Genomic DNA, 57,519 nt, shown 5'->3' with positions numbered 1-57,519 from the left:
TGCGATTCGGCCGCAAAGTTCACCACGGCGCGAGGCTTGTGTTCGGCCAGCAGGCGGTCGAGCAGCGCGCTGTCGCCGATGTCGCCCTGCACGAAGACGTGCTTCGGGTTGTCCTTGAGCGATGCGAGCGTCTCGAGATTGCCTGCGTAGGTCAGCTTGTCGAGGTTCACGACCGGCTCGTCGCTGTTGGCGATCCAGTCGAGTACGAAATTGGCGCCGATGAAGCCGGCGCCGCCGGTTACCAGGATCATGGGGTCCCCTGTTGTTGTGGAACGATCGCCCTGCGGCAAATCAACCAATGATTATCCCATTGGGCCGAAACGCAGAACCCGCGAGATTGGCAGTCGCGCAAGCCCCGCCTACAATCCCCCCACTGCAGGAGAGCGGGCCACCCAGGTGGCCCTACCGAAGGCGCAAACTCCCATAAACGCTCAGGTCGGCCCGAACAAGGGGTCTGTACTGCACCAACTGAAACGCCGTCTGGAGAGCCGCCACGCCATGTGGCGCACCGAAGGAGCAAACCCCCTGCGGGCGCAGCGGGTGAATCTCTCAGGTACCAAGGACAGGGGGAGCGGCAACTTGGACGGCGGTCGTCCGGTTGCTCGCTATTGATTCAATAGCACACCACGCCCGCCGTTCAAGCGCTGCAACCTCAAAGGTACTTGAAATGCGCGTGATCGTTCTTGGCGCCGGCCTGCTCGGCGTGACCTCGGCTTACTACCTCCAGCAACTCGGCCACGAAGTGACCGTGATCGACCGGCAGGCCACCCCGGCCGCCGAAACCAGCTTCGCCAACGGCGGGCAGATCTCGGTCAGCCATGCCGAACCCTGGGCCAATCCCAGCGCGCCGCTGAAGGTGCTGCAGTGGCTGGGCAAGGAAGACGCCCCGCTGCTCTTCCGCATCCGCGCCGACATGCGCCAGTGGCTCTGGGGCCTGCAGTTCCTGCGCGAATGCACGCCGGCGCGCACCCGCCACAACATCGAGCAGATCGTGCGTCTTGGTACATACAGCCGCTCGATGTTGCAACAGTTGCGCCGCGACACCGGCCTGAACTACGACCAGCGCACGCAGGGCATCCTGCACTTCTACACGACGCAGAAAGAGTTCGACGGCGCCCTCGCGCCCGCCGAGCAGATGCGCGCCCTGGGCTGCGAGCGCCAGGTCATCTCGGCCGACGAAGCCGTGAAGATCGAGCCCGCCCTCGCCCACATCCGGCCCAAGCTGGCCGGCGCCACCTACACGGCCGAGGACGAGTCAGGTGACGCCAACCGCTTCGCGCGCGAACTGGTGGGCCTGGCCACGGCAGCGGGCGTCAGGTTCCTGATGAGCCACACCGTGACCGCGCTGCGCGAGGCCGGCGGCAGCATCGACCACGTCGAGGCCACCGACAGCGAAGGCCGCTTCCAGCGCATCCGCGGCGACGCCTTCGTGCTGGCGATGGGTTCGCTGAGCCCGCTGTATGCCGCGCCGCTGGGCATCCGCCTGCCGATCTACCCGGCCAAGGGCTATTCGGTGACGCTGCCCGTGAAGGACGCCTCGAAGGCGCACCAGGTCTCGCTGACGGACGACGAATTCAAGCTCGTGTTCTCGCGCTACACATCCGAGTCGGGCGACCGCCTGCGCATCGCCGGCACTGCCGAGCTCAATGGCTACGACCGCGACCTGAACCGGGTTCGCTGCGAAGCCATCGTGCGCCGCGTGGAAGAGCTGTTCCCGGGCGCCGGGGATACCACACAGGCGCAGTTCTGGACCGGCCTGCGTCCCGCGACGCCGAGCAACGTGCCGCTGATCGGCAAGACGAAGCTCCCGAATCTGTTCCTCAACACCGGCCACGGCACGCTCGGCTGGACGCACGCCTGCGGCTCGGGCAAGTCGATCGCGCGCATCGTGAGCGGGCTGGCGCCGGAGGTCGATTTCGTGTTCACCGGCATGCCCGCGCCCGCGCCGCGCGCGCTGCAGCCGGCCTGATCGCCGTCAGTCGTTGCTGGCGAACACCGTCAGCACGCCGGTGTAGCCATACAGATGGTGGCGGGCGATCTCGCCCGCCGCGAAGAAACCCACCAGCGGCACGTCGCCCAGCGCGTGCCGCACGATCTGCAGTTCCGCCCCCGGCGCACCGAAGTGCGGACCGCCGCGCCCGGAACAGCTGACGTACACCGCGCCCGCGATGCGCCGCGCCGGATGCGGCGCCGCCTCGGCCTCGCCCGCCGCCACGGCGCGCGCGGTGGCCAGCGTCTGCTCTTCGGGCTCCAGTTCCTCGCGGATTTCGGCGCAGATGCGCATCAGGTCGGCACGCGCGGCCTGCGCATTGCGGCGGCAGAAGCTCAGCCGCATGCCGGCCTCGGCCACGTCGGCGATCGCGATGCCGCGGCGCGTCGGGTCCAGCCCGATGATGTGGCGCACCAGCACGTCGGCACCCAGGTCGCCGGTGCGGCGGATGCCGTCGCTGCCCGCATCGGCCAGGCCGACCAGCGTGTTACGCACGGCGTCGATGGCCTCCTGCGGCCGCTCGAGCGACACCTGAAGGTCGGCCAGCAGCACGTCGAGCGCCGGCTCGCCGTCGAGCTTCAGCAGCAGGTTGCCGTCGGCCTCGGTGATCTCGCGCTCGCGCGCCGCCCCCGATCGCAGCGGCTGGCAGCCCTGCGTGACGCGCGACACCAGCCGCACGCCCTCGCCGAAAACCACGCCTGACAGGCCGCCCGAGAACACCCCGCCCGCCGCCCCGTGCCCGCGGATGTTGCCGTTGCCGCCGACCGCGAACTGCAGCGCGCTGCCACGCCCCGAAGACAAGCCGCCGAACAGGTAGCCCGTGTTCGTGCGCCCCGCCATCTCGGCGATCAGCTCGGCAAGGTCGGGGGTGGCCGGATCGGCATGCACCAGCGCCGTGTGGGCCTCGAAGCCGCTCATCTCGGAGTTGCCCAGCGGCGCCACGCCCGAGAACACGCGGTATTGGTCGCTGGGCAGGGCACAGAGCATCAGGCTCAGCCCGGGCTCGTCGAAATACTCGGCATTGTTGGCCGACACGCCGACGCCGACCGTGCCCGACCAGTCGGTCACTTCGGGCAGCTCCGCGCTCAGGTGATCGAGGATGTCCTGCGCCTCGCTCGCATAGTGGTCGGTGATGTAGAGCAGCCCGAGCGTCGGCGAAGACGCGTAGTCGGGCAAGGCCATCTGTGCGCGCAGCTGGGCCAGCACGAGGCCGGCCGCCATACGCCATTGCGGATGGGTGGCGTGGCCGGAGGGAAACAACTTCATGGTGCGTGCCAACCCGTTCTCTTCAACGAATGAATGTGTATGACGTCAACGCCGGCCGGAGGTTCGCTTGCGGGCGGCGGTCGACGGCCTTTTCTTTGCGGCCGGTGCTGCAGTCTTCTTGGCTGCTACGGGCTTGCGGGCAGCCGCAGCGGGCTTGCCCATGACCGTGTCGACCGCGTCGGCCAACGGCTGGGCCATGGCCGGCACCTTCAGCTGCGCCGCGTCCTGCAGCGCCGAGCTTGCGATCTGCTGGAACTGCTCGGTGAGCGAGCCCCACCACTGCATGGGGTCGACCACGCCGGGGCCGTCGGGCGAGCCGGCATTCGCCTTGGCCGCAGCAGGCCTGCTGCGCGGCTTCTTCGGCGCCGGAGCTTGCTCCTCGGGCATCTCGTCCGCGTCTTCGACCTCCTCGGGTTCGGGGTCGGGTTCGGGCTCGGGGGATGCCGCTGGTGCCATCGCGGCTGCCTGCTTGGTGAACGCGTTGGCGATGTCTTCCATCCGCACATTCATGCCGCGCAGCGTCGACAAGGTCATCTTCTGCACTTCGAGCGCCTGGATGGTGGCCTTGAGGGCATGGCCGTTCTGTTCGAGCCAGTACTGCACGGTCTTGAGTTCCTGGATGCGCTTGTCGACCTCTTCCACGCTCAGCGTGGGCGCCACCCAGCTCGCAAGGCTCGGCATCCCCGGCACCGAGCCGGCGCCCGAGCCCGCCGCGGCGCCGCCGGCGAGGTTCTTCAAGAAGTCGAATCCGGGAACGAACTGGCTGAAGTCGAAGGGCTTGCTGGCGTTGCTCATGCGGAGGTCTCCTGGGATGGTTTTCTTGTGTTGCCAGCTTACTCCAAGCCCCCGGCCTTTTTCGGCCTTTCGGCACCGTCAGAGTTCGCTTCGGACCTTGCTGAAGACCTTCCAGAAGGCCGCGTCCTGCGAGGTCGCGAAGTTGATCCGCATCATGGTGCTCGGCGGGCGGCGCGCGTGGAACAGCGAGCCCGGCGCCAACAGGTAGCCCTGGTCGAGCATGCGCTGGGTGAGCGCGTCGGTGTCCACGCCCGTATCGACCCAGCCGAACAGCCCCGCTGGCTCCGAGGCGAAAGTGCAGCCATGCGACATGGCCAGCTTCACCGCCCGTCCCCGTGCACCGTCGAGGCGGATACGCACGCGCTCCGAATGCCGGCGCAGCTGCCCCTGGTCGATGCACCACGACAAGGCCCGCTCGAACAGCGTGGGCGAGGTCAGCGTGGCCAGCAGCTTGGTTTCGAGCAGCCGTTCCTTCAGCGCTGGCGGCGCGGCCAGGAAGCCGATGCGCCAGTTGGGTGCCAGGATCTTCGCGAAGCCGCTCACGTAGATGGTGCGCTGCAGCCCGTCGAGCGCGCTGAGCCGGGTGGCGTGCTCGGGCGCGAGGTGGCTGTAGGTGTCGTCCTCGACGATGTGGAAGTCGTGCTCGTTCGCCAGCTTGAGCACGCGGTGCGCGCTGCCCGGCGTGAGGCTGTAGCCGGTCGGGTTGTGCAGCACGCTCACGCTGACGAAGAGCTTGGGGCTGTGCAGCCTGCAGTACTGCGCCATCACCTCCAGGTCGGGCCCATCGGCGCGCCGCGGCACCGGCAGGATGCGCATGCCCAGCGCCTCCAGCCGCGCGAACTCCAGCGCCCAGCCCGGCTCCTCGACCATCACCGGATCGCCTGCGCGCAACAGCGTGCGGCTCACGATGTCCAGCGCATGCGTGGCGCCGATGGTGGTCACGATCTGCTCGGGCGACGCCGGCACGTTGATGCCCACCAGCTTCTGCGAGAGGCTGCGCCGCAGGCTCATGTCGCCGGCCGGCTCGCCGTACTGGAGCGACAGCTCCTGCAGGGCGGCTGTACTGGTCATGCGCCGCACGGCCGTGGGCATGAAGGTCGACGCCATCCAGTCCGGCGGGAACACGCCCATGCCCGGCTGCGGCTTGTCGCTCGGGCGGTGGAACATGCTGCGGATCAGCGAGCTCGCATCCGCCGGTATGCGCGAGGCCATCATCTGCATGACCATGGGCGCGGCCGCGGCCGGATTCGGCGGACGGCCCTCCTGCGCAGGGGCGGAATCCCGCACATAGAAGCCGCGCTGCCGGCGGGCCTCGACGAGGCCCTGCGCCAGCAGCTGGTCGTAGGCGGCGACGACGGTATAGGGACTCACGCCCTGCTGCCGCGCGCATTCGCGCACCGAGGGCAGGCGGGCGCCGGGCGGCAGCAGGCGGGTGCGGATGCGCTCGGCCAGGCGGTCGGCCAACTGCCCCGTCAGCGACTGGGTGGAGGTGCGTGTCAGCATGCGTTTTCCGGGCCGGGCCGGCTTCTGTGTCGAAGGAGTGACCAATACAGATTGCCTGATTGTTCGACCATCTGTACCGGAACTGTAATGGTCTCAAGTTTAGAGTGTGTGTCATGAACTGGCAAGAATTCACCGCGCTGCTGGTGCTGGCCACGGCGATGAGCTTCTCGCCCGGTCCCAACACCACGCTCTCCACCGCCCTCGCGGCCAACGGCGGCCTGCCGCGCGCCATGCGCTTCGTGGTCGCGGTGCCCGTGGGCTGGACCCTGCTGCTGGCGCTGTGCGCCGCCGGCATTGGCGCGCTGGTGGTGGCCATGCCCTCGCTGCGCCTGGCCATCAAGGGGCTGGGCATCGGCTACCTGCTGTGGCTCGCGTACAAGCTCAGCGGCAGCGCCACGCTCGGCAAGGCCGACGGGGCGAGCCTGTCGGTCGGCTTCGGACAGGGCGTGATGCTGCAGTTCGTGAACATCAAGGCGTGGCTGCTCGCGCTCACGCTGGTGGCGGGCTGGATCGCCGGCCAGCCCGACGCCCTGGGCCGCTTCGCCATCGTGGCGCCGGTAATGCTCATCTATGCCTTCACGAGCAATTTCGCCTATGCGATGGTCGGCGCGCTGCTGCGCGAATGGCTTGCCAAGGGTTCGCGGCTGCTGTGGTTCAACCGCGCGATGGGCCTCGTCCTCGTGCTCACCGCCTGGTGGATGGTGAGCGTATGAAGCTCGCCATGAAAGACGAGACGCTGGGCATGTGGCTCGGCGTCATCGGCGTCGCGATGTTCGCCGTCACCCTGCCCATGACGCGCCTGGCCACCGGCTCGCAGGACGCGCCGCAGCTGTCGCCGTGGTTCGTCACGGTCGGCCGTGCGGCGCTGGCAGGCGTGCTGTCGGCCATCTTCCTGCTGGCAACGCGCGCGCCAAGGCCCGCCGCGCACCAGTGGAAGCCGCTGGGCATGGCCGTGCTGGGCAACGCCATCGGCTTTCCGCTTCTGCTGGCCTTTGCGCTGCGCGTGGTCACGGCCAGCCACGCGGCGGTGGTGACGGCGCTGCTGCCGCTGGTCACGGCCGCCGTGGCGGCCTGGGTGCTGCACCAGCGCGCGCGGCTCGGCTTCTGGCTCTGCGCCATTGCGGGCAGCCTGCTGGTGGTGGCGTTCTCGGTACTGCGCGCGAGCCAGGGTGGCCATGGCTTCGGTTTCGAGTGGGCCGACCTGCTGCTGGTGGGCGCGGTCATCGCCGCCTCCTTCGGCTACATCTACGGCGCACAGGTCACGCCGTCTTTGGGCGCCGAGCGCGTGATCTGCTGGGTCTGCGTGATGGCGCTGCCCTTTACGCTGCCGGCTGCGCTGGCGCTGTGGCCGCAGCAGCCCGTCGCGGTGTCGGCCTGGGTGGGCTTCGTCTACGTCGGCATGTTCTCGATGTGGATCGGCTTCTTCGCCTGGTACCGCGGCCTCGCCCTGGGCGGCGCGCTGCGCGTGAGCCAGACGCAGCTGCTGCAGCCCTTCCTGTCGATCCTCGCGTCGATCCCGCTGCTGGGCGAACCGCTCGACGTGGTGACGCTGGGCTTCGCCATCGCGGTGGTGGCCACGGTGGTCATCGGCAAGCGCCTGTCGCAACCGCAGGCCGCGCCAGCTACGGCATCGCTGCCCGCAGGCGCCGTCGGCCCGGGGAGAAGCTGACGATGTTCAGCCACATCACCGTCGGCTGCACCGACCTGCCGCGCGCCACCACCTTCTACGACGCGCTGCTCGCCCCGCTCGGCCTGAAGCGCCGCCCGGTCACGCCCGACGGCGGGCCTGAGGCGGCCTGCTGGGTCGTGCCGGGGCAGGTGCTGCCGCGCTTCTACGTGTACATCCCGCTGGACGGCGAACCCGCCAGCGCCGGCAACGGCAGCATGGTCGCGTTCTCCGCGGCCTCGGCCGAAGCCGTGAATGCCGCCCACGAGGCGGCCCTGCGCCACGGCGGCCGCAACGAGGGCGCGCCGGGCCCCCGCCCACGCTATGGCCATGGCTATTACGGCGCCTACCTGCGCGACCCGGACAGCAACAAAATCCATGTCGTGTACCGTGGCGACATCCCACCGGACTGACCTCCGGCCCACCTGCCCCCTATCCGAATCTCACCTCACCGCCTGAAAGAAGAAAGCCATGAACTGGAAACTCGCCGCCCGCGCCGCCAAGATGAATCCTTCGGTGCTGCGTGAAATCCTCAAGGTCACCGAGCGCCCCGGCATCATCAGCCTGGCCGGCGGCCTGCCCTCGCCCAAGACCTTCCCGATCCAGGCCTTTGCCGATGCCTGCGCCGAAGTGCTGCACAACGACGGCCAGGCCGCGCTGCAGTACGCCGCCAGCGAAGGCTACGCGCCGCTGCGCCAGGCCGTGGCCGACATGCTGCCGTGGGACGTCGATGCCTCGCAGGTGCTCATCACCACCGGCTCGCAGCAGGGCCTCGACCTGGTGGCCAAGGTGCTGATCGATCCGGGCAGCAAGGTGCTGGTCGAGACGCCCACCTACCTCGGCGCGCTGCAGGCCTTCGGCCCGATGGAGCCGCACCCGGTGGGCGTGGCCAGCGACGATGACGGCGTGATCGTCGAAGACCTCGTGGCCAAGGCCAAGGACGCACGCTTCGTCTACCTGCTGCCCAACTTCCAGAACCCCACCGGCCGCACCATGACCGAGGAGCGCCGCGCCGCCGTGTCCGCCGCCGCCACGGCCGCCAACCTGCCCATCGTCGAGGACAACCCCTACGGCGAACTCTGGTTCGACGAAGCCCCGCCGCTGCCACTGGCCGCGCGCAACCCCGAGGGCGTGATCTACCTGGGCTCGTTCTCGAAGGTGCTGGCGCCAGGCCTGCGCCTGGGCTTCCTGGTGGCGCCGAAGTCCATCTACCCGAAGCTGCTGCAGGCCAAGCAGGCGGTCGACCTGCACACGCCGATCTTCACGCAGCGCATGGTCTCTGCCGTGATGAAGGACAAGTTCCTCGACCGCCACGTGCCCACCATCCGCGCCCTCTACAAGCGCCAGCGCGACGCGATGATCGCCGCGCTCACGCGCGAGATGAAGGGCCTGGACGTGAAGTTCAACGCGCCCAAGGGCGGCATGTTCCTGTGGGCGCGGCTGCCCGAGGGCGTCGACACCGTCACGCTGCTGCCCAAGGCGGTGGAGCGCAACGTGGCCTTCGTGCCCGGCGCGCCGTTCTATGCGGGCGAAGGCGATCCGCGCACGCTGCGCCTGTCGTTCGTGACGGCCAGCGTGGAAGAAATCGACATCGCCATCGCCGCGCTGGCACAGACGCTGCGCGAAGAGCTGGTGCTGCTCGGCGACAGGCAACTGGCCGCCGCGCAGGTCTGACCCAGGAGCCTCCCTTGATCGGCCTCGCAACGCTCTCGCTCTTCCTGCTCGCGGTACTGGCGCTGTTCCTGTCGCCCGGCCCGAACATGGCCTTCGTGCTCTCGCACGGCGTGGCCCACGGTCCGCGCGGCGGCTTTGCGGCGGCCCTCGGCATCTCGGCGGCCGACCTCGTGCACACGCTGTTCGCCGCCACAGGCGTCACCGCGCTGGTGGCGGCGTGGCCGCCCTCGTTCGACGTGCTGCGCTATGCGGGCGCGCTGTACCTGGTGTGGCTGGCAGTGCAGGCGCTGCGAAGCGGCGGCGGCCTTCGCATGGGCGCGCAGGCGCAGCCGGCCGGGTTCGGGCGCATCGTGCGCATGGCGCTGCTGAACAACCTCGTCAACCCGAAGGCGCTGCTGTTCTTCATGGTGTTCCTGCCGCAGTTCGTCGATCCGGCGCGCGGCAGCGTGCCGCTGCAGCTGGTGCAGCTCGGCGTGCTGCTGTCGATGGCCGCGCTGGCCTTCAACACGCTGCTGGGCGCATGCAGCGGCCAGATCGGCCGCTGGCTGCACAGCCGCCCCGGTGCGGCACGGTTCCAGAGCGGCCTGCTGGCTGCCGTGATGCTGGGTCTGGCCGTGCGCCTGCTCTTCCTCGACCGTCCTTCACCCCGCTGACCAAGAAACCGACCATGCTCAACATCTGGGGCCGCATCAGTTCGATCAACGTCCGCAAGGTGGTGTGGTGCGCACAGGAACTCGGGCTCGACTTCCAGCGCACCGAGGCCGGCGGCAGGTTCGGCGTGGTGCAGACGCCCGAATACCTCGCGCTCAACCCGAATGCGATGGTGCCCACCATCGACGACGGCGAAGGCGCCGAGCGCGTGACGCTGTGGGAGTCGAACGTGATCGTGCGCTACCTCTGCGCGAAGCATTCGCACGGCACCCTCTACCCGAGCGAGCTGCCCGCGCGCTTCGACGCCGAGCGCTGGATGGACTGGCAGCAGACCACGCTCAACCGCGCGAGCCGCGACGCCTTCGTGCAATGGGTGCGCACGCCGCCGTCGGAGCGACAGTTGACGCTCATCGACGACTCGGTGCGCGCCAGCGAGGCGCTGTTCGCAATGCTCGACGCGCACCTCGCCCGCCAGCCGTACATGGCCGGCGAGCGCTTCACCATGGCCGACATCCCCATCGGCTGTGAGGCGCACCGCTGGTTCGGCCTGCCCCCCGCCGAATACCGCCGGCCGACGTGGCCGAACGTCGAGCGCTGGTATGCCGAACTGCTTTCCCGCCCGGGCACGCGCGGCGTGCTCGACCTGAGCCTGGAATGACCCCCGGTCTCCGCGCACTTCGTGTCGCTTCGCCACCCCCTTCCAGGGGGCAGCACCTGTGGCCCGGGAAAGCCGATCCACGGTGTTTCCCCGACTGACATCGCCCATTGATCTGATCCTCCCGAGTCTCCAATGAAATCCCGCCCCTTCAAGCAAGTCGACGTCTTCACCGCTACGGCCTATCGCGGCAATCCGCTCGCCGTCGTCATCGACGGCACGGACCTCGACGACGCCGCGATGCAGCGCTTCGCGCAGTGGACCAACCTGTCCGAGACCACCTTCCTGCTGCCGCCCACCGACCCGGGCGCCGACTACCGCGTGCGCATCTTCACGCCCGGCGGCGAGCTGCCGTTCGCCGGCCACCCGACCATCGGCAGCTGCCATGCGTGGCTGCAGGCCGGCGGCAAGCCGAAGGCCGCGGGCCTCGTGGTGCAGCAGTGCGGCGCCGGCCTCGTGCCGCTGCGCCGTGAAGACAGCCGCCTGGCCTTCGCCGCGCCGCCGCTCAGGCGCAGCGCCCCGAGCCCCGCGCTGCTGGCCAAGGTGGCCGGCGCGCTGGGCCTGAAGGCGCAGCAGATCATCGCGGCGCAGGTGCTCGACAACGGCCCGGTCTGGTTCGGCCTGCTGGTCAACGATGCCGACGCCGTGCTGGCGCTCGCGCCCGATCACCGCATGCTCAAGGAGCTGGGCGTGAAGGCGGGTGTGGCCGGCGTGCCCACCACGCTCGACACCTCGCCGCTGATCGGCCGCTCGAATCGCGAGGCGCGCGCCTTCGGCAACCGCCCGGCGGCCGCTTACGACGACGGCGCGAAGATCGACCTCGAAGTGCGCGCCTTCGCCGAACCCATCGGCGTGCAGGAAGACCCGGTCACCGGCAGCCTCAACGCGAGCCTGGCCGAATGGCTGATCGCCGACGGCCACATGCCCGAGCGCTACCTCGCCGCGCAAGGCCAGTGCCTGGGCCGCGCGGGCCGCGTCCACATCGAGCGCGACCCCGAGGGAAAGATCTGGGTCGGCGGCGATGCCGTGACCTGCATCGACGGCCACGTCACGCTCTGAACCTCGGCGAGAACCATCGCACCATGCACGCGCAGCTCGACCATCTCGTGATTGCCGCCGCCTCGCTCGCCGAGGGCGTGGCGTGGTGCGAAGCGACGCTCGGCGTGACGCCGGCACCGGGCGGCTCGCATCCGCTGATGGGCACGCACAACCGCCTGCTGAACATCGCGAGCGACGCCTTTCCTGCCGCCTACGCGGAGATCATCGCGATCGAGCCGGGCAAGCGGCCCTCGCGCCCCAAGACGCACCGCTGGTTCGACCTCGACGACGCCGCGCTGCAGGCCGGGCTCGCGCGGCACGGGCCGCGGCTGATCCATTTCGTCGCCCGCGTGCCCGATGCGCATGCGGCAACGCGTGCGCTCGCGCATGAAGAGCACGCGCACATCGACCGCGGCCATCTGCTCGAAGCCTCGCGCGACACGCCCGCCGGCCGGCTCGAGTGGCAGATCACCGTGCGCGACGACGGCCAGCGGCTGTTCTACGGCGCGCTGCCCACGCTGATCCAGTGGGGGCCGGTGCATCCGACCGATGCCATGCCTGCGTCGGGTCTTTCGATGCGCTCGCTGCGCGCCGTGCATCCGCGTGCGCCCGCGCTCTCCGCCGCGCTGTCGGCCATCGGCATGACCGGCATGGCCGTCGCTGCCGGAGCGCCCAATCTCATCGCCGTGCTCGACACGCCGCGCGGCCCCGTCACCCTCGAATCCCAAGGACTCTGACCATGCTGAGCCTCCCTGAAATCGCCTTGTTCGCCCTCGCCTCGCTGCTGCTGGCGCTCACGCCGGGGCCGAACATGATCTATTGCGTCTCGCGCACGCTGATCCAGGGCCGCCGCGCCGGGCTCATCTCGCTGGGCGGCGTGCTGATCGCCTTCCTGGCGCACCTGTTCGCGGCTGCGCTCGGGCTCACCGCGCTGCTGCTGGCCGTGCCGCTCGCGTTCGACGCGATCCGCATCGCGGGCGCGGCCTACCTGCTGTGGCTCGCGTGGCAGGCGGTCAGGCCCGGCGGCAATGCACCTTTCGAGGCGCGCGTGCTGCCGGCCGATCCGCCGGCCAGGCTGTTCCGCATGGGCTTTCTGACGAACCTGCTGAACCCGAAGGTGGCCATGTTCTATCTCTCGTTCTTTCCGCAGTTCATCCATCCCGAGCGCGGATCGGTGCTGCTGCAGAGCATGCAGCTGGGCGTCGCGCAGATGACCGCCAGCGCCGCGGTCAACACGGTGATGATCGTCGGCGCCGCGAGCATCACGGCCGTGCTGTCGCAAAGCGCGGGCTGGCTGCGCGCGCAGCGCTACATCATGGGCAGCGTGCTCGCTGCCCTGGCCGTGCGCGTCGCGCTGACGGAACGCAAATAGATGGGACACCCGATGAGGTTCACCCGCGAAGAAATCGAAGCCGCGCAGCGCACCGTGCATGCGGCCATGCCGCCCACGCCGCAGTACGCCTGGCCGCTTCTGTCGCAGCGCCTGGGCGCCAACGTGTGGGCCAAGCACGAGAACCACACGCCGGCCGGCGCTTTCAAGATCCGCGGCGGGCTGACCTACTTCGAGACCCTGGCGCGCGAGCAGCCGGGCGTGCGCCACGCCATCAGCGCCACGCGCGGCAACCACGGTCAGTCGGTCGGCTTCGCGGCGCGGCGCCATGGGCTGGGCGCGACCATCGTGGTACCGCACGGCAATTCGACCGAGAAGAACGCCGCGATGCGCGCGCTCGGCGTCACGCTGGTGGAGCATGGCGACGACTTCCAGGCGGCTGCCGAGCACGCGGCCGCGCTGGCCGAGCGCGACGGCCTGCACCGCGTGCCATCGTTCCATCGCGAACTGGTGCGCGGCGTGTCGACCGCGTATGTGGAGTTCTTCGACGCCCTGTCGGCCACGCCGCCAGACGTGCTGTTCGTGCCCATCGGCCTGGGCTCCGGCTTTGCCGCGGCAGCGGCGGCGCGTGCGCATTGCGGCGCGTCGACGAAGCTCATCGGCGTGGTGTCGGCGCACGCCACGGCCTACCGCGACTCCTTCCGCGCCGGCAAGCCGGTCGAGTCGCCCGTCACCACGCGGCTGGCCGACGGCATGGCCTGCCGCGTGCCGGTGCCCGAGTCGGTCGAGGTGATCCTGCGCGAAGCCGACGACGTCATCACCGTCACCGACGACGAGATCGCCGAGGCCATGCGCATCCTGTTCAGCGACACGCACAACGTGGCCGAGGGCGCGGGCGCCGCGGCGCTGGCGGGCGCGCTTCAGCAGCAGGAACGCTGGCGCGGCAAGACGGTGGGCGTGTGCCTGAGCGGGGGCAATGTCGATACCGGCATGTTTGCCGCGGTGCTGGGGCACAGCGCTTCGTAATCCGGAGTCAGCAGGGCCTGGGCAGCGGGCCGGTGTTGGCGATGTCTCATCGGCACCGCCACCGCGTGCCTGCACGCCGGGAACGGCCAACGCCAGAAGGCCGTTCAATCCGGACATCGACCCGGCTGGAGTCGGCGTGGACCACATGCGTGTGCATCGGGTCCCCGGTGCCATGCCGGACGAAAGCACCAACAGCCGCTCTCTGGATGCGACTCTTAAAACCAACACCGTACAACGACCGCTCACACACAGAAAAACCATCGCACAACATGACCTAATTCCAACATCGCGCCAGTGAATTCCCGCAGAATCGCCGCCACTGGACGCGACCGGCCACGGTGATGGCACAAAACGTTGCGGCAGTTGTCACCTTCCGAACAAGAACAGCAGGGAGTTCATGTGATCCATTCGCAGCAGAGGGCACTATTGCGCAGGTGCGCGCCATGACATCGCGCCGCGTCACCGTCCGGACGCCGCTGGTCGAAGCACTCCAGTTCCACCGGCTGGTTGGCACCGAGGAATTGAGCAGGCCCTACCTCTTCGAGGTCGATCTGCTGGCAGCCAGCAATGCCGTCGACCCGAAGGCGCTGCTCGGCAAGCACACCACCGTGGCGATCCAGACCGAGAGCGGCCGTGTCCGTCATCTCGGCGGAATCGTCACCCAGTTCGGCCTGTCGCACGAGGACGACCGTCGCTCCCTTTACAAGATGCGCCTGCGCCCGTGGCTGTGGCTGGCCACACGGCGTTCGGACTACCGCATCTTCCAGGATCTCACCGTCCCGGAAATCATCGCAGCCGTTCTCGGGCCCTACGGTTATCCGATGGAACAGAAACTCAGCCGCGAGTACCGTCGATGGACTTATTGCTGCCAGTATGGAGGCGAGACCGATTTCGCGTTCGTCTCGCGACTGGCTGAGCACGAAGGGATGTACTACTGGTTTCGTCATGAAGCCGGGCAGCACGTGCTGGTCTTTGCAGACGACATCGCCACTTCGCATGGGCCGTTGCCTGGCGGCGAGGCGATCCGCTACCACGTCGACCCGTTCGCCGGCATGACCGGTGGCCTCGAGGCCGGTGAACGCATCTACGAATGGACGATGTCCGAAGAGGTGCGCTCGGGTCTCTACTACACCGATGACTACGACCCCGGCAGACCCGGCGCGGATATCTCCAGTCGTCGACGCATGCCTGCCGGTCACGATCACGACCACTTCGAGCGGTACGAGTGGCCAGGCGGCTACACGCAATTGGCCGACGGTGAAGCCTATGCGCACATCCGCACCGAAGAGCAACAGAGCGAGCGCATTCAGGCACGCGGCTCTTCCAATCGGCGCAATCTTGCGCCGGGCTACATCTTTGAACTCTCCAGGCATCCGAGGGCCGACCAGAACCTGCGCTACCTTCTGGTCAGCGTTGCCTATGAGTTGCAGGAGAACCTTCAAGCCAGTGAAGGCGACGGCGGCGAAGGCTCCATCCAGTGCTTCGCCTTCAAGGCGCAGCCGGTGAGCCACGCGTGGCGACCGGCGCGCACCACACCCAAGCCGCGCACCAACGGTCCGCAGACAGCCCTTGTGGTCGGCCCGGCCGGCGAAGAMATCTGGGTCGATCAGCTTGGCCGCATCAAAGTGCATTTCCACTGGGATCGGCTGGACCACAAGAACGAGCATTCCTCTTGCTGGCTTCGCGTGTCCTCATCCTGGGCGGGCGCCAGTTTCGGCGACGTCGCGCTGCCTCGCATCGGGCAGGAAGTGATCGTCAATTTTCTGAACGGCGATCCGGACCACCCGATCGTCGTGGGCCGCGCCCACAATGCCGATGAAATGCCGGCGTGGCAGCTACCGGACCAGAAGCACCTCTCGGGCATTCGCAGCCGCGAACTCGGCAGCGGCAGTGGTGGCCGCAGCAACCATCTCGCACTGGACGACGGGCCGCAAAAAATCCAGGCGCAGCTCAAGAGCGACCACTCAAGCAGCAGCCTCGGTCTCGGGCATATAGGCCGCATCGAGGACACCGCCGGGCGCAAGGACGACCGGGGCCAGGGCTTCGAGTTGCGCACCGATGGCCGTGGCGCCTTGCGCGCCGCCAGGGGAATGTTGCTGACCACCGAGGCGCGCCCCGACGCGCACGGTCACACTACCGATATGCCCGAGACGCTCGCGCGCCTCACGCAAGGCCGGGATATGCACGAAGGGCTCAGCCAGGCGGCGATGGAGGCCCAGGCCCACGAGGCCGGCGATCAGGATGCGGTCACGAAAACCCTGAAGGAGCAGAACGATGCTCTCAAGGGCCACGGCGGCAACCCGGCGCAAGGCGTCTTCCCCGAATTTGAAGAGCCCCATCTCACGCTGGCCAGCCCCGCCGGCATCCAGAGCGCCGCCGCGGGCTCCACCCATCTGATGAGCACCGAGCACACCGCCTTCACCAGTGGCGGGCACACGAGCATCAGCTCCGGCAAGAGCTTCCTGACCAGTGCCAAGGACGCAGTGCGCCTGTTCGCCCACAAGGCAGGCATGCGGCTGTGCGCCGCGAACGAGGACATCGACATCCGGGCTCTGAAGAGCAGTGTCAACATCATCGCCAGGCTCGGCATCAGGCTCGAAGGCGAGAGGATCATCATTGCCGCGCGCGAAGAGGTGGTCGTCAACGGCGGCGGCAGCTTCAGCCGCTGGAACGCCTCGGGCATCGAGCACTGCACCCAGGGCCTGTGGCGCGAACATGCGGCCTCGCACAACCTCGTGGGGCCCAAGAACATGCCGCCGCCGAAGGGCTATGAAGCCCGATGCGAATTGCAGAACAGCGATGCCGCAGGCGGCGCATCCGCCTCGCGCTGATGCGAAGAAAGCCATGAGCGCCACTGATCCTCGCGACCCCAGGCGCACGCCCTCGACCTCGCCTTCGCTTGACACATGGGCTTTGCTGCGCCGCCTGCAAAGCGGCTTCATCAAGGCGCAGACAGCTTTCGCATCCACAGCCGCACGTCCGATGCTCGGCGGCCTCATGCCGGCTTCATTGCACGCCTGCCTGGTGCTCGAACGCTGGGAGGCCAACCCGCTGGCTGCCCACCTGCAGGAGCACCATCCCACGCTGGCTGACGAACGAGCCGACGTGCCCGACGAGATCTACAAGGACCGACCCGAAGCCGCGCCTACCCTGGTGCCGCTCCCCGCGGACTGGACCTCGGACGCACCTTGCGACCAGACCCGGGCAGTGCTTCGCACCCTCGCAGTCGCGCTTGCTTCGGCCTGGCAGCAGGCGCGGCGGCGCCTGGCCGAACAGACGCTGTGCGGCGTCGTTTTCAGCCCCGCGACACCCGCGACCATCGCGATGCATTGGAACTGCCTGGGGTTTCAGACTTCGCCAATAGATGGCCACGACAAGCTGTTTCGCTATCAGGATGCCCGCGTCATGCAGCGCGTGTGGCCTGTGCTCGACGACGCGCAGCGATCTTCGTGGCTTGGGCCGGTCACCGAATGGTGGTCCCTGGAGCAACCTTGGGGACCGTGGGCGAGCGCCGAAGCCTTCGGCCAGGGCGATGAAACCGACGGCACCGAGGACGCATCAGGACATCAGCCCGAGTGGTTCATCGCCAGTCGTTTCGCCTTGGCGCGAGCATCGCTGCAGGCGCCCGGGCGGCTGCCATCCCGCGAGGCCATGCGCCACCTTCTGCACCTGGCCCAGTGGCATGCCGCCCACAGTGCATCCGCGGGCAACAGGGCATGGTTTCGCATGGCGTCGCGGCAAGTGCCCGTAGGCAGACAGCCCGATGGCATGACCATGGCTCACCTGCTGGGCCATGGCGCCGGGATGGGGTTGAGCCGGGAGAGCGATATCGCCGATTTCATCGACGCGTCGTGGCGCACCGACCTCCACGCCGGCAAGGCCAGTCCGCGCGACTGGTCGGCGCCGCAGGAAGCCGCCGTGCTGAGGCACACGCTTGCCCTGATGCATCCGGCCCCCGGTCTTGCGACCGTCGCGACGGCATCGCCTCCCGAAGCACCCAGCTTTGCCGGTGCGCTGCACCAGGCCCGGCAAGCAGCTTCGGCCCGCGCGCAGCCCTCACGAAACAACTGAAACCCATGGCTTGCAAAACTCCCTGCAGAAACTGCGATCGCAAGGGCCTGCCCATCCTGTTTACCCGTTATGCCGCCGCCTTCAGCGCGCAGGACCAGGGGATGACTGCGCTCGGGCAACTGCAGCCCACGGGGCATTTCCAGCGCAGGCCCGGCGGCGTTTCCATGCAGACAGCGCTGTACGGCGTCCGCATGCTGCGCCCGGGCTACCTGTACGTGCGGCTGCAGTATGCGGGCCAGGCCAATCCCGAGTGGCTCGCCTACATCGTGCACCCACACGGCTATCTCGCCCAGTTCGACATCGGATTTCCGGAAGCCGCCAAATCCAATCCCGCCTGCGAGATCGAGGTGCGCGGCGCCAACGCCAGCATGGTGTGGATACGCGATGCCAAGGACGTCACCGAACTGAACTACATGTTCCACCCGGACCCGATCGTGCCGAAGCACCTGTTCGAGCAGATCGAGCCGAAACGCAACATCTACATGCAAAGCTTCGATGTGGCGGGTTGGGCGGGTGGCAACACGAGCCAGCAAGACAGTTGCCAGCCCGGCCAGCTCAACAGCCAGGTCATGGAATTCTCCGCGCTGAAAAACCCCGCCGCGCAGACGGTGGGCTGCGAACAGCACTACGGACTTATGGGGATCCATGGTGCCGAGCGCGAGTGGGGAAACTACGAAGAAGCGCGCGTCGGACGGCACTTCGAAGCCGTGCGCCACGAAGCCCGCGGCGCCGACGGCGTGGTGGTTACCGACACAGGGGCGGCCGGTGGTCTGGCACACGGCCCCTACATTGCGCGCATCACCGGTGCGCCGTACAAGGACGTGCACGGTGCACGCCTGCGGAAAATGGTCGAGTTCCTGACCGAGCACAAGGGCGCGGTCGTCGCCTGCGAGGACGCCATCGGCATCGCGCAAGAACTCAGCCTGCACCATCTGACGGCCGCCACCGCTTATGTGGCGTGGCTCAAGGAAACCGACAACACCGACCCAGGCAACGCCCTGGTGACCAACGCCTGGAAGCACGCGGCCAGCGAGAGTATCAAGACCGTGCGCTCGGCCATCTACAAGAAGGCGATGCAGCTGTACGACTCGGAGACCGAGCGCCTGAAGAACGTGCACGAGGTGATGGGACAGCGCCACGCCTACCCGGTGGGCACCGTGATGGTCGAACAAAAGGATGGCAGCCCGGCCGAAGTCCCCGTCAAGGACCTGGAGGCGCAACGACGCACGGCCCTGCAGGAAGAGATCGCGGCGCGCGAGTCGGACCGCCGTCTCATCAGCGATGCCGAATCCAAGGCCGCGCTGCAGAAAACGCTCGCCCACTTCGACCCGGCCCGGCTCGAGGCCTTCGACAAGGCGCACCTGGCGCAGGTCAAGGAGCGCGACAAGCGCATGGACAAGATCAGCGAAGACCTGATCGCTTGGCTGCAGGCCGATGCCTTCCTGGTGAAGACGCTGGGGCGCTACAACCGCAAGCCCGACGGCATCGACACCGGCGACGGGGCGCGCTGCGCGGGCCAGTTGTGCGCCATCCTGGAGACGATGGACAGCAGCCCGAGGGGGCGGCGCTGGTATGCCGAGCTGCAACTGTTCAAAGACGAACCGAGGAACCTCGTGTGGCGCATGGCGAGCCTGAACAACGAGGAAATCTCGCAAGAGCTGCGGCGCGTGATGGACACCCTGCGCGACACCCTGCCGCCGGCCACCGAAGTGCACGACCCGCAAACGGCCGAGGAAAGCGCGCGCCAGCAGCGCGCCTGGGCCGCGATGGCTACGGCATTGAGCAAGATCCCCAAGACGCTCAAGGGCAGCCAGACCTTGATCAAGGAGGTCTACAAGCTGGGCGACCCGGGGCTGAACACGATGCAGAAGATCAAGTCGCTGCAGAAGATCGCCGAGACGGCCCGAAAGAATGTGCACGCGGTCTGGGCTGTGGCGGTGGTGCAGGCAGCGCAGAAGCTGAGCGCCTCGGCGATGGAACTGAGCTTCGCGAAGGCGCAGATCGTCCTGCTGTCGCACGGCCTGGGCGACAAGGCCGTGGAGTTCGTGCGCAATGAGCAGCGGGCGCTGGCCCGCAAGCTGGAAGACCAGGGCCGGCAGGCGGCCTACAGCAACAAGCGCAATCCGCAGCCCGACAGCCGGGCGTGGACGCGCCACTACGACCACAAGGGCGAGAAGATGCAGGTACGGGTCGACCGGGCCTTGACGCTGGTGGGCGAAGACAACGCGGTGAAGAACATGCGCATTCCCGGCGCGCTGGGCGCGCTGGAAATCATGAGCCTGATTCCGACCTTCGGACGCGCAAGCGAGCGCGGCGACGACCCGAGGGCGGGCAGCCAGAGTGCGGGCGCCGTGGCCAGCGCCATGGGCACCTGGAAGGGCCTGCGCTCCGACTACTACGAGAAGAACATCTTCGAGGCGATCAAGGCCGATGCGCCGCTGGCTGCGCGGGGCGATCTGGTGAAGGCGGCTGGAGAGGATCTGCGCATCTTGAAGATCGGTGCTGCGCACTGGGTTGCTTCTGCGGCTGTCGTGGGGGTGGTTTGGGATGCGATTGATGGCGTTACGGCCTTCAGAGAAAAAGACCGCGTGCTGATGGCTGCCTACTTTGGTCGTGCAGCAATGGGAACCGCAACCATTGGATCAACGCTTGTTGGAGCTTATTTTTACGACGTTACGAAGATCGTGCGCTGGTGCACGCGCATCAATCTCGTGACGGGGACGATCACGCTCGCCGCGAGCTATGCGATCGACAAGCTCAAGGAAAAGGAGTGGATCGACTGGCTGCAGGCCCAGCCGTTCCGCAAAATCGACAGCAAAAAGTTTCCGCATCGCAGCGAGCAGTTCATGCTCGGTCAGTTGGCCAATGCGATCGCCGACATGGATTGAACCAGACAATGTTTATCTCGGAGAACAGCTTCCGGCGGGAGTGCCGCAGCGGGGGTACGCCGGAAGCCTTGGCGTATTACGCGGACGTCAACCAACACACGCGCTTGTACGGTATTCATGAAGGCGTGCGACCTCGCGTCGGGAACGAACCCAAGCCCGCCCGCAAGGAGAAACTCCAACAGCAGGAATATGCACGACCCTCGCTCCATGGAATGCGTGTCCTGTTCGACTTCAATGAGCACTTCATCGAGCTGAGCAATGCGGGAGAAGAAAAGCGCTCACTTGGGCTTTTGCTTCTAACGCTATTTGGACTTGTTGCCTTGTTTCCGACCTATGGCATAGGTCTCTTGCTTACGGACCAAAGACCGTACCCGCAGGATTGGTACATCGCGATGGGCATCTTGTTGCTGATGGGTGTTCTGGTTTTTCTCCTGATCTATTTCATGATCTGGCCCTACATGCTCGCGCCAACCTTCCTGACCAGTCTGCGCGCCCGCTACCGCTTCAATCGAACCACCCGCAAGGTCTACGCGCTGCGCCCAAAGAAGTACGGCGGCAACGTGGTGCTCGACTGGGACCGCGTGCAGGCGCATGTGCGCTGGGCGCCGCCCAAGTCGTGGACAGCCGAGGAGCTGGCCGCCAGCGAAACCGCACGCGAAGAACGCCTGCGCTCGGCAGGCCTGGACAGCAACCTGCTGCTGTACTGGCCCCCGCTGGACCCCAGCGATCCCGAGCGCAAGGGAGAGGACGTTCTGTGGGTAGGCCCCAGCGGCAGCGATGCATCCCTGTGGCAGTACATCCGCACCTTCATGGAAGAAGGCATGGATGCCGTGCCTCCTCCCGGAGAGGACGACTGGCTGCGCAAGGGTTTCAGCGGCCCTGGCGAGCATCTGGAAGAGACTGTCATGCACGGCGCGCACAGGCGCGACGACATCCTGGGCAGAGGCACCTCAGGTGCGACTTTCACCAGCTATGCGGTGAACTTCATCTGGGCACCGCTGCACAGCCTGGCCGAGCGGCTGTGCTACTGGCCCACCTTCCCGGAAGAATGGGGCAGCGACTGCGGCCAGCGCCGCCGCGAGAGCGGCATCGGCCCTGAGGAACCATTGCGGTGGGCCCACGGGAGTTGTCCCCATCGCCTGCACGATGAGTTCGTGCTTCGCAACGGCGCTGATCGTTCGACGAAATGAACTGTGCCGGGCATCCGCTGCATCGTCGGCAAACGAGCCCTGAAGAGCCATCGATGGACATAGGCATGACCGCAGACCGGCCTCACAGACACGCTCCCGGTCCCACCAGATCGAGCGCTGCGCCTCGCTGATCAGAGACAAGAACACCGGCGTGACTCGTTCGCCGGTTTCAAGCAACCGTGCAACGCATCGGCCACTTCGTGGATGCCTGGAACGCCAGCTTCCGGCGCTGCAAGAGGATCGCGACCACAGTTTCGATCATCGAAAAGCTGCATCGACTTTGCTCGCTGATCGACGAAATCGGAAGCTAGGGCAACTTGGCCCTCCACCTCAGCGGTTGCTCGGGCCCGATGCCGCTTTCGCGTCGTGCCTGGCCCGAGTCGCTTTTCCACTCCGAGGGAAAAACCGGCCAATAGCACAGGCACTCCGCCAGCCAGTTGAGTACCCGATCCGGATCGCGGCCCTTGCATATCCATGCATTCGGGACTTCGGGAGCGGGCACGGCGTCCATGCCCCGCTGCATGAAAGTCTGCAGGTAGCGCCAAAAGCGCTCGCCGCTATTGCTCGGCCCAACCCAGATCAGGTCCTCCCCACGGCGTTGCGGATCCGCGGTATTCAGCGGTGGCCAATACAGCAGCAGGCAACCATTGCTGCTTGCACTGCGTCTTTTCCTTCGCGCTTCATCGGACAGGTCATAGCGTGGTACGCCAAGCCCCATGATCAGATCCAGCAGTCCAAAGTAGGCCAGGCTGCCATCCACTTCCCAGCCAAAGTGCCGCGATGCATTCAGCTGCTTGTGGAGTTCCTGAGTCGTTTCGTCGACCGACGCAGCATGGTGTCGGTTTTGCGCCGATTCGATAGGCGGCGCCCAATGAACGTGCGCTTGTGCACGCGACCAGTCGAGCATCGCATTGCCGCCCCATCGATCGGGCCGAAGCACATAGACCTTGCCAGTAGTCCGATTGAAGCGGTAGCGCGCACAGCGCGCGGTGAATATCTGGCCTGCGAACTCGCGCCACAGCATGACCGTCATAGGCACACTGAATATTGCCAGCGCCAGCACGCCAAGGAGCAGTCCAAGTTCCGCGAAGGAAGTCGGCGGAAAGGGCATCCGCGAATCGCCGACGAACACGATATTCCACAAGAACCACAGCGCACCCACGCCCATGATCAAGCAAAACGGTGCGAACAACGCCCGCATCACCAAGGCTATCCAACGCGGCGCTTCGCCGCTGCGCAGATTGCTCAGCTCCAGGAAGTGTTCGTTGAAGTCGAAGACCGTGGGCTCGGGCGGCCACAAGATCACCGGCTCTGACGAGGTGGGCTTGAGCGCGTGCCGCATGGGCGCATCTTGCAGATCGGCATAGTCCGCCAGTGCCTTGACAATGCCATGCTTGCGCCGATAGAGGTGAAAAGCAATTTCGAATGTGAACATCTTCGGAGGGGATATCTCGCGCGGTCTATTGCCGGTTCAAGCTGCAATTCACAACGCTTTGCTGAGGCCCGGCGTCAATCCTTCATTCGATCGATCGTCGTGCCGTCGGTCGCCGATATTTGTGTCGGCAATTGGCCATCTGGTCGCCCCCGCCCCGAGGAGAATTTGCAATGGGCGAGCCATCCCTGGCTGCGGCGCAGCCTGAATAACTCACGGCGGAAAAGGCAGGCTACGGCAGCAGCCCCGTATTGGCCGTGTCCAGCGGCAGCCTCGACACCTCTTCCAGCAGCAGCGCCAGCTGCCGGGCTGCCTCGTCCACCACCGCCTGCCCATGCGCCGCCGTGGCGGCGGCCGCGTTGCCGGCGGCGCCGTGCGGGTTGTAGTCCTCGATGGCCCAGCCCAGCTTGGCGCTCTTGCCGTTGCCCAGGATCGCGTAGTCGGCCGCGCGCTGGCGCGAGGTGGAGTCGAAATCCTGTGCCTTGCCCATGCGAACCAGCTGCGGCGACAGCGCCAGCATCATCGAGGTCTCGATCTCGCCCGCGTGCACGCCGAATCGGTGCTCCTGCGCGCTGAACTGCGCGCCCGCATCGCCCAGCGGCAGGTTGAACCAGCTCACGCTGTAGACGATGAGCCCATGCTCGGCGCGCAGCTCGCGCGCCACGATGTCCATCGGGCCCACGTGGCCGCCGTGGGCGTTGAACAGCACCAGCTTCTTCACCCCGGCGCGCGCCACGCCGGCGCCGATTTCCTTCCACATGCGGATCAGCGTTTCGGCCGACAGCGTGAGCGTGCCCGCGAAGCGCGCGTGCTCGGGGCTCAGGCCGATCTGCTGGGTCGGCAGGAACAGCACCGGCAGTTCGGCCGGCAGCAGGGGCAGCGAGGCGGCGACGATGCCGTCGGCCAGCACGGTGTCCACGCCCAGCGGCAGGTGCGGGCCGTGCTGCTCGGTCGCGCCCAGCGGCAGCACCGCGACGGTGGTCGCCGCATCGAGCGACGCGAAATCGCGCGTGGTGAGCTGGGACCAGAAACGGGGCAACGGAGGGGCCGAAGGAGCATTCATCACGCAATCTTAGGCTGGTGGCGAGCCGGCCTCGAAAGCTTCGGTCCGGACAAGGCGGTCGACGCGGACGCCAAAAACGCCAAGCTATTCACACATACAACCAGTTCGTGGCACTTTGGTTTGCGTTAGTTAACAGTTCTGTCTAGAGTGATTCTTGATTTGATTTTCTAGAACCGCCGACCTGTCACATATCGGTGGTTCGGCTTTCGCGGCGGCATCTCTAGTCGTGAAAGCTGTGGTTCCAAGGGAGCAGAGTGTTCATCCAGAAAAAAACTGGAGGCACGGTCACGGACGGACGCAAATCGGCGTCCGCCCGATCGTTGCCTCGCCATCTCGCGCAGGCGGCACGAGAATTTCCGTCCCTCGTCTGCATGCTGGCCTTCGGCGCGTCCGGGGCATTCGCAGGACCGTCGGTCACCGCGGCACCCGCGGTCGACCGGAGTGCATCAGCCTACGACGCCCAGCGGCACGATGCGCTGATCGTCGCGCGCCGCGAAGGCCGCATCACCGCGGCCCAGGCGCTGCAGCAATTGAAGGACTGGCTCGCCGCGCCGATCGACGGCGCAGCCCGCCAGCGAGTGGCCTCCGATGCGATCGCGATCGCCTCCGCCGACGGCCGTTTTGCCGAAGCCGCCGCGCTGGGCCGCCAGGCCAAGCCGTCGAAACTGAGCGACTACGCCCTGGGCCCGCTCGCACTGGCCGCGCGGCGCACGCATGACCTTGCCCTGCAGGGCGAAGCCATCGGCCTCTGGCGCGCGCATCAGCCCGGGGCGCGCGAGGCGCGCATCCACGAGGCCTACTGGCGCCTCGACAGCGGCGACGTCGCGGGCGCGCAGGCGCTGTACCGCGCGCTGTCGCAGCCGGCGCCCACGCAGGTCGAAGACCGCGTCGCGCTGCTGGAGCTGCGCGCCGCCCTGGCGCGCGCCGAAAAAGATCCGCTGCAGGCGCTCGCCGCCTATACCGAGGCCGGCGCACTGCGGCCCGGGCGCGGCGACATCCGGCGCGAGGCCGACTTCCTGCTCGCGAGCAGCGGCGCCGCATCGAGCGCCTTCGACAACGCCGAGGCAGCGGAGCGCGCCGCGCCGGGCAGCTTTTCGCCGCTGGCGCTTTCCACCCTGCAGCAGGAGGCGCTGGCGCAGCGGCTGCGATGGGCGATCCAGGCGCGCGACCAGCGCATTGGCGCGGAGCGCGTCACTGCACTCGATCGCGTGCTCGGCGACCAGGAAGCCGCCTTGGCACGGGCCGATGCCGCGGCCTCGAAAGCCGCGCCCGAAGACGCCGGCGCATGGCGCACCGTGCGCGCGCGGCTGCTGTCCGATCGCCTGCTCGCGCTGGTCGAACGCGGCCGCCCGGCCGACGCCGTCGCGCTCTACGACACAGTGCGCGCCACAGGCACGGAACTGCCGCCCTACGGGCTCGGCGCCGCGGCGCGCGCGCTCGCACAGGAGCGCCGCTCGGCCGAGGCCGTGCCGATCTACGAAACGGCCATCGCCCGCGGCGGCGCCGACCTGCCCATGCCCAACGACATCCACCTGGGGCTGGTCTACGCCTATCAAGACGTCGGCCGCTTCAGCGATGCCGAGGCACTGCTGCAGCGGCTCGAAGCCGCCACGCCGGCCCTGCTGCACCTCGCGCCGGAAGCCGGCCGCCCCAACGGCGAGTACACCGAGGTGAGCGGCATGCGCGGGCTGATGCAGCTCTACACCGACCGGCCGGCGCTCGCGCAGCAAAGCTTCGCGGCCCTGGCGCGCGAAGCGCCGTTCAACGCCGGCTACGCCTCTGGCGCCGCCTTCACCGAGCGGCTGCGCGAGCACCCCGAAGCCGCGCTCGCACGCTTCGAGGCGCTGGCGACCGACGCACCCTACGACGTCGGCGCGCGCACCGGCCACGTCGAGGCGCTGCTCGATGCCGGTGAATTCGGCGAAGCCCGCCGCCGCGCGGAATCGCTCGCCGCCGACCTGCCCGACTCGAAGCAGGTGCGCGGCATGGAACGCAGGCGGCTCACCCAGGTCGGCCCACGGCTCGACGTGGACGCCGGAGCCTCCTCCGGCGGCGCGGCAATCGCCAACCGCGAATGGCGCATCGACAGCCGGCTCGCCTCGGGCCTCATCGACGACCAGTGGCGCGTGTTCTACGACCAGTCGCTGGGCCGCGGAACCACCGACCTCGGCAGCGCGAACTGGGCGCGCGGCGGCCTCGGCCTGGGCTGGCAGCGCGGCCGCTGGCTGGCCGAAGGCGTGCTGCAGCATGCGAACGGCGGCCCCTACCGCAACAGCGCGGCTGGCCGGCTCGACTACCGCGCAAGCGACGCCTGGCGGCTGTCGGCCACCTACGACGGCGACAGCAGGGAGCTGCCGTGGAAAGCGCGCGCGGCCGGCATCGGCGCGCACGAGGCCGGCGCGAGCGTGGGCTACGTGGTGAACGAATCGCGCCGCTTCGACCTGAAGTGGCAGCAGCTCGACTTCAGCGACGGCAACCTGCGCAGCGGTCTCGGCCTCGGCTGGCGCGAACGCTGGGTGAGCACGCCGGCGTTCCAGCTCGAAACGACGCTCGGCGCCGACGCGAGCCGCGGCCGCGACATCGACACCGCGCCCTACTTCAACCCGTCGAGCGACGGCAGCGCGCAGCTCTCGGCACGCGCGCAGTGGCTTGGCTGGAAGCGCGACGACCGACAGTTCTTCCACGTCGTCGAACTCGGCGGGGGCACCTATCGGCAGGCGGGCTTCGGCAGCGGCCCGACGTGGAGCCTGCGCTACGAGCACCGCTGGAACCTCGGTTCCAAGCTCGCGCTGCGCTACGGCCTGCGCATTGCCAGCCACCCCTACGACGGCGTGCGCGAACTACAGCGCGGCGTTTTCCTGAACCTCTCGATGCCCCTGCAGTGATGCGAACGACGAACAACCCTTTCACCTTCCTGCGCGCGGTCCTTGCGTGGCTGCTGCTGGCGCTTTCGCTGCCGGCCCTTGCGCAGCCCCTGCCGAGCGCCGACCCCGACGACGGCGTGAGCTTTCGCGTGATCGCCTTCCACGACGTGCGCGCCAACGTGCGCGCGAGCTTCGAAACCTCGCCCGAGGCGACCGCGGTGGACGAGCGCACCTTCGCCGAGACCTTGGCCTGGCTGCAGTACAACGGCCACCACCCGGTGAGCCTGCAGCAGATCGTCGATGCGCGCGCCGGCGGCAAGCCGCTGCCGCCCAAGCCCGTGCTGCTGACCTTCGACGACGGCTATCGCAGCGCCTACACCAAGGTGTTCCCGCTGCTCAAGCGCTACAACTACCCGGCGCTGTTCGCGCTGGTGACGAGCTGGCTCGAGGTGCCCGAGGGTCAACCGGTGCACTGGGGCGACAAGCCCGCGCCGCGCGAGAACTTCCTGCTGTGGAGCGAGGCCGCCGAGATGGCCCGCTCGGGCCTCGTCGAATTCGCGAGCCACAGCGACGCCATGCACACCGGCATCCTCGCCAACCCGCAGGGCAACATGCTGCCGGCCGCTGCCACGCACCGCTACGACCCCAAGACCGGGCGCTACGAGGACGATGCCGCCTACACGCAGCGCATCGAGTCCGACCTGCGCCGCAGCCGCGAACTCATCGAAAAGCGCACCGGCGCGAAGGTGCGCTCGATGGTGTGGCCCTATGGCGCCTACAACGCGGCAGCGCTCAAAGCCTCCGAGCGCGCGGGCATGCCCATCACCCTCACGCTGGACGACGGCTCGAACACGCCGACGGTTCCGCTCGCGCGCGTCCGCCGCGCGCTTGCGGAGTACGACAACGAGGCGCCCGAATACGCCCGGCTGCTGCGCAGCCCCGCAGGCGGCGAGGTCTGGCCCGTCAACCGCGTGATGCACGTGGACCTCGACTACGTGTACGACCCCGACCCGGCCCAGCAGGAGCGCAACCTCTCGAAGCTGATCGACCGCGTGGCCGCCGTGCGCCCGCGCTCGGTGTTCCTGCAGGCCTACGCCGACCCCGACGGCGACGGCGTGGCCGACGCGCTGTACTTTCCCAACCGGCACCTGCCGATGCGCGCCGACCTGTTCAGCCGCGCGGCCTGGCAGCTGCGCAGCCGCGCCGGCGTGAAGGTCTATGCATGGATGCCGGTGACGGCCTTCCGCCTGCCGGCCTCGAATCCGCTCGCCACCCACACGGTGATGGCGCAGGGCGGCGCGATGCCGGCCGGCCGCTACCACCGGCTCACGCCTTTCGACCCCGCGGTGCGCGCGCTGGTCGGCGACATCTACGAAGACCTCGGCCGCCACGCCTTCTTCGGCGGCCTGCTGTTCCACGACGACGCGACGCTGTCCGACGACGAGGATGCGAGCCCCGCCGCCCTCGCCACCTACGCCCGCTGGGGCCTGCCGGCCGACGTGGCCGCGATCCGCGCGAAGCCGGAACTGACGGCGCGCTGGACCGCCGCCAAGACGCGCTACCTGATCGACTTCACGCACGAACTGGCCGCGCGCGTGGGCGCCTGGCGGCCCGCGCTGGAAACCGCGCGCAACCTTTATGCACGGCCGGTTCTCGACCCCCAGGCCGAGCAATGGTTCGCGCAGAACTACGAGGCCTCGCTCGCGGCCTACGACTACGTCGGGCTCATGGCGATGCCGCGCATGGAGCGCGAGGCCCGAACCGACGCCGACAGCGATGCCTGGCTCTCGCGGCTCGCGCAACGCGCGGCCGGCACGCCGCGCGGCCTCGACGGCACCGTGTTCGAACTGCAGGCGCGCGACTGGCACACCGGCAAGCCCGTGCCCGACGCCGAGCTCACCCGCCAATGGACGCTGCTGCAGCGCGCCGGCGTGCGCCACCTGGGCTACTACCCCGACGACTTCCTGAACGACCAACCCTCGCTGGAAACCGTGCGCCGCGCGATCTCGGTGCGCACGCTGCTGCCGCGCGCGCTGCGTGCCCCGGCCGCCGCGACGACCCCTGCACAGCCCGCGCCATGACCACCGTCCAGATCCTCGCGCACTCGTTGCCCACGCTGCTGTTCGGCTTCGTCTTCTACTACCCCTTCTTCATGGCCTACGTGTGGATGGCGGGCGGCCTCTCGCATGCATGGGTGTTCGAGCGCAGGCGCGACGCCGACGCCAATCCGCTCGACTCGCTGCCCTCGCACCCGCTGGTCACAGTGGTGGTGCCCTGCTTCAACGAAGCGCCGCACCTGCGCGAGGTGATCGAGCAGCTGATGCGCACGCGCTACCCGCACTACGAGGTCATCGCCGTGAACGACGGCAGCACCGACGGCACCGGCGAGCTGCTCGACCAGATGACGCAGGAATACAGCCGCCTGCGCGTGATCCACAACGCCAGCAACCAGGGCAAGGCGGTCGGGCTCAACACCGCCTGCCAGCTCGCGCGCGGCGAATACATCCTGGGCATCGACGGCGATGCGCTGGTGGACGTCGACGCCATCGCATGGATGCTGCGGCCGATGCTGCGCTCCGAACGCATCGGCGCGGTCACCGGCAATCCGCGCATCCGTACGCGCACCACGCTGCTCGGACGCATGCAGGTGGGCGAGTTCTCTTCGATCATCGGGCTCATCAAGCGCTCGCAGCAGCTGGTGGGCACACTCTTCACCGTCTCGGGCGTGCTCGCCATGTTCCGGCGCCGCGCCGTGATCGAGGTCGGCTTCTGGAGCCCCGACGTACTCACCGAGGACATCGACATGAGCTGGAAGCTCCAGCTCGGCGGCTGGAAGCTGCGCTTCCAGCCGCGCGCGCTGTGCTGGATCCTGATGCCCGAGACCTTGCGCGGCCTCTGGAAACAGCGCCTGCGCTGGGCCGTCGGCGGCATCCAGACCATGCTGCGCTACACCTCGCGCATCCTGCGGCCGCGCCACTGGCGGATGTGGCCGATCTACCTGGAGTACATGACCAGCGTGGTGTGGGCCTATTGCATGGCAGCGGTGCTGGTGATCGGCCTCGTGCGGCCGCTGCTGCCGGCGAACTCGTCCTGGCATTCGGCGCTGCTGCCGCACTGGCAAGGCACGCTGCTGGCCATGACCTGCATCCTGCAGATGCTGCTGAGCCTGTGGATCGACCGCCGCTACGACCGCGACCTGATGCGCTATTTCGCCGGAACGATCTGGTACCCGATCGCCTTCTGGATCATCACGATGGCGACCACCGTCATCGCCCTTCCCAATGCTCTGATACGCCGCCGCGGCAAGCGCGCGGTGTGGACGAGCCCCGACCGAGGAGTTTCCGATGCGCCCTGAGACCCATGCCCAAAGCCGCCTGCACGAGACGCACGACGACAAGCCGCCGCCGAGCCGCCAGCGCTCCTGGGGACAGCCCGCGGTGGACGAGCCGATCATCGACGCTGCACGAATCCCGCTGCGCGCCTTCGGCACGGGCCGCTCGCCACTGCGCACGCTGGCCATGTATCTGTGGCTGCGCGTGCTGCGCCCGGCGGTCACCCTCGGCGTCTGGCTCTGCGCGATCTGGTACGCATGGCCCTATGTGCTCGGCGCGCGCTCGCAGCCCGAGGTGATGCAGCTGCTCGGTTTCTATGCCATCGCGATCGGCGTGATCCTGGTCTCGATGCTGGTGATGGCGCCGCTGCGCCGCCGCCAGCAGACGCGCGAGACGCCGCCGGACCAGGAACAGTCGTCGCTGTTCGCGCTGGCCTCCTACATCGAGGTGCCGCCGGCGCGGCTGTCGGCCTGGCAGCGCGCGCGGCAGCTGCTGGTGCACCACGACAACAACGGCCACCTGCGCGACGCCACGGACACCGCGCCGGGAGCGCTGGAGCCCGAGCCGCTGCAGCGCGCGGCCGCGGGGCACTGACGCCGGACGGGGCACGGCGGCATACGGCCGCATCCGTGCAGGGGTTTCGCGGCGGTGCTTCAATCACCGCCACACTCCACTCTCCATCAAGGACTCTTTCATGGATCTCCAGCTCCAGGACCAGCACGTTCTCGTCACCGGCGGCAGCAAGGGCATCGGCCTGGCGTGCGCGCTGGGCTTCCTGCGCGAAGGCGCACGCGTGAGCCTCGTGTCGCGCGATCTCGCCAATCTGGAACAGGGCCGCAGGATGCTGGTGGATGCCTTCGCGCAGGCCGAAGGCCGGATCTCGGTGCATGCGGCCGACCTCAAGGACCCGGCCGGCGCCGTGGCCGCGCTCGACGCGGCCGAGCAGGTGTTCGGTGCGGTCGACGTGCTCGTCAACTCGGCCGGCGCCGCGCGCCGCACCCCGCCCGACGAACTGACGGCCGCGTCGTGGCACGACGCGATGGACGCGAAATACTTCACCTACATCCACATGATCGACCCTGTGGTGAAGCGCATGGGCCAGCGCGGCCGCGGCGCCATCGTCAACGTGATCGGACAGGGCGGCAAGGTCGCGAGCCCGGTGCACATGGCCGGCGGCGCGGCCAATGCAGCGCTGATGCTGGTGAGTGCCGGCATGGCCGCGGCCTATGCCGCCAAGGGCGTGCGCGTGAACGCTGTGAACCCGGGGCTCACGCTGACCGAACGGCTGCAGGAAGGCATGAAGGCCGACGCGAAGCTGCAGGGCATCGGCACCGACGAGGCGCTTGCGCGCGCCAAGGCACGCCTGCCGCTGGGGCGCATCGCGACGCCCGAGGAAATCGCCAGCACGGTGGTCTTCCTCGCGTCACCGAAGGCGAGCTACGTGACGGGCGCCATCGTGGCGATGGACGGCGCGGTGACGCCGATGATCTGAAGGCGCGGTTTCAAGCGCCGCCGCCCTCACCCCAACCCTCTCCAGGAGGGAGAGGGAGCCGATCCGGAGCAGCCTCTTTACTCAGGCAACAGCCTGCAACGCCTCGAACTTCAGCGCCAGGAAATCGACGAACGCCCGCACGCGCGCGGGCACGAAGCGCCCGCTCGGCAGCAGCGCATGCAGCGGGTAGGGCTCCGTCTCCCAGTCGGGCAGCAGGCGCACGAGGCGGCCTTCGCGGATGTCGTTGCGCACGTCGAGCGCGGACTTGAGCGACACGCCGTAGCCCGCCACCGTCCATTCGCGCGCGAGCGAGGCGTCGTCCACGCTGCGGTTGCCGTTCACGCGCACTTCGGTCCACTGGCCGTTCTGCGCGAAGCGCCAGACGCGGTGGCGGCGCCCCGAGCGGTTGAAGATCAGGCAGTTGTGGTGCACCAGGTCTTGCGGCACCTTCGGCGCGGGATGGCGGCGCAGGTAGCCCGGTGACGCCGTGAGCACCGGGTTGGTCAGCGCGAAGGGCCGCGCCACCAGGCGCGAATCGGCCAGCGCACCGTAGCGCAACGCCACATCGACCTCGTCGCGCATCACGTCCAGCGGACGGTCGCCGACCGACAGCGAGAGCTGCACGCCGGGATGCAGCGCCAGGAATTCGTCGAACCACGGCAGCAGCGTGCTGCGCGTGAGGTCCGAGGGCGAAGCCACCCGCAAGGTGCCGACCAGATCGCCGCGGTCGGCCGTGACGAGCGACTCGCCCTCGTCCAGCAGCTCGAAGGCGCGCACCGCGTAGTCGAGCAGCGTCTGGCCCTGCGGCGTGAGGCGCATGGCGCGCGTGGAGCGCTCGAACAGGCGCGCGCCGAGCTGTGCCTCCAGCCGCTTGAGCGTGGCGCTGGCGGCCGCGGGCGTGATGCCCAGCGCATGCGCCGCCGCCGTGAGCGTGCCGCCGCGCGCTGTCTGCACCAGTACCTGCAGGTCGGAGAGATTTTCAATCTTCATTTGAAAGTGTTGCTGATTCAAGCCGCCTTATCAAACCTTCCTTGCAATCCTACAGTTCAGGCATCGTCACTGAAAGGTTCCTCCCCATGAAAGCCGTCGGCTACTACCAGCCCCTTCCCATCGACAACCCCGAATCGCTGCAGGACATCGAGTTGCCCGCCCCCGTGGCCGGCCCGCGGGACCTGCTGGTGCGCGTGAAGGCGGTGTCGGTCAACCCCGTGGACACCAAGGTCCGCAAGAACGCCGCACCCGAGGCCGGCCAGGCCAAGGTGCTGGGCTGGGATGCCGTGGGCACGGTCGAGGCCATCGGCAGCGGCGTGAAGAACTTCAAGGTGGGCGACCGCGTCTACTACGCGGGCTCGATCGTCCGCCCGGGTGCCAACGCCGAACTGCATGCGGTGGACGAGCGCATCGCGGCGATCGCGCCGAAGACCCTCGACGACTCGCAGGCCGCCGCGCTGCCGCTGACCACCATCACCGCGTATGAACTGCTGTTCGACCGCCTGCGGGTGCCCAAGGGCGGCGGCGGAGGCCAGACGCTGCTGATCACCGGCGGCGCGGGCGGCGTGGGCTCGATCCTGATCCAGCTCGCGCGCCAGCTCACGAAGCTGCGCGTCGTCGCCACCGCCTCGCGCGCCGAAACGCGCGAATGGTGCCTGGCGCTCGGCGCGCACACCGTCATCGACCACTCGAAGCCGCTCGCGGCCGAGCTCAAGGCGGCCGGCATCGGCGAAGTCGACATGGTCGCCAGCCTCACGCAGACCGAGCAGCACTACGCGCAGATCATCGAGAGCCTCAAGCCCCAGGGCCAGATCGCGGTGATCGACGACATGAAGATGCTCGATGCGATGCCGCTGAAGACCAAGTGCATCTCGCTGCACTGGGAAATGATGTTCGCGCGCTCGCGCTTCGAGACGCCGGACGTCGCCGAGCAAGGCGCGCTGCTGGCGGAGGTTGCGGCGCTGGTCGACGCGGGCCGCGTCCGCACCACCGCCAATGCGAGCTTCGGCACCATCAATGCGGCGAACCTGAAGAAGGCGCATGCGCTCATCGAGAGCGGCAAGGCGCAAGGGAAAGTCGTGCTGGCCGGGTTCTGAGCTACGTGGACTGCCACGGCAGCCCGCGCATGCGCTCGCGCTTTTCTTCCTCGTCGAAGTGCGCGAGCGAAGGCTTGATGAGGTCGCTGCGCGCCACGATGCCGGCCAGCGCGAGCGATTGCGCGTCCTTCACCACCGGCAGCCGTTCGAGCCGGTGGCGCGCGAGCCGGGTCGCGACGGCGCGGCAGTTCTCGCCAGGCAGCGCGAAGTACAGCGGCGCGTCGGCGCAGGCATCGCCCACGGTCGCGATCGGGTCGCACGTACCGCGCGCGGCCAGCATCGCGCGGTCGGCCACGCCGATCACCGCGCCGTTGCGCAGCACGGGGAACGCACGGTGCGCCTGCCCTTCGCCGAAGTAGCTGAACAGAGCCTGCGCCACCGGCATGGCCGCGTCGATGCTGCGCACCTCGCGCGTCATCACCTCCTCGACCGAATGCCGCTCCAGCGGATCGATGCCGTACTCGCGGTAAATGTGATAGCCGCGGCGCGCGATTTTCTCGGTGAGGATCGAGCGGCGCATCGTGAGCACCGTGAAGCCGTAGGCCACGGCAGAGGTGGTCAGCAGCGGCAGCAGCGCATTGCTGTCGTGCGTGAGCCCGAAGGCGAAGATGGTGGCGGTGAGCGGCGCACGCATCACGCCGCCCAGCGTGGCCGCCATGCAGACCAGCGGCCACAGCATCGGGTCGTTGCCCGGCAGGATGTGCGAGAGCACCACGCCCAGGCCGGCGCCCATCATCAGCAGCGGCGCCAGCACGCCACCCGAGGTGCCCGAGCCCAGCGAGATGACCCAGATGACGGCCTTCACCGCCAGCAGCGCGATCACCACGCCGAGCGCGAGGTGGTTGTGCAGCAGGTCCCCGATCACGTCGTAGCCCACGCCCAGCGCACGCGGCTGCAGCCAGCCGCCGATGCCGACCGCGAGGCCGCCGATGGCGGGCCACCACATCCAGTGCAGCGGCAGCTTGCCGAACCAGTCTTCCACCTTGTAAAGCGAGATCGACAACGATGCCGACAGCGCGCCGCACAGCACGCCGGCGATCACGCACGACAGCATGGCGAGCGGGCCGGGCACGGCCGTCTGCAGCGGGAACAGCGGGCCGGCGTCCATCAGCAACGGCCGCGCGAAGCCCGCCACCGCGCAGGCCACGGCCACCGGCAGCAGGCTGCGCGGGCGCAGCTCGAACAGCAGCAGTTCGACGGCCAGCAGCACCGCCGCCACGGGCGTGCCGAACACGGCCGTCATGCCGGCCGTGGCGCCCGCCACCAGCAGCGCCTTGCGCTCGGCCGCCGTGAGATGAAAGTGCTGCGCGATCAGCGAGCCGATGGCGCCCCCGGTCATGATGATCGGCCCTTCGGCGCCGAACGGGCCGCCGCTGCCGATCACGATGCCCGAGGACAGCGGCTTGAGCAGCGCGACCTTCGGCGACATCTTGCTCTTGCCAAACAGGATCGCCTCGATGGCCTCGGGAATGCCGTGGCCGCGGATCTTGTCGGAACCGTAGCGCGCGACCAGGCCGACGATCAGACCGCCTATCACCGGCACCACGATGACCCAGGCGCCCAGCGTGTGCGTGGCCGGCGAACGGTCGGCCAGCGAGAAAGTCTGGAAGAAGAACAGGTTGGTGAAGAAGCGGATCAGGTCGAGCAGCACGCGCGCGGCCACGGTGCTGACGGCGCCGATGACGGCCGCCATGACGGTGATGCGCATGAGGCGCGTGTTGAGCGCGAAGTCGCCGCGCGGCGGATGGGAGTTGGCTTTGGAGCTCATGGAATTTCCGGAAGATCGATTTGCGGCACGTCGAACACGCCCTTGAGCGAGCGCAGTTCCGCGCGGTGGAGCTCGGCCAGCCGCAGCAGCAGCTTCTCGCCCTCGGCGAGCAGGTGCACCTCGACCTGCCGGCGGTCCGTTTCGCTGGGCCGGCGCTGCACCAGTCCGAGCGCTTCGCAGCGCGTGACGAGCGCAACCGCGCCGTGCGGCTGCAGCTGCAAGCGTTCGGCGATCTCGCCCACCGAGGCCCAGTCGCGGCCGGGCACGCCCTTGATGTGCAGCAGCACCAGGTATTGCTGCGGCGTGAGGCCCTCGGCCTGCGCGGCGCGCTCGGAGAAGCGCTCGAAGCGGCGCATCTGGTAGCGGAACTGGGAAAGCGCCTCGAAGTCTTTCTTGGCGAGCTTGCGGGGGGTGGAAGCCATGGCGAGGGGAGATGCCGGAATGGCCGAAATATATCACGTCGTGACATATATACCGTGCGACACAATGGGTGCATGACCGCCGACCCCATCGAGTTCGACACTCCGCGCCTGCGCTTGCGCCAGTGGCGCGAGAGCGATCTGGCGCCCTTCTTCGCGCTGGCTTGCGACCCGCAGGTGATGGAGTTCCTGCTGCCGCTGCCCACGCGCGCCGACAGCGATGCGCTGGCCGATCGCATCCGCGCGCGCTTCGCGGAAAACGGCTGGGAGCGAGGCCGCACGCGCTGCGCTGCAGGTCGGCTTCGAGCGGATCGGGCTGGACGAGATCGTCGCCTTCACCGCCTGGAACAACACGCGCTCGAGCGCGGTGATGGAGCGCATCGGCATGAAGGAAGACGTGGCCGGCGCCTTCGACCATCCGCTGGTGCCCGAAGGACACGCACTGCGCCGGCACAGGCTCTACCGCATCGCCCGACCGCAGCGCTGAAGAAAGCTACTTCGCCCTCGACACCCGCCACACGGCGTTGCCGACATCGTCGGCCACCAGCAGTGCCCCGCCCTTGTCGAGCGCCACGCCCACCGGCCGGCCCTGCGCCTTTTCGTCGGCGGTCAGGAAGCCGGTCAGCACATCGACCGGCGGCCCGCTGGGCTTGCCTCCGATGAAGGGCACGAACACCACCTTGTAGCCCGACTTGGGCTTGCGGTTCCACGAGCCATGCTCGCCGATGAAGACGCCGTTGGCGAACTGGTCGGGCATGCCGCCCGGCCGCGAGAAGGCCATGCCGAGCGGCGCGACGTGCGCGCCCAGCGCGTAGTCGGGCGCGATGGCCTTGGCCGTCATCTCGGGGTTCTGCGGCGTGACGCGGGCGTCGACGATGCCGCCGTAGTAGCTCCAGGGCCAGCCGTAGAAGGCGCCGTCCTTCACCGAGGTGAGGTAGTCGGGCACGAGGTCGCTGCCGATCTCGTCGCGCTCGTTCACCACGGTCCACAGCGCCTTCGTGTCCGGGTCCCAGCCCATGCCGTTGGGGTTGCGCAGGCCGCTCGCGAACAGGCGCTTCTCGCCGCTCTTCGTGTCGACTTCCCAGATGGCGGCACGGCCCTCTTCAGCCGCGAGGCCGTTCTCGCCGATGTTGCTGTTGGAGCCGACCGTCACATAGAGCTTGCTGCCGTCGGCATTGGCGATGACGTTCTTGGTCCAGTGGTGGTTGATGCCGGCGGGCAGCTGCGTCACCAGCGTCGGGTTGGCGCGGATGGAGGTCTGGCCCTCGGTATACGGCACCTTCACCAACGCGTCGGCATTGGCGATGAAGAGTTCGTTGCCGACCAGCGCCATGCCGTACGGCGACATCAGGTTGGTCATGAACACCTGCTTCACCTCGGCGAGGCCGTCGCCGTCGGCGTCGCGCAGCAGGGTGATGCGGTTGGCGCTGGGCACGCCCGCGCCGGCGCGGGCCATGAGCTTGCCCATGACCCAGTTGCGCACCTTCGCGACCACGCCGCTGCCGCCGTCGCTGCTGCCGCCCGGCTTGGGCGGCTTGTTGCTCTCGGCCACGAGGATGTCGCCGTTGGGCAGGGTATAGACCCAGCGCGGATGGTCGAGGCCGCGTGCCAGCGCCGTCACCTGCAGGCCTTCGGCGGGGATGGGCGAGGCGGTGTCGGTCCAGCCGACGGCGGTCGCGACGTTGACGGTGGGAATCAGGGTCTTGTTCGGCTGGGCCAGTTGCGGGCGAGGGCCGGTCGTGAGCTCCGGGGCCAGCTTGGCGGTCTCGCCGCAGCCGGCGACGAGCAGCAGCGCGGCGGCCAGGGCCAGTGCGGATGCTTGCTGCGGTGCTGTCATGCGTATTCCTTGCGCGGCCGGGTGCCGCATGCACCGGATGATCCCCAGCCGGGCAGCCCCGGGGTTGTCGGCCACGGGCGCTTTCTGGCGTGGGCGCACCTCATTTGCGCATCGCCGCTACCATCGCCGGATGACCGACGACCTGTTCCGAGCCGACGCCTACCTGCGCACCTGCGACGCCCGCGTCCTGCGCGTCGACGAAACCGGCATCGTGCTGGACCGCACGGTGTTCTATCCGCTGGGCGGCGGACAGGCCGGCGACACCGGCGTGCTGGCGCTGGCCGACGGGCGCGAACTGGTCATTGCCGACACCCGCAAGGCCAGGAACGAAGAAGGCCAGCCGACGAATGAATTCGTGCACGTGCCCGCCCCGGAACAAGCCGACCTGCTGGCCGCGCTGAAGCCCGGCGACACCGTGACCGCCCGCCTCGACTGGGAGCGCCGCCATCGCCTGATGCGCTTCCACACCGCCTCCCACCTGCTGTGCCACCTCGTGCCGGTGCCGGTGAACGGCTGCTCCATCACGCCCGAATACGCGCGCATCGACTTCCACATGACCGATCCGCTGGACAAGGAAGCGCTGACCGCCGGGCTCGCGAAACTGGTCGAAGCGGCCCATCCGCTGACCGTGGGCGCCATCACCGACGAGGAACTCGACGCCAACCCCGCGCTGGTCAAGAGCATGAGCGTGCAGCCGCCGCGCGGCACGGGCACGGTGCGCACCATCCGCATCGGCGGCGACGGCGATGCCCAGATCGACTTCCAGCCCTGTGGCGGCACGCATGTTGCAAACACTTCCGAGATCGGGGCGGTGATGGTCACCAAGATCGAGAAGAAGAGCGCCAACAGCCGCCGCGTGGTGCTGGGCTGGGCCCCTGCGGTGGCCTGAAACGGCCCGGAACTTCGCCCCCATTGAATGCTCCGACTGACGGCATGATCTTTTCGCGCATCCATTTCGCTACGCTTCTGATAGCAACCGCCGCAGCCAGCATGCCGGCTGCGGCGCAATTGGCTTCCAAACCAGGCGCCGTGGTGACCACCCCCCACGTGCGCGCCGAACTGATCGCCCACGCCCCCGACGGCGTGGCGCCCGGCGCCCCGGTCTGGGTCGGCCTGCAGATCACGCACCAGCCCGAGTGGCACACCTACTGGAAGAACGCCGGCGATTCGGGCCTGCCCACCGAGATGGCGTGGACGCTGCCGGCCGGCGTGTCCACCGGCGAGATCGCCTGGCCGGTGCCGACGAAGATCCCGGTCGGCAACCTCGCCAACTACGGCTACGAAAACACCGTGCTGCTGCCGGTGCCGCTGGAGGTGTCGACGCTCTACAAGCCGCCGGTGGCGCTGGGCGGCGGCACGCCGGCCATGGACATCCGGCTCAAGGCTTCCTGGCTGGTCTGCCGCAAGGAATGCATCCCCGAAGAAGGCACGTTCACGCTGCCCCTGCCGCTGCAGGGCTCGACCGCGCTGCACAAGGCCGAGTTCGACGCCGCACTGGCGGCCCAGCCGCAGCCGCTGGCCAAGGCCGGCACCATCGAGGTCGATGGCCACAACCTGAAAGTGCGCCTCGAAGGCCTGCCCGCCGCCGTGCAGGGCAAGACGCTGGGCTTCTTCCCCGAGACCCCCGAGGTGATCCGCACCGCGGCCGTCTCCGGCAAGGACTGGACCCAATCCTGGCAGGGCGGCACCTGGACGGCGACGCTGCCGCTGGCCGATCAGCGCAGCGCGAGCCCCACGGTGATGCCGGTGGTGGTGGCGCTGGCCGAGTCCGACCGGCAGGCCGGCCAGCCGGTGGCCTGGCGCGCCGAAGCGCCGGTCACGGGCGCCTGGCCGGCAGGCACTGCGCCGCGCGCCGAGGTGTCGCCGGCGCTGCAGGCTGCGCTCACCGCCAATGCAGCCAAGGCAACAGCCCCGGCCGGCGATGCTCCCGCGCCCTCCTCGACCACCTTCATGGCCGCGTTGCTGGGCGCGCTGATCGGCGGCCTGCTGCTCAACCTCATGCCCTGCGTGTTCCCGATCCTCGCGATCAAGGTACTGGGCTTCGCGCGGCAGGCGGGCAACGCCAGCGCGCACCGCAAGGCCGGGCTGGCCTACACCGGCGGCGTGATGCTGTCCTTCCTCGCGCTGGGCGGCGGCATGCTGGCGCTGCGCGCGGCCGGCGCCGGGCTGGGCTGGGGCTTCCAGTTGCAGTCGCCGGGCGTGGTCGCTGCGCTGGCGGCGCTGTTCACACTGATCGGGCTCAACCTCGTGGGCGTGTTCGAGTTCGGCCGCGCCGCGCCCTCGTCGGTGTGCAGCGCGCAGGCCAAGCACCCGCTGGCCAACGACTTCCTCTCCGGCGTGCTCGCCGTGGTCATCGCCTCGCCCTGCACCGCGCCGTTCATGGGCGTGTCACTGGGTTTCGCCATCGGCCTGCCGGCCGGCCAGGCGCTGCTGCTGTTCGCGGCGCTGGGCTTCGGGCTGGCGCTGCCGTACCTCGTGGCCGGCTTCGTGCCCGCCGTGGCGTACCTGCTGCCGAAGCCCGGCCCGTGGATGGGCACGCTGCGCCGCCTGCTCGCCTTTCCGATGTTCGCCACCGTGGCGTGGCTGGTGTGGGTGCTGGGCCAGCAAAGCGGCATCGACGGCGCGGGCACGCTGCTCGCGCTGCTGGTGTGCCTGGCCGCCATCGTCTGGGCGCTCACGCTGCGCGGGCGCACGCGGGTCGTGATCGCCACCGTGCTGATCGGCTTCACGGCCGTGCTGACCGCCACCATCGGCCGCAATGTGCTGCAGGTGGTGGAGCCGGCCCGGCTGGCGGCGGCATCCGGCACTGCCGGCCAGCGCTGGCAGCCCTGGTCCGCCGAGCGGGTGTCCGAGCTGTCGGGCGCCGGCCAGCCGGTGTTCATCGACTTCACCGCTGCGTGGTGCGTGACCTGCCAGTACAACAAGAAGAGCACGCTCTCCGATGCCGCGGTGCTGGCCGACTTCGACGCGAAGAAGGTCGCCATGCTGCGCGCCGACTGGACCCGGCGCGACCCCGCCATCACCGCCGCGCTCACCGCGCTGGGCCGCAGCGGCGTGCCGGTGTACGTGCTGCAGGCGCCGGGCAAGCCGCCCGTCGTGCTGACCGAGATATTGGGAAAGGACGAAGTCCGCGCCGCCCTCGCCGCGCTTTGACCACCAGCGTGACATGGGTTGTCACATGCACTTGAAGAAACCGTTCTAAGCTGCAGTTGTTGTTTGGAATTTGTTCTGGAGTTCAAGCTGGCCATGTCTCTTTCGCCAACCACAGACTCGCGCTCCCGCCGTGCCGCGCGCCATGCCCGCGCCGCACTGAGCCGGGCCTCCCGCCGTGCGGTCGTTGCCGCCGCCGTGGCGCTCGGCGCCACCTTCCTGATGGGTACCAATGCCGCCGCCGCGCCCGCGGTGGGTCAGCAGGCGCCCGATTTCATCGCCGTCGACACCAGCGGCGCCAAGCACAAGCTGTCCGATTTCGCGGGCAAGTTCGTGGTGCTCGAATGGACCAACCCCGGCTGCCCCTTCGTGCGCAAGCATTACGGCAGCGGCAACATGCCCGCCACCCAGAAGGCCGCGACCGACAAGGGCGTGGTGTGGTTGGCCATCAATTCCACCGAGCGCGCCGCCACCGACTACCTCAAGCCCGAGGCGCTCGACGCCTGGATGAAGTCGCAGAAGGCCGCGCCCACCGCCGTGCTGATGGACGAGGACGGCGTCATCGGCCAGGTCTACGGCGCGCGCACCACGCCGCACATCTTCATCATCGACCCCAAGGGCACGCTGGTGTACGCGGGCGGCATCGACAGCATCGCCTCGGCGCGGGCGGACGACATCAAGACCGCGACCAACTACGTGAACCTGGCACTGGGCGAGGCCTTCGGCGGCAAGCCGATCTCGGCCGCCAGCACGCGGCCCTACGGCTGCTCGATCAAGTACAAGACCTGAGCCCGACCCGGATGACGCAAGTCCCGGGCACCGCCGGATACGGAGCCAACGCCGCGGCGCTGGCCACCCAGTACGAAAGCCTGCACTTCGCCGACGTACACCGCGAGGTGCTGCATCTCTTTCCCCCGCCGCCGGCCCGCGTGCTCGACATCGGCGCCGGCGCCGGGCGCGACGCGGCGGCGCTGGCCGCGCTGGGCCACCGGGTCGTGGCCGTGGAACCGACCGCCGAACTCCGCGCCGAAGGCCTGCGCCGCCACGCCGCGCTGCCCATCGAGTGGGTCGACGACCACCTGCCCGGCCTGCATCGCACCCGGGCGCTCGGCGAGCGATACGACCTGATCCTGCTGACCGCCGTCTGGATGCACCTCGACGACGCGGAACGTCGCGCCGCGATGGCGGCCCTTGCCGGACTGGTGGCCGACGGCGGGCAGATTGCAATGTCGCTGCGCCATGGCCCCGTGCCCGCGGGCCGGCGGATGTTCGAGGTGTCGGCTCAGGAGACCTGCGAGCTTGCCGAAGCGCACGGTCTGCGGCGCCGATTTCTAGGCCAGCGCGAGGACATGCTCGGCCGCGCAGATGTGACATGGAGCGTCCTCGTCCTCGGGGCCCGGGCCTCGCGCGTGACGCTGCCAGTGACAGCTACCTGACTCGCACAGTCAGCCAGCGGTCGGGAAGCCCACCTACCCTCGGGCGAGCACATCGCCAATATCGCCCAAGGGGACAACCAGATGAATCCTGCGCCCACCGCCGCGCAACCGGGCACGGCCGCCCACGCCTCCTCCGCCTCTTCCTCCAAGTTCGCCACTGTCCTGCGCGTGACCGGCGGCAACTTCATGGAGATGTTCGACTTCTTCCTGTTCGGCTTCTACGCCACGCAGATCTCGAAGGCGTTCTTCCCCGCGGGCAACGAGTTCGCCTCGCTGATGCTCACGTTCATGACCTTCGGCGCGGGCTTCCTGATGCGGCCGCTGGGCGCGATCTTTCTCGGTGCGTACGTCGACCGCGTCGGCCGCCGCCAGGGCCTGATCGTCACGCTCGCGCTGATGGCCGTCGGCACGCTGCTGATCGCCTGCGTACCTTCCTACGCCACCATCGGCCTCGTCGCGCCGCTGCTGGTGCTGGTCGGCCGGCTGCTGCAGGGCTTCTCGGCCGGCGTGGAGTTGGGCGGCGTGTCGGTGTACCTGTCGGAAATGGCCACGCCGGGCCGCAAGGGCTTCTACGTGAGCTGGCAGTCGGCCAGCCAACAGGTGGCCATCGTCGTGGCGGCTGCGCTCGGCTACTGGCTCAACGTGACCTTCACGCCGCAGGAGATCGGCGACTTCTACTGGCGCATTCCGTTCTTCGTGGGCTGCCTGATCGTGCCGGCGCTGTTCATCATCCGCCGCTCGCTGCAGGAGACCGAGGAGTTCATGGCGCGCAAGCACCGGCCCGACGCGCGCGAGATCTTCCAGTCGATGATCGCCAACTGGGGCCTCGTGCTCGCCGGGATGATGCTGGTGTCGATGACCACCGTGTCGTTCTACCTGATCACCGTCTACACGCCCACCTTCGGCAAGGCCGTGCTGCACCTGAGCACGACCGACGCGCTGATCGTCACGCTGTGCGTGGCCATTTCCAACTTCATCTGGCTGCCGATCATGGGCTCGCTGTCGGACCGCGTGGGCCGCAAGCCGCTGCTGATCCTGTTCACGGTGCTGACCATCCTGACCGCGTACCCGTCGCTCAAGTGGCTGGTCGGCGCGCCGAGTTTTGTACGCATGCTCGAGGTCGAGCTGTGGCTGTCGTTCCTCTACGCGAGCTACAACGGCGCGATGGTCGTGGCGCTCACCGAGGTGATGCCGGTGAACGTGCGCACCGCCGGCTTCTCGCTCGCGTACAGCCTGGCGACGGCGCTGTTCGGCGGCTTCACGCCGGCGATCGCGACAGGGCTGATCGAGATGACCGGCGACAAGGGCGCGCCGGGGCTGTGGATGACGGCCGCCGCGGTGTGCGGGCTGATTGCGACGCTGCTGCTGTACCGGCGCAACGTGGACCCGGCCGATGCGCGGCGCGTGCCGGTGGTCTGAGCGCATCGATAGGCGATAGGCCGGGCTGCGGGGAGCCGGGACACACCCCTGCGACAATCGCGGAATGCCTTTCGCCCCCCTGCAAAACGACACGTTCCTGCGAGCCTGCTGGCGCCAGGCCACCGACCACACACCCGTCTGGCTCATGCGCCAGGCCGGCCGCTACCTGCCGGAGTACGTCGCCACGCGCGCCAAGGCGGGCAGCTTCATGGGGCTGGCCACCAACACCGACTACGCCACCGAGGTCACGCTGCAGCCGCTGGCGCGCTACCCGCTGGACGCGGCCATCCTGTTCTCCGACATCCTGACGGTGCCCGACGCGATGGGCCTGGGCCTGTCGTTCGAGGCCGGCGAGGGCCCGCGCTTCGCGCACCCGGTGCGCGACGAGGCGGCCGTCGCCGCGCTCGAAGTGCCCGACATGGACAAGCTGCGCTACGTGTTCGATGCCGTGGCCTCGATCCGCAAGGCGCTGGACGGCCGCGTGCCGCTGATCGGCTTCTCGGGCAGCCCGTGGACGCTGGCCTGCTACATGGTGGAAGGCGCGGGTTCCAGCGACTACCGCCTCGTGAAGAGCATGCTCTACGGACGCCCCGACCTCATGCACCGCCTGCTGGCCGTGAATGCCGACTCGGTGGCCACGTACCTCAACGCCCAGATCGACGCCGGCGCGCAGGCCGTGATGGTGTTCGACAGCTGGGGCGGCGTGCTGGCCGACGGCGCGTTCCAGGAATTCAGCCTCGCCTACACAGCCCGCGTGCTGGCCGGCCTCAAACGCACCGGCGCCGACGGCCAGCCCGTGCCGCGCATCGTGTTCACCAAGGGCGGTGGCCTGTGGCTCGACGCCATGCGCGAGCTCGACTGCGAAGTGCTCGGCGTCGACTGGACCGTGAACCTCGCCACCGCGCGCAGGCAGATCGCTGAAGGCACCGACGGCAAGGCCAAGGCGCTGCAGGGCAACATCGACCCCAACGTGCTGTTCGCGCCGCCCGCGCAGATCGAGGCCGAGGTGGCGAAGGTGCTGAACGCCTTCGGCAAGCCCCATGCCGACCGCAACGCCAAGGGCCCGACCCACATCTTCAACCTGGGCCATGGCATCAGCCAGTTCACGCCTCCGGAGCATGTGGCGGCGCTGGTGCAGGCGGTGCACGCCCAGTCGCGCGCGCTGCGCAGTTGAAGTCGTCACCCGAGGCGGGCCGGCGATGGCGCCAGGCCTGCCCGAAAATGGGTTCGCAGCCGTTTGTCAAGCACAAAAACGGTCTATCAGCGCTGACTTATGCACAAAACAGGTGTTGCACCGCGCAAGATTATCTGAGTGGCCTCTTTCTTTGCTCCTAAAGAAATAGCGAAGCTAAGTTGTTGATTTATATAGGATTTGAACTTTGCTTTTTTTCCGGGCATTCCAGCCAGAGCCTTGATTTTCAAGGCCTCGCAGCGAGTCGAGCCCGCTTGTCAACAAAGTTATCCACAGAAACTCTGGATGGGCCTCAAAGCCCAGACAAATCAACGACTTAAGCGCTTTTGCTCAAAGTCGCATTAACAAACCTTTCCAAGAAGGACCGCTCATCTCCACAGCCGGCTCACCCCTCGGCGGGGCTCACCAGACGACGGACGGCGCTTCGCCGGCCCTGCCGTGGCGGCTCGACATCGCGGTGCAGACGCCCGCGCATGCCGCGCTCGGCGACCTGCTGAGCTACGCCGGCACCGAGCCGCTGGTGCCGGGCACGCTGGTGCGGGTGCCGCTGGGCAAGCGCGAGGTGCTGGGCGTGGTCTGGAACGAGCCGGTTTCGCTGGTGGGCGCCGAGCCCGACATGGCGCTGAAGCCCGTGGGCGCGGCGCTCGACGCACTGGCCCCGCTGGGCGAGGCCTGGCGCGACCTGGTGGCCTTTGCCGCGCGCTACTACCAGCGCTCGATCGGCGAGATCGCGCTGGCCGCGCTGCCGCCGCAGCTGCGCGACCTGTCGACCGCGCAGCTGGCGCGCCGGCTCAAGCGCAGGACAGCGGCCGGGCCGGTGGCCGAGACGGCCGAATCCGCCAACCTGATCGCGCTGAGCGCGGAGCAGACCGCCGCGCTGGCGCGCATCGAGGCAGAAACGGGCACCTTCCTGCTGGTCGGCAGCACCGGCAGCGGCAAGACCGAGGTCTACCTGCGCTGCGTAGCCGACCTGCTCGCGCGCGACCCCGAGGCGCAGGCGCTGGTGATGGTGCCCGAGATCAACCTCACACCGCAGCTCGAAGCCCGCTTCAAGGCCCGCTTCGGCGACGAGGCCGTGGTGTCGCTGCACAGCGGCATGACGAATCCGCAGCGGCTCGCGAGCTGGCTGGCGGCGCACGGCGGCGCGGCGCGCATCGTGCTGGGCACGCGCATGGCGGTGTTCGCGTCGATCCCGGGGCTGAAGCTCATCGTGGTCGACGAGGAGCACGACCCGAGCTACAAGCAGCAGGAAGGCGCGCGCTATTCGGCGCGCGACCTCGCCGTGTGGCGCGGCCAGCGCGAGAAGGCCAAGGTGATCCTGGGCTCGGCCACGCCCTCGCTCGAGAGCTGGCACCAGAGCCGGCCCGCCGAGGGCGACGACCCGGGCGGGCGCTACGTGCGGCTGGCCATGCCCTCGCGCATCGGCGCCGGTGAGCTGCCCGCCGTGCGGCTCGTCGACATGAACCTGCAGCCGCCGAAAACGGTGATTTCCGCCGCGCTGCTCGACGCCATCGGCCAGCGCATCGCGCGCGGCGAGCAGAGCATGATCTTCCTGAACCGGCGCGGCTATGCGCCGGTGCTGGCCTGCGGCGACTGCGGCTGGAAGAGCGAGTGCCCGCACTGCAGCGCCTACCGCGTGTTCCACAAGATCGACCGCACGCTGCGCTGCCACCACTGCGGCTTCACCGAGCGCGTGCCGCGCGCCTGCCCGGCCTGCGGCAACCCCGACATCGCGCCTGTGGGCCGCGGCACGGAACGGCTCGAAGAACACTTGGCCGAGCTGTTCGCAGGCGTGAAGCACCCGGACGGGAGTGCGGTGCGCATCGCGCGCATCGACGCCGACAGCACAAAGAAACAGGGCGCGCTCGAATCACAGCTCGCGGCCGTTCACGCGGGCGAGGTCGACGTGCTGGTCGGCACGCAGATGATCGCCAAGGGCCACGACTTCCGCCGCATCACGCTGGTGGCCGCGGTGAACCCCGACGGTGCGCTGTTCTCCAGCGACTTCCGCGCGCCTGAGCGGCTGTTCAGCCTGCTGATGCAGTCGGCCGGCCGCGCAGGCCGCGACGCCGCCTACCTCGCCGCGCAAGGCGCCAAGGCCGAGATGTGGATCCAGACGCACCATGCGCAGCACCCGCTGTTCATGGCGCTGCGCAGGCACGACTACGCCAGCTTCGCGCAGCAGCAGCTCGACGAGCGCCGCGCCGCCGGCATGCCGCCGTTCGCGTTCCAGGCGCTGCTGCGGGCCGACGCGCGCGAGCAGCCGGTGGCGCAGGGCTTCCTGAACACGGCCGCGGACAAGGCCGAGGCGCTGCCGGGTGCCGAGCTCGTCACGCGCTACCCGGCCGTGCCGCTGGCGATCCAGCGCGTGGCGAACGTGGAGCGTGCGCAGATGCTGATCGAAAGCCCCTCGCGGGCGGCGCTGCAGCGCCTGCTGGCCGCCTGGCAGCCGCTGTTGCACGAACTGCGGCGCACGCCCGAGGGCAAGGGCGTGATCCGCTGGCTGGTCGACGTCGACCCGCACAGCATCTGAACCTGGAACGCCAGCGACCCTGAAGCCGCGGTTTCAGTGGTGGCCGACGGGCTCCTTGCCCATGTCGACGTAGCGCAGCTCGCCATGCCTGCGCCGCACGATGCTCCCGGGCCACGCGAACACCACGAGGCTCAGCGCGGCGAGCGCTATCGCGGTGGCGGTGCCGAACCTGTCGGCATGCCAGAACCAGCCGACCACGAAGAGCCAGGCCAACCACAGCAGGATGCGAGAAAGAATTGCCATCGCGCGCTCCATTCACATCTTTGACTTGCAAACACTGTAGCAGCTCATCTGCAAACTCAAGTATTCATCTGAAGTGATAGCGATAGCTATGCCTTACGGCCTGCCTCGGCCTACCCGAAAATTTGTGAAAAAAGAGTTGACGCCATACCCCGGCGCTGGCCAAGCTGTCACAGCGCCAGCCCCCCGCGGGGACCGTGTTCCAAGCAAGCTCGCTCGTCGCAAAGGCAAGGGTCGCCGTGAAACCGTCGTCTTTCTCTGTTTGGGTCCTCTCGCTCGCTTCGAGCCTCGCCTGCATCGCGGGCGTGCCTTCGGCTTGCGCGGCCGAACTGGAGGTGCAGGGCAGCCGGCTGTTGGTGTCGGGCATGCTCGACGGCAGCGCCATCAAGGAATTCACCGAGCAGCTGACCAGCGGCACGGTGCATGTCGTGGTCTTCAAGGATTCGTTCGGCGGCACCGCCGAAGCGGCCGGCGCCTTTGCCGACGCCATCCGTGCGAGCGGCGTGCAGACCGAGGTTCGCGGCCAGTGCATGGCGGCCTGTGCCTATGCCTTCCTGGCGGGCAGGACGCACCGCTTCGGCTACGGCCCGCAGGTCAACGGCATCCTGCTGCCGGTGGCGGCGCGGCCCACGGCTGCCGAGCTCGCGGTGCGCTGGCGCGGCGACGAAACCCACAAGACGCTCGCCGACTTCACGCCGACCGCCGGGTCGGCGGCCAAGCCGGTGGAAGCGAGCGCCCCGCCGCCCAAGGACAACTGGCAGCCCGACCACGGCGTGCTCTTCACCGCCAGTCCCACGCTCTTCGGGCGTGTCTACAACACCTACTACTGCGACGGCACGCAGGGCCGCGACTTCTCGAAGTGCGAGCGCCTCGCCGATGCCGATCCGTACAAGCTCGGCGTGCTGACCCCATAGCGCGCGCGCCGCGAGCGGAAAGCTGAAGAAGGCAGTCCCCCGTCGTCCACTGGACGACGCGGGCGGTGCGGCCGCGCTCGGCGCAAAGAAAGGGAAAGTAACAAGGACTACAGGCGGCACCGGTCCGCTGTCGCCGGGCCGCTCCAGGGCTGCATGGGGGTGTCCGGGCTATAACCCCGCAAAGGCCGGCCCCGTATCATTGCCCGCTTTGCGCCAGCCGTTCCCCACGGCCTTCTTCGCGGCCTTCCCGGTTCTTTTTCTCCCATGTCTCACGGTCTCAATCTCGCGCAACAAGAAGCGGTCAACTACATGCATGGTCCCTGCCTGGTGCTTGCCGGTGCGGGCTCGGGCAAGACGCGGGTGATCACGCACAAGATCGGCCGGCTGATCCAGTCGGGCATCGAGCCGCAGCGCATCGCGGCCATCACCTTCACGAACAAGGCGGCCGCCGAGATGCGCGAGCGCGCGAAGGACTTGATCGGCAAGGACGCGCGCAAGGTCGTGGTCTGCACCTTCCACGCGCTGGGCGTGCGCATGATGCGCGAGGACGGCGCGGTGCTCGGCCTGAAGAAGGCCTTCAGCATCCTCGATTCCGACGACGTCACCAAGATCCTGAAGGACGCCGGCGGCACCACCGATGCGGCCACCGCGCGCATCTGGCAGTGGACCATCAGCAAGTGGAAGAACATGGGCCTGAACGCCGCGCAGGCCGAAGCCCAGGCTGCCGACGACAACGAGCGCATCACCGCGAAGATCATGGCGCGCTACGAAGAGCGCCTCGCGGCCTATCAGAGCGTGGACTTCGACGACCTGATCGGCATGCCGCTCAAGCTGCTCTACGAATTTCCCGAGGTGCGCGCCAAGTGGCAAGCCGCGCTCGGCCACATCCTGGTGGACGAATACCAGGACACCAACGCCACGCAGTACGAAGTGCTCAAGGCCCTGGCCGGCGAGCGCGGCCACTTCACCGCCGTGGGCGACGACGACCAGTCGATCTACGGATGGCGCGGCGCCACGCTCGACAACCTGCGCAAGCTGCCGGTCGACTACCCCACGCTCAAGGTCATCAAGCTGGAGCAGAACTACCGCTCCACCAGCGCCATCCTGCGCGCGGCCAACAACGTGATCGGCCCCAACCCCAAGCTGTTTCCGAAGACGCTGTTCTCCGAGCTCGGCGAAGGCGAGCCGGTGCGCATCGTCGATGCCGACAGCGAAGTGCACGAGGCCGAGCGCGCGGTGGCGCGCATCGTCAGCATCCGCGCGGGCGACGTCATCGCGCAGGGCAAGCAGTACAAGGAGTTCCGCGACTTCGCGATCCTGTACCGCGCCAACCACCAGGCGCGCGTGTTCGAGCAGGCGCTGCGCAAGGCGCAGATTCCGTACAAGGTGTCGGGCGGCCAGAGCTTCTTCGACCGCGCCGAGATCAAGGACCTGTGCGGCTGGTTCCGCCTGTGGGTCAACAACGACGACGACCCCGCGTTCCTGCGCGCCATCACCACGCCCAAGCGCGGCATCGGCCACACCACGCTGGCGAGCCTGGGCACCTTCGCGAGCCAGTACAAGCTGAGCCTGTTCGAGGCGCTATTCAGCCCCTCGCTGCCGAGCGTGATGCCCAAGCGCACGCTCGAAGGCATCCACGAGTTCGGCCGCTACATCAACGACCTGGAATACCGCGCGCGCCGCACCATGGGCGCCGAAGACTCGCGCACCTTCATGCTCGACTGGCTCAAGGAGATCGACTACGAGAAGCACCTCTACGACGGCGAGGACAGCGAGGCCGCCGCGGCCTCGCGCTGGACCAACGTGCTGGAGTTCGTCGACTGGATGTCGCAGCGCGCCGGCGGCACGCTCGACGATGCCTCGGGCGCCAACGACAACGTCGAGACCGAGCGCAAGAGCCTGCTCGAAGTGGCGCAGACCATCTCGCTGCTGTCGACCATCAGCGAGCGCGAGCAGGACCAGGACGTGGTCACGCTCTCGACGCTGCACGCCTCCAAGGGCCTCGAATGGCCGCACGTGATGCTGATCGGCGTGACCGAGGGCCTGCTGCCCTTCAAGCTCGAGGACGACAACGGCCGCCAGAAGGTGGTGAGCGACGACACGCTGCAGCGCCTGCAGGAAGAGCGCCGCCTGATGTACGTGGGCATCACGCGCGCGCAGCGCAGCCTGGCCGTGAGCTGGACCAAGAAGCGCAAGCAGGGCCGCGAGATGGTGCCCTGCGTGCCGAGCCGCTTCATCGCCGAGATGGGCCTCGACAAGACAACCATCAAGGAAGACCCGCGCGAGAAACTCAAGGCGCTGCGCGCCGAGTTCGCGCGCAAGGCACAGGACAACGCGGCGAAGGCAGCGGCAGCGTCATGAAGGCGAACAGCTTTTCCGCGCTGCTGGCCGGCGCCGTTCTTCTTTCGCTGTCGGGCTGCGCCTCCGTGCGGGGCAGCGCCGACTGCCCCGCCGACGCGCGCGACCTGCCGCTGCAATCGCTCTACGGCCGCTGGGATGCGCACTTCGACGGCCTGCCGGCCGTGGCCGCCGTGCAGCTCGGAAAGCACCCCGACTACGACGGCGTGCGCGGAACCATCACACGCCACGGCGCCAACCCTGCGAAAGCCGCGGTCGCGCAGCTCGCGGGCGACGTGGACGACGAAGGCGCGCTCTCCATCGATGAATCACAGGACGGCCGCGCCATCAGCGCCGTCTGGTCGGGCAAGCTACAGGCCGGCTCGTGCGGGCGCGAATTCAGGGGCACGTGGCGCAACGCCGCGGACGAGAGCACGCACCCGTTCGTGCTCAGCAAGACAGTCGCGCAGGAAGGAAAGCAATGACGACGACACGACGACAACCTCACTTCAACCTGGCCGCGCTCGCGGCCGTGGCCGCCTGCCTCGGCGGCGGCGCCACGGCGCACGCACAGGCCGTGGACAAGCCCGCGAGTCCGCTGGCCGACGCCCAGCTCACCTGGCAGCAGTGCGCCGCACTCGGTGCCAACAACGAGGCGCGCCTGGCCTGCTTCGACCGCTGGTCGCAGCAGCAGACGCTGCCCTCGGTGTCGGTTCCCGCCGCGCCGCCCGTGCTGGCGAACACCCAGCCGCCGGTGGACGCCTCGATCCCGGCCACGCGCGTCGTCTCGGTCGCCACCGCCGAAGGCTGCCGCGACCGCCAGTACTCGGTGCTCTCGCGCTTCTGGGAACTGGAGGAGGCCACCGATTGCGGCACCTTCGGCTTCCGCGGCTACCGCCCGCTCAACGTGTCGGTCTCGGCCGCCACCAAGAAACCCGAGACGCCGACCTCGCCCTCGGCCGGCCACACCGCCGATCCGGTGGCCTACCAGGCCAACGAAATGCGCATCGGCCTGTCGGTGCGCACCAAGCTCGCCCAGGGCATGCTCACGCAGAACGATCCGGCCAACAGGAAAGATTCGCTGTGGTTCGCCTACAGCCAGCAGTCGACGTGGCAGCTGTTCAACGGCGCCATCTCGCGGCCCTTCCGCACCACCGACCACGAACCCGAGCTGATGTACGTCTACCCGACCGACTTCAAGCTGCCCGGGGGCTGGCGCTGGCGCTATTCGGGCCTTGGCATCGTGCACCAGTCGAACGGCCAGACCCTGCCGCTGTCGCGCAGCTGGAACCGCGTCTACCTGATGGGCGGCGCCGAGCTCGACGACCGCTTCACCATCACCGGGCGTATCTGGAAGCGCGTTTCCGAGAGCGCCGCCAAGGACGACAACCCCGACATCTCCGACTACATCGGCCGCGCCGAGCTCACCGGCCGCTGGAACCTCAACCGCGACAACCAGCTCGCCGTGACCGTGCGCAACAACCTGCGCGACAGCGGCCGCGGCTCGGTGCGCCTCGAATGGCTCAAGGCCATCGGCGACCCGACCAAGAGCAACCTGCGCTTCCACACGCAGCTGTTCTCGGGCTATGGCGATACGCTGGTGGACTACAACCGCAAGCGGACCGTCCTGAGCATCGGCCTGAGCCTCGTGGATTTTTAAGCTCGCCCCCAGGCTTCGCGCGCTTCGTGTCGCTTCGCCCCCTGCCGGGGGCAACACCTGCGGCCCGGCAAAGCCGGTTCCGCGGTGTTCCACTGAAAGAATGCAAGGAAGAATCGCCGTATGAATCAGGACCTCACTCCCGTCGACGACACGCAGCGCGAGATCATCGCCGCGCTGCACGTCGCGCCCGTCTTCGATGCCGCCCGCGAACTGGAACGGCGCGTCGACTTTCTCGCCGGCTACCTGAAGCAGACCGGCCTGAAGACGCTGGTGCTGGGCATCAGCGGCGGCGTCGATTCGCTGACTGCCGGCTGCCTCGCGCAGCGCGCCGTCGAAAAGCTGCGCGCCACAGGCTACGACGCCACCTTCATCGCGATGCGCCTGCCCTACGGCGTGCAGAAGGACGAAGCCGAGGCGCAGGCCTCGCTCGCAGTGATGAAGCCCGACCGCACCATCACCGTCGACATCCGCCCCGCCGCCGACGGCATGCTCGCGGCGCTGAAGGCCGGCGACCTGGCGTTCCGCGATGCGGCGCACGAAGACTTCGTGCTCGGCAACATCAAGGCGCGCCAGCGCATGATCGCGCAGTTCGCGGTGGCCGGCGCGCACGACGGCATCGTCATCGGCACCGACCACGCGGCCGAGGCGCTGATGGGCTTCTTCACCAAGTTCGGCGACGGCGCGGCCGACATCACGCCGCTCACGGGTCTCAACAAGCGCCGCGTGCGCGCGGTGGCGCAACTGCTGGGCGCGTCCGACGCGCTGGTCTACAAAGTGCCGACCGCCGACCTCGAATCGCTGGTGCCGGGCAAGCCCGACGAAGACGCCTTCGGCGTCACCTACGAGCAGATCGACGACTTCCTCGAAGGCAAGCCGGTGTCGGCCGAAGCCCGCCGGATCATTCTTGCGACGCACCGCAGGAGCGCGCACAAGCGCGCGCTGCCTGTCGAACCCTTCTGACGGCGGCCGTGCTACCGGTCAGGCCGCGGGCTTGAATTCGTCCACCGTCAGGCCGAGCTTGCGCACCTTGTCGTGCAGCGTCTGGCGCGCGATGCCGAGCGCGGCGGCCGTGGCGGGCTGGTCGCCGTGCTGCCGCCGCAGCTCCTCGACGATCACCGCGCGTTCGAACGATTCCACCTGCTGCGGCAGCCCGCGCGGCAAGGTCGGCACGCCGTCGGCGCCGTTGCCGCCGCGCGTCTGCGTCAGGCGCTCGCCGAGCAGGCCCAGCACGAAGCGGTCGGCCACGTTGCGCAGCTCGCGCACGTTGCCGGGCCAGGCGTAGGCCATCAGGTCGGCCAGCTGCGCGTTGCTCAGCAGCGGCGCGGGGCGCTCGTAGCGGCTCGCGGCCTGCAGCGTGAAGTGCTCGAACAGCAGCGGGATGTCCTCGCGCCGCTCGCGCAGCGGCGGCAGCTCGATGAAGGCGACGCCCAGGCGGTAGTACAGGTCGGCCCTGAACTTCTGCTGGTCGCTCATGGCCTTCAGGTCGTCCTTGCTCGCGGCCACCACGCGGCAATCGAAGGGAATGGTCTTGTTGGAGCCGATGCGCTCGATGCTGCGCTCCTGCAGCGCGCGCAGCAGCTTGATCTGCACCGCCATCGGCATGCTCTCGATCTCGTCGAGGAACAGCGTACCGCCGCTGGCGTATTCGAACTTGCCCACGCGCACGCGGTTGGCGCCGGTGAAGGCGCCGGCCTCGTGGCCAAACAGCTCGCTCTCGGCCAGCGACTCCGGCAGGCCGCCGCAATTGAGCGGCACGAAATGCTGACGGCGGCGCGCGCTGTGGTCGTGCAGGCATCGCGCCACCAGCTCCTTGCCGGTGCCGGTCTCGCCGTAGACCAGCACGTCGGCCGAGGTCTCGGCCAGCGTCTTCACGGTCTGGCGCACCTGCTGCATCTGCGCCGAACGGCCGATCAGCACCGACTGGATGCCCTGCCAGTTTTCCAGCGCGTCGCGCAGCGCGCGCACCTGCAGGCTGAGCTGCCGGCGCTCGATGGCGTGGCGCACGATGGCCACCAGCCGCTCGGAGCTGAAAGGCTTCTCGATGAAGTCGTAGGCACCCTCGCGCATGGCCTGCACGGCCATCGCGATGTGGCCGTGGCCTGTGACCAGGATCACGGGCAGCTCGGCATCGACGTTGCGCAGCTCGGGCAGCCACTCGGTGCCGCTCAGGCCCGGCAGGCGCACATCGCTGACCACGACGGCCGGCACGCCGAAACCGATGTGCGGGCGCGCGCGCTCGGCGCTCGCGAAGGATTCGACCTCGAAACCGGCCAGGGTCAGCACCTGGGTCGTGCTGATGCGGACGTCTTCGTCGTCCTCGACCAGCAGCACCCGGATGGCAGGGGCTTCGCTCACTTGGGGGTCACTCCTGTTGTGCAGTGGAAAGGGGGGGTGAATGAGAGGGTGCGGGCGGGTTGTGGATCACGGCAATGGCGGCGGGCAGGTCGATGACGAAGCATGCGCCGCCGCCATCCAGGTTGGCCGCGCGCAGCGTGCCGTCCATGGCGCGCACCAATTGTGCCGAGATCACGAGCCCCAGGCCCAGCCCGGAACCCGCGGCCTTGCCGGTGACGAAGGGTTCGAACAGGCGCGGCAGGATATCGGGGCGAATGCCCGGGCCGGTGTCGGTCACCGAAAGGAGCACGCGCCCCTCCTTCGGCCGCGCTTCCAGCCGCAGCGTGCGCAGCGGCGCGTCCTGCATGGCGTCGATGGCGTTGCGCATCAGGTTGGCGAGCACGCTGCCCAGCGCGGCGTCCTCGGCCATGGCGCTCAGCGCCGCGGGCTGCACGTCGACCTCGATGGCAACGCGCTGCTTCTTTGCGGCGTCGGCGACGATCGCCTGTGCTTCGGCGATCGCCTGCGACAACAGCACCGGCGCCAGCGGCACCTCGCCCTTGTAGGCGAAGGTGCGCAGCTGCGAGGTCAGGCGCGCAAGCCGGTCGACCATGTTGCGGATGCGCTGGAGGTTGCCGCGCACGTCGTCGATGCGGTTCTTGTCGAGCAGGATGACGGCGCTTTCCGACAGCGTGCGCATGGCCGTGAGCGGCTGGTTGAGCTCGTGCACCACGCCGGCCGACATCTGGCCCAGCGCGGCCATCTTGCCGGCATGCACCAGCTCGCCCTGCGCCGCGCGCAGCTGCGCGGTGCGCGCCACCACGGTCGATTCGAGCGTGTCGTGCGCCGCCTGCAGCGCAGCCTGGCTGGCCAGCTTCTGGCGCACCGCGCGGCGGCGCTGCCACAGCGCGACGGCCACCAGCAGCAGCACCGCCATCGCCAGGCTGGCGGTGATCGCCGCGTAGCGTGCCGCCGTGCGCAGCGGCGCGAGGTCGTCGAGCACCACCAGCTGCCACGGTGCGCCGCGCAGGATGCGCGCCGACGCGAGCTGGTCCACGCCGTCGAGCGAGATCACCTGCACGTCGCGGTCCAGCGCCTCCTTCTGCGTCCACTGCAGCGGCTGCAGGCTGGCCTCGCCGTAGGGGCGCGAGCGCAGCACCTCGGCGCGCTGCAGCGCATCGAGCGGCAGCAGCGGGCGAAACTTGAGGTCTTCGCGGGTGGAAAGGATCACCACGCCGCGCTGGTCGATCAGCGCCACGTCGCCGGGCAGCTTGCGCCAGGCGCGCTCGGCCTCCTCGAGGTTGATCTTGACGGCCACCACCCCGCGCGAGGACTGGCCGCGGCGCAGCGCATACGACAGGTAGTAGCCCGGCTTCTTGCTGGTGATGCCCACCCCGTAGAAGCGGCCCCGGCCCTGCCCCAGCGCGTCGATCACGTAGGGCCGGAACGACAGGTCCTGGCCGACGGTGGTGCCGGGCTTGTCCCAGTCGGACGCGGCCAGCGAGGTGCCGGAGGCGTCGAGCACGTAGAGCATCTCGGCGCCGGCCGTGGCGTTGACGCCGTCGAGGTAGCGGTTGACCGCGTCGCGCAGGCGCGTGTCCGACGGCGTGCCGAGCAGCTCCGGCACGACGGGCGTCATCTCCAGCAGCGCGGGCAGGTAGTCGAAGCGGGCGAGGTCGGCGTCGAGCCCGGTCGCGAGCATGTCGAGCCGGTGCTCGGCCGCCTCGCGCAGGCGCGCCAGGCCGGCCTGCATGGCGATCTGCTGGCCGGCGAAGGCGGCCACGGCCACCAGCGCCAGCGCGCCACACCAGCGCGGCAGGGCGCGCCATCCCCTCGTGTGGTCGAAAGGTCCATCGAAATGCAGGCCCGGCTCCCTTGAAATCATGGGAGCGTTATTGCACAAGGCCGGGCCGTCCGCATCGGTGGCAGCCCGATGGCCCCTGGCGGGGCCGAAGGCAGGGTCAGGCCTGCCGTGCCTGGCCGGCGGGCATGTGCGCCTGGGCGGCGTCGAGCACGCGCTCGGGTTCGTCGGCTTCGGCGGTGCTTTCCTGGTTCAGATGCTGGTGCATGCGCACGGTGTCGAGGTCGCCGGTCCACTTGGCGACGACCAGCGTGGCCACGCCGTTGCCGATCAGGTTGGTCAGCGCGCGGGCTTCCGACATGAAGCGGTCGATGCCCAGGATCAGCGCAAGGCCCGCCACCGGCACGTGCCCCACGGCCGACAGCGTGGCCGCCAGCACGATGAAGCCGCTGCCCGTGACGCCCGC

At 68.7% G+C, this 57,519-nt stretch carries 47 protein-coding genes, 1 pseudogene and 2 riboswitches (1 of these 50 only partly in view); of the genes and pseudogenes, 34 read left to right on the top strand and 14 right to left on the bottom strand.

What is annotated here, in order from left to right; genetic code table 11:
• On the bottom strand, positions 1–251 hold the 5' end (the start) of the coding sequence (gene rfbB, locus AC1DFC_RS20795) for a dTDP-glucose 4,6-dehydratase (RefSeq protein ID WP_007838954.1). The gene continues 820 nt to the left of window position 1, outside the view; only the first 251 of its 1,071 coding nucleotides appear in the window; it begins with the start codon at positions 249–251; its stop codon lies beyond the left edge, outside the window.
• 115 nt (positions 252–366) lie between these two features.
• Positions 367–463, top strand: a riboswitch (glycine riboswitch).
• A gap of 7 nt (positions 464–470) precedes the next feature.
• Positions 471–576, top strand: a riboswitch (glycine riboswitch).
• A 91-nt stretch (positions 577–667) separates the two neighbouring features.
• Here rfbB and AC1DFC_RS20790 point away from each other — a divergent pair.
• Positions 668–1,969 carry a D-amino acid dehydrogenase gene (locus AC1DFC_RS20790; protein WP_007838953.1) on the top strand — a complete coding sequence of 434 codons (1,302 nt, stop codon included), beginning with the start codon at positions 668–670 and terminating at the stop codon, positions 1,967–1,969.
• Between the two features lie 6 nt (positions 1,970–1,975).
• On the opposite strand, the gene AC1DFC_RS20785 is transcribed toward AC1DFC_RS20790, so the two are convergent.
• The 3 genes from AC1DFC_RS20785 to AC1DFC_RS20775 all read right to left on the bottom strand — a co-directional run bounded on the left by AC1DFC_RS20785 (position 1,976) and on the right by AC1DFC_RS20775 (position 5,554).
• Complete coding sequence (locus tag AC1DFC_RS20785; protein ID WP_007838952.1) at positions 1,976–3,256, bottom strand: FIST signal transduction protein; 1,281 nt, start codon at positions 3,254–3,256, stop codon at positions 1,976–1,978.
• Between the two features lie 45 nt (positions 3,257–3,301).
• Positions 3,302–4,051, bottom strand: a complete 750-nt coding sequence (locus AC1DFC_RS20780; RefSeq protein ID WP_478179900.1) for a PhaM family polyhydroxyalkanoate granule multifunctional regulatory protein — start codon at positions 4,049–4,051, stop codon at positions 3,302–3,304.
• A gap of 78 nt (positions 4,052–4,129) precedes the next feature.
• Positions 4,130–5,554 (bottom strand): aminotransferase-like domain-containing protein, encoded by a 1,425-nt coding sequence (locus AC1DFC_RS20775; RefSeq protein ID WP_413335051.1) that lies wholly within the window; start codon positions 5,552–5,554, stop codon positions 4,130–4,132.
• A gap of 113 nt (positions 5,555–5,667) precedes the next feature.
• Here AC1DFC_RS20775 and AC1DFC_RS20770 point away from each other — a divergent pair, with 113 nt between their 5' ends.
• From AC1DFC_RS20770 to AC1DFC_RS20705, 14 genes are all read left to right on the top strand, one after another.
• Complete coding sequence (locus tag AC1DFC_RS20770) at positions 5,668–6,267, top strand: LysE family translocator (RefSeq protein ID WP_413315846.1); 600 nt, start codon at positions 5,668–5,670, stop codon at positions 6,265–6,267.
• 8 nt (positions 6,268–6,275) lie between these two features.
• Complete coding sequence (locus AC1DFC_RS20765) at positions 6,276–7,223, top strand: DMT family transporter (protein WP_478179899.1); 948 nt, start codon at positions 6,276–6,278, stop codon at positions 7,221–7,223.
• Positions 7,224–7,225: 2 nt separating this feature from the next.
• Positions 7,226–7,633 carry a VOC family protein gene (locus AC1DFC_RS20760; RefSeq protein WP_478179898.1) on the top strand — a complete coding sequence of 136 codons (408 nt, stop codon included), beginning with the start codon at positions 7,226–7,228 and terminating at the stop codon, positions 7,631–7,633.
• A gap of 58 nt (positions 7,634–7,691) precedes the next feature.
• The gene (locus AC1DFC_RS20755; protein ID WP_007838940.1) at positions 7,692–8,894 is read left to right on the top strand and encodes an aminotransferase-like domain-containing protein; all 1,203 of its coding nucleotides are present in this window, start codon (positions 7,692–7,694) and stop codon (positions 8,892–8,894) included.
• A gap of 14 nt (positions 8,895–8,908) precedes the next feature.
• Positions 8,909–9,547 (top strand): LysE family translocator, encoded by a 639-nt coding sequence (locus AC1DFC_RS20750; RefSeq protein WP_413335045.1) that lies wholly within the window; start codon positions 8,909–8,911, stop codon positions 9,545–9,547.
• Between the two features lie 14 nt (positions 9,548–9,561).
• Positions 9,562–10,203: a glutathione S-transferase family protein gene (locus tag AC1DFC_RS20745; protein ID WP_007838937.1), complete on the top strand. Its 642-nt coding sequence runs from the start codon at positions 9,562–9,564 to the stop codon at positions 10,201–10,203.
• Positions 10,204–10,335: 132 nt separating this feature from the next.
• Entirely contained in the window at positions 10,336–11,259 is a 924-nt protein-coding gene (locus tag AC1DFC_RS20740) for a PhzF family phenazine biosynthesis protein (RefSeq protein WP_478179897.1), read from the top strand.
• Positions 11,260–11,282: 23 nt separating this feature from the next.
• The gene (locus tag AC1DFC_RS20735) at positions 11,283–11,975 is read left to right on the top strand and encodes a VOC family protein (protein ID WP_478179896.1); all 693 of its coding nucleotides are present in this window, start codon (positions 11,283–11,285) and stop codon (positions 11,973–11,975) included.
• 2 nt (positions 11,976–11,977) lie between these two features.
• Positions 11,978–12,610 (top strand): LysE family translocator, encoded by a 633-nt coding sequence (locus AC1DFC_RS20730; RefSeq protein ID WP_007838930.1) that lies wholly within the window; start codon positions 11,978–11,980, stop codon positions 12,608–12,610.
• 12 nt (positions 12,611–12,622) lie between these two features.
• Positions 12,623–13,594, top strand: a complete 972-nt coding sequence (locus AC1DFC_RS20725) for a threonine dehydratase (RefSeq protein ID WP_007838927.1) — start codon at positions 12,623–12,625, stop codon at positions 13,592–13,594.
• A 443-nt stretch (positions 13,595–14,037) separates the two neighbouring features.
• Positions 14,038–16,425, top strand: coding sequence for a type VI secretion system Vgr family protein (locus tag AC1DFC_RS20720; RefSeq protein ID WP_478179895.1), 2,388 nt, complete (start codon positions 14,038–14,040; stop codon positions 16,423–16,425).
• Positions 16,426–16,507: 82 nt separating this feature from the next.
• Positions 16,508–17,665 carry a DUF4123 domain-containing protein gene (locus AC1DFC_RS20715; RefSeq protein WP_042674517.1) on the top strand — a complete coding sequence of 386 codons (1,158 nt, stop codon included), beginning with the start codon at positions 16,508–16,510 and terminating at the stop codon, positions 17,663–17,665.
• Positions 17,666–17,670: 5 nt separating this feature from the next.
• Positions 17,671–20,553 (top strand): T6SS effector BTH_I2691 family protein, encoded by a 2,883-nt coding sequence (locus AC1DFC_RS20710; protein WP_007838921.1) that lies wholly within the window; start codon positions 17,671–17,673, stop codon positions 20,551–20,553.
• Positions 20,554–20,561: 8 nt separating this feature from the next.
• A complete protein-coding gene (locus AC1DFC_RS20705; protein ID WP_007838919.1) occupies positions 20,562–21,743 on the top strand; it encodes a hypothetical protein in 1,182 nt (393 codons plus the stop codon).
• Between the two features lie 307 nt (positions 21,744–22,050).
• Here AC1DFC_RS20705 and AC1DFC_RS20700 read toward each other — a convergent pair whose 3' ends face one another.
• Positions 22,051–23,178, bottom strand: a complete 1,128-nt coding sequence (locus AC1DFC_RS20700; RefSeq protein ID WP_007838917.1) for a hypothetical protein — start codon at positions 23,176–23,178, stop codon at positions 22,051–22,053.
• A 229-nt stretch (positions 23,179–23,407) separates the two neighbouring features.
• Complete coding sequence (locus AC1DFC_RS20695) at positions 23,408–24,238, bottom strand: creatininase family protein (protein ID WP_007838915.1); 831 nt, start codon at positions 24,236–24,238, stop codon at positions 23,408–23,410.
• A gap of 371 nt (positions 24,239–24,609) precedes the next feature.
• On the opposite strand from AC1DFC_RS20695, the gene pgaA reads away from it, so the two are divergent.
• The 5 genes from pgaA to AC1DFC_RS20670 all read left to right on the top strand — a co-directional run bounded on the left by pgaA (position 24,610) and on the right by AC1DFC_RS20670 (position 31,926).
• The gene (gene pgaA / locus AC1DFC_RS20690; protein ID WP_478179894.1) at positions 24,610–27,123 is read left to right on the top strand and encodes a poly-beta-1,6 N-acetyl-D-glucosamine export porin PgaA; all 2,514 of its coding nucleotides are present in this window, start codon (positions 24,610–24,612) and stop codon (positions 27,121–27,123) included.
• Positions 27,123–29,183, top strand: a complete 2,061-nt coding sequence (gene pgaB, locus AC1DFC_RS20685) for a poly-beta-1,6-N-acetyl-D-glucosamine N-deacetylase PgaB (RefSeq protein WP_007838913.1) — start codon at positions 27,123–27,125, stop codon at positions 29,181–29,183. The genes pgaA and pgaB overlap by 1 nt, the downstream gene beginning before the upstream one ends.
• Positions 29,180–30,457, top strand: a complete 1,278-nt coding sequence (pgaC, locus tag AC1DFC_RS20680) for a poly-beta-1,6-N-acetyl-D-glucosamine synthase (RefSeq protein ID WP_007838912.1) — start codon at positions 29,180–29,182, stop codon at positions 30,455–30,457. Before pgaB ends, pgaC begins: the two co-directional genes overlap by 4 nt.
• On the top strand, positions 30,447–31,028 hold the full coding sequence (gene pgaD, locus AC1DFC_RS20675; RefSeq protein ID WP_007838911.1) for a poly-beta-1,6-N-acetyl-D-glucosamine biosynthesis protein PgaD: 582 nt from the start codon (positions 30,447–30,449) through the stop codon (positions 31,026–31,028). The genes pgaC and pgaD overlap by 11 nt, the downstream gene beginning before the upstream one ends.
• A gap of 100 nt (positions 31,029–31,128) precedes the next feature.
• Positions 31,129–31,926, top strand: coding sequence for an SDR family oxidoreductase (locus AC1DFC_RS20670; protein ID WP_478179893.1), 798 nt, complete (start codon positions 31,129–31,131; stop codon positions 31,924–31,926).
• Between the two features lie 81 nt (positions 31,927–32,007).
• Here AC1DFC_RS20670 and AC1DFC_RS20665 read toward each other — a convergent pair whose 3' ends face one another.
• Positions 32,008–32,916: a LysR family transcriptional regulator gene (locus AC1DFC_RS20665; RefSeq protein WP_007838909.1), complete on the bottom strand. Its 909-nt coding sequence runs from the start codon at positions 32,914–32,916 to the stop codon at positions 32,008–32,010.
• Positions 32,917–33,002: 86 nt separating this feature from the next.
• Here AC1DFC_RS20665 and AC1DFC_RS20660 point away from each other — a divergent pair, with 86 nt between their 5' ends.
• Entirely contained in the window at positions 33,003–34,013 is a 1,011-nt protein-coding gene (locus AC1DFC_RS20660) for a zinc-binding alcohol dehydrogenase family protein (RefSeq protein ID WP_413332769.1), read from the top strand.
• 1 nt (position 34,014) lies between these two features.
• On the opposite strand, the gene AC1DFC_RS20655 is transcribed toward AC1DFC_RS20660, so the two are convergent.
• The gene (locus tag AC1DFC_RS20655; RefSeq protein ID WP_007838905.1) at positions 34,015–35,781 is read right to left on the bottom strand and encodes a chloride channel protein; all 1,767 of its coding nucleotides are present in this window, start codon (positions 35,779–35,781) and stop codon (positions 34,015–34,017) included.
• Complete coding sequence (locus AC1DFC_RS20650; RefSeq protein WP_007838903.1) at positions 35,778–36,203, bottom strand: MarR family winged helix-turn-helix transcriptional regulator; 426 nt, start codon at positions 36,201–36,203, stop codon at positions 35,778–35,780. Before AC1DFC_RS20650 ends, AC1DFC_RS20655 begins: the two co-directional genes overlap by 4 nt.
• Before the next feature lie 72 nt (positions 36,204–36,275).
• Between AC1DFC_RS20650 and AC1DFC_RS20645 the strand changes: the two are divergent.
• Positions 36,276–36,687: pseudogene (locus AC1DFC_RS20645) on the top strand (GNAT family N-acetyltransferase).
• A 6-nt stretch (positions 36,688–36,693) separates the two neighbouring features.
• Here the strand turns inward: AC1DFC_RS20645 and AC1DFC_RS20640 are convergent.
• Complete coding sequence (locus tag AC1DFC_RS20640) at positions 36,694–38,037, bottom strand: PQQ-dependent sugar dehydrogenase (RefSeq protein WP_007838899.1); 1,344 nt, start codon at positions 38,035–38,037, stop codon at positions 36,694–36,696.
• Positions 38,038–38,167: 130 nt separating this feature from the next.
• On the opposite strand from AC1DFC_RS20640, the gene AC1DFC_RS20635 reads away from it, so the two are divergent.
• From AC1DFC_RS20635 to priA, 7 genes are all read left to right on the top strand, one after another.
• Positions 38,168–38,926 (top strand): alanyl-tRNA editing protein, encoded by a 759-nt coding sequence (locus AC1DFC_RS20635; RefSeq protein WP_478179892.1) that lies wholly within the window; start codon positions 38,168–38,170, stop codon positions 38,924–38,926.
• Positions 38,927–38,970: 44 nt separating this feature from the next.
• Complete coding sequence (locus AC1DFC_RS20630) at positions 38,971–41,190, top strand: protein-disulfide reductase DsbD family protein (protein WP_478179891.1); 2,220 nt, start codon at positions 38,971–38,973, stop codon at positions 41,188–41,190.
• Between the two features lie 93 nt (positions 41,191–41,283).
• Positions 41,284–41,976 (top strand): thioredoxin family protein, encoded by a 693-nt coding sequence (locus AC1DFC_RS20625; RefSeq protein WP_478179890.1) that lies wholly within the window; start codon positions 41,284–41,286, stop codon positions 41,974–41,976.
• Positions 41,977–41,987: 11 nt separating this feature from the next.
• Positions 41,988–42,623 carry a methyltransferase domain-containing protein gene (locus tag AC1DFC_RS20620; protein WP_007838889.1) on the top strand — a complete coding sequence of 212 codons (636 nt, stop codon included), beginning with the start codon at positions 41,988–41,990 and terminating at the stop codon, positions 42,621–42,623.
• Between the two features lie 81 nt (positions 42,624–42,704).
• Positions 42,705–44,042: an MFS transporter gene (tcuC, locus tag AC1DFC_RS20615; protein WP_007838887.1), complete on the top strand. Its 1,338-nt coding sequence runs from the start codon at positions 42,705–42,707 to the stop codon at positions 44,040–44,042.
• A gap of 64 nt (positions 44,043–44,106) precedes the next feature.
• Positions 44,107–45,216, top strand: coding sequence for a uroporphyrinogen decarboxylase (hemE, locus tag AC1DFC_RS20610; protein ID WP_478179889.1), 1,110 nt, complete (start codon positions 44,107–44,109; stop codon positions 45,214–45,216).
• 451 nt (positions 45,217–45,667) lie between these two features.
• On the top strand, positions 45,668–47,767 hold the full coding sequence (gene priA / locus AC1DFC_RS20605; protein ID WP_478179924.1) for a replication restart helicase PriA: 2,100 nt from the start codon (positions 45,668–45,670) through the stop codon (positions 47,765–47,767).
• A 33-nt stretch (positions 47,768–47,800) separates the two neighbouring features.
• Here priA and AC1DFC_RS20600 read toward each other — a convergent pair whose 3' ends face one another.
• Entirely contained in the window at positions 47,801–48,010 is a 210-nt protein-coding gene (locus AC1DFC_RS20600; RefSeq protein WP_007838881.1) for a hypothetical protein, read from the bottom strand.
• Between the two features lie 236 nt (positions 48,011–48,246).
• On the opposite strand from AC1DFC_RS20600, the gene AC1DFC_RS20595 reads away from it, so the two are divergent.
• From AC1DFC_RS20595 to nadE, 5 genes are all read left to right on the top strand, one after another.
• Complete coding sequence (locus tag AC1DFC_RS20595) at positions 48,247–48,921, top strand: hypothetical protein (protein ID WP_478179888.1); 675 nt, start codon at positions 48,247–48,249, stop codon at positions 48,919–48,921.
• A gap of 264 nt (positions 48,922–49,185) precedes the next feature.
• A complete protein-coding gene (locus AC1DFC_RS20590) occupies positions 49,186–51,282 on the top strand; it encodes an ATP-dependent helicase (protein ID WP_007838879.1) in 2,097 nt (698 codons plus the stop codon).
• Entirely contained in the window at positions 51,279–51,743 is a 465-nt protein-coding gene (locus AC1DFC_RS20585) for a hypothetical protein (RefSeq protein ID WP_007838878.1), read from the top strand. The genes AC1DFC_RS20590 and AC1DFC_RS20585 overlap by 4 nt, the downstream gene beginning before the upstream one ends.
• Positions 51,740–52,918, top strand: coding sequence for a phospholipase A (locus tag AC1DFC_RS20580; RefSeq protein WP_007838877.1), 1,179 nt, complete (start codon positions 51,740–51,742; stop codon positions 52,916–52,918). Before AC1DFC_RS20585 ends, AC1DFC_RS20580 begins: the two co-directional genes overlap by 4 nt.
• 120 nt (positions 52,919–53,038) lie before the next feature.
• A complete protein-coding gene (gene nadE / locus AC1DFC_RS20575) occupies positions 53,039–53,878 on the top strand; it encodes an ammonia-dependent NAD(+) synthetase (protein ID WP_007838875.1) in 840 nt (279 codons plus the stop codon).
• A gap of 18 nt (positions 53,879–53,896) precedes the next feature.
• Here nadE and AC1DFC_RS20570 read toward each other — a convergent pair whose 3' ends face one another.
• The 3 genes from AC1DFC_RS20570 to AC1DFC_RS20560 form a co-directional block, all read right to left on the bottom strand.
• On the bottom strand, positions 53,897–55,273 hold the full coding sequence (locus AC1DFC_RS20570) for a sigma-54-dependent transcriptional regulator (RefSeq protein WP_007838873.1): 1,377 nt from the start codon (positions 55,271–55,273) through the stop codon (positions 53,897–53,899).
• Between the two features lie 7 nt (positions 55,274–55,280).
• Positions 55,281–57,137: a sensor histidine kinase gene (locus AC1DFC_RS20565; RefSeq protein ID WP_478179887.1), complete on the bottom strand. Its 1,857-nt coding sequence runs from the start codon at positions 57,135–57,137 to the stop codon at positions 55,281–55,283.
• Positions 57,138–57,213: 76 nt separating this feature from the next.
• Positions 57,214–57,519, bottom strand: a 306-nt coding sequence (locus AC1DFC_RS20560) for a cation:dicarboxylate symporter family transporter (RefSeq protein WP_478179886.1), incomplete at its 5' end; no start/stop codon positions are given.

It is taken from the genome of Variovorax sp. 10L421 (assembly GCF_056395365.1).
This window is presented reverse-complemented; position numbering and strand designations above follow the sequence as displayed.

Excerpts from the sequence above, each read along its gene's own strand:
- AC1DFC_RS20630 (WP_478179891.1), top strand. The coding sequence starts at position 38,971 with ATGATCTTTTCGCGCATCCATTTCGCTACGCTTCTGATAGCAACCGCC.
- AC1DFC_RS20730 (WP_007838930.1), top strand. The coding sequence starts at position 11,978 with ATGCTGAGCCTCCCTGAAATCGCCTTGTTCGCCCTCGCCTCGCTGCTG.
- AC1DFC_RS20770 (WP_413315846.1), top strand. The coding sequence starts at position 5,668 with ATGAACTGGCAAGAATTCACCGCGCTGCTGGTGCTGGCCACGGCGATG.
- AC1DFC_RS20780 (WP_478179900.1), bottom strand. The coding sequence starts at position 4,051 with ATGAGCAACGCCAGCAAGCCCTTCGACTTCAGCCAGTTCGTTCCCGGA.
- AC1DFC_RS20755 (WP_007838940.1), top strand. The coding sequence starts at position 7,692 with ATGAACTGGAAACTCGCCGCCCGCGCCGCCAAGATGAATCCTTCGGTG.
- AC1DFC_RS20705 (WP_007838919.1), top strand. The coding sequence starts at position 20,562 with ATGTTTATCTCGGAGAACAGCTTCCGGCGGGAGTGCCGCAGCGGGGGT.
- AC1DFC_RS20745 (WP_007838937.1), top strand. The coding sequence starts at position 9,562 with ATGCTCAACATCTGGGGCCGCATCAGTTCGATCAACGTCCGCAAGGTG.
- AC1DFC_RS20565 (WP_478179887.1), bottom strand. The coding sequence starts at position 57,137 with ATGATTTCAAGGGAGCCGGGCCTGCATTTCGATGGACCTTTCGACCAC.
- AC1DFC_RS20580 (WP_007838877.1), top strand. The coding sequence starts at position 51,740 with ATGACGACGACACGACGACAACCTCACTTCAACCTGGCCGCGCTCGCG.
- AC1DFC_RS20740 (WP_478179897.1), top strand. The coding sequence starts at position 10,336 with ATGAAATCCCGCCCCTTCAAGCAAGTCGACGTCTTCACCGCTACGGCC.
- AC1DFC_RS20765 (WP_478179899.1), top strand. The coding sequence starts at position 6,276 with ATGAAAGACGAGACGCTGGGCATGTGGCTCGGCGTCATCGGCGTCGCG.
- AC1DFC_RS20775 (WP_413335051.1), bottom strand. The coding sequence starts at position 5,554 with ATGCTGACACGCACCTCCACCCAGTCGCTGACGGGGCAGTTGGCCGAC.
- AC1DFC_RS20590 (WP_007838879.1), top strand. The coding sequence starts at position 49,186 with ATGTCTCACGGTCTCAATCTCGCGCAACAAGAAGCGGTCAACTACATG.
- AC1DFC_RS20665 (WP_007838909.1), bottom strand. The coding sequence starts at position 32,916 with ATGAAGATTGAAAATCTCTCCGACCTGCAGGTACTGGTGCAGACAGCG.
- AC1DFC_RS20725 (WP_007838927.1), top strand. The coding sequence starts at position 12,623 with ATGAGGTTCACCCGCGAAGAAATCGAAGCCGCGCAGCGCACCGTGCAT.
- nadE (WP_007838875.1), top strand. The coding sequence starts at position 53,039 with ATGAATCAGGACCTCACTCCCGTCGACGACACGCAGCGCGAGATCATC.
- AC1DFC_RS20790 (WP_007838953.1), top strand. The coding sequence starts at position 668 with ATGCGCGTGATCGTTCTTGGCGCCGGCCTGCTCGGCGTGACCTCGGCT.
- AC1DFC_RS20620 (WP_007838889.1), top strand. The coding sequence starts at position 41,988 with ATGACGCAAGTCCCGGGCACCGCCGGATACGGAGCCAACGCCGCGGCG.
- pgaA (WP_478179894.1), top strand. The coding sequence starts at position 24,610 with ATGCTGGCCTTCGGCGCGTCCGGGGCATTCGCAGGACCGTCGGTCACC.
- AC1DFC_RS20760 (WP_478179898.1), top strand. The coding sequence starts at position 7,226 with ATGTTCAGCCACATCACCGTCGGCTGCACCGACCTGCCGCGCGCCACC.
- AC1DFC_RS20735 (WP_478179896.1), top strand. The coding sequence starts at position 11,283 with ATGCACGCGCAGCTCGACCATCTCGTGATTGCCGCCGCCTCGCTCGCC.
- AC1DFC_RS20785 (WP_007838952.1), bottom strand. The coding sequence starts at position 3,256 with ATGAAGTTGTTTCCCTCCGGCCACGCCACCCATCCGCAATGGCGTATG.
- pgaB (WP_007838913.1), top strand. The coding sequence starts at position 27,123 with ATGCGAACGACGAACAACCCTTTCACCTTCCTGCGCGCGGTCCTTGCG.
- AC1DFC_RS20635 (WP_478179892.1), top strand. The coding sequence starts at position 38,168 with ATGACCGACGACCTGTTCCGAGCCGACGCCTACCTGCGCACCTGCGAC.
- tcuC (WP_007838887.1), top strand. The coding sequence starts at position 42,705 with ATGAATCCTGCGCCCACCGCCGCGCAACCGGGCACGGCCGCCCACGCC.
- AC1DFC_RS20650 (WP_007838903.1), bottom strand. The coding sequence starts at position 36,203 with ATGGCTTCCACCCCCCGCAAGCTCGCCAAGAAAGACTTCGAGGCGCTT.
- AC1DFC_RS20600 (WP_007838881.1), bottom strand. The coding sequence starts at position 48,010 with ATGGCAATTCTTTCTCGCATCCTGCTGTGGTTGGCCTGGCTCTTCGTG.
- AC1DFC_RS20640 (WP_007838899.1), bottom strand. The coding sequence starts at position 38,037 with ATGACAGCACCGCAGCAAGCATCCGCACTGGCCCTGGCCGCCGCGCTG.
- AC1DFC_RS20585 (WP_007838878.1), top strand. The coding sequence starts at position 51,279 with ATGAAGGCGAACAGCTTTTCCGCGCTGCTGGCCGGCGCCGTTCTTCTT.
- AC1DFC_RS20625 (WP_478179890.1), top strand. The coding sequence starts at position 41,284 with ATGTCTCTTTCGCCAACCACAGACTCGCGCTCCCGCCGTGCCGCGCGC.
- AC1DFC_RS20710 (WP_007838921.1), top strand. The coding sequence starts at position 17,671 with ATGGCTTGCAAAACTCCCTGCAGAAACTGCGATCGCAAGGGCCTGCCC.
- AC1DFC_RS20670 (WP_478179893.1), top strand. The coding sequence starts at position 31,129 with ATGGATCTCCAGCTCCAGGACCAGCACGTTCTCGTCACCGGCGGCAGC.
- hemE (WP_478179889.1), top strand. The coding sequence starts at position 44,107 with ATGCCTTTCGCCCCCCTGCAAAACGACACGTTCCTGCGAGCCTGCTGG.
- AC1DFC_RS20695 (WP_007838915.1), bottom strand. The coding sequence starts at position 24,238 with ATGAATGCTCCTTCGGCCCCTCCGTTGCCCCGTTTCTGGTCCCAGCTC.
- AC1DFC_RS20655 (WP_007838905.1), bottom strand. The coding sequence starts at position 35,781 with ATGAGCTCCAAAGCCAACTCCCATCCGCCGCGCGGCGACTTCGCGCTC.
- pgaD (WP_007838911.1), top strand. The coding sequence starts at position 30,447 with ATGCGCCCTGAGACCCATGCCCAAAGCCGCCTGCACGAGACGCACGAC.
- AC1DFC_RS20660 (WP_413332769.1), top strand. The coding sequence starts at position 33,003 with ATGAAAGCCGTCGGCTACTACCAGCCCCTTCCCATCGACAACCCCGAA.
- AC1DFC_RS20700 (WP_007838917.1), bottom strand. The coding sequence starts at position 23,178 with ATGTTCACATTCGAAATTGCTTTTCACCTCTATCGGCGCAAGCATGGC.
- pgaC (WP_007838912.1), top strand. The coding sequence starts at position 29,180 with ATGACCACCGTCCAGATCCTCGCGCACTCGTTGCCCACGCTGCTGTTC.